The following is a 51,885-nucleotide window of genomic DNA, read 5'->3' as shown; positions in this document are numbered from 1 at the left end:
TGGCGGCCAGGTGGCCGTACTGCGGCACCAGCGGGCGGATCAGCGGCAGCAGTTCACTGGCCGATTGGTGCTGCACCTGGATCAGGCGGGTTTCCAGGTGGTCGGCGCTGTCGCGCGGGGCGTTGGCTTCGGTTTTCGCCTCGGCGTTGGGCACCACCCGCGACTGCCCGTCCTGGGTGAGCACGCTGTAACCGTGGGTGGTCATCACCGAGAGAAACAGCTGGTAGACCTCGCGCAGCGACAGCTGGGCGCTGGAGGTGACGCTGATCTGACCCTTGACGCGCGGGTCGATGATGAAGGTTTCGCCGGTGATGGCCGCGACCTGGTCGATGAACTCGCGGATGTCGGCATCCTTGAGGTTGATGGTCCAGCGCTCGGCCTGCTGCTGGCTGCCGGCTGAGCCAGCGGGCGCCACGCCGTTGGCCGCCTGCAGTGCGAGTGAGGCGGTCAACAGGCTGGCGGTGAGCAGGGCGAGGGTCAGACGCGAAAAAGTCGAGGGCATCGGTCAGTCGCTTTCCGTGGGCTGTTCGATAGGGGGTGGGGTGTCGGTTGCGCGCGTGCCTGAGGTATTGAGCTTTTGTCGCAGGCTGGCCAGGCGTTCACGCAGCTGGCGCAAGCTATCGTCCTGTAGAGCGCTGAGTTGTGCGGCTTGCTCTTCGGGGGTGAGCGGCGTGCTGAGTACCGGGGCATTGCCCGCACGGCCGCGACTGGGAAAGTGCAAGGTTTCCCGGCGGCCGTTGCGTTCGATTTCGACGCGGTCAGCATAGACCGCGTGCAAGCGCACGCCGGTTTCCAGTTCGCCACCTATGGCAAACCGCTGAGGCCGGTCGCCATTGCGCTGGATGATCGCGCTGGAGCGTAGAGGGTCGGCATTGACGAAGCTGCCATGCAGGGTCAGGCGCAGTGTGGTGGCCGGCGGCGCGAGTGACTCGGTGAGGTTCGGGCCAAAAAGCAGTGTCAGTTTTTCCAGCGGGACTTGAGGAGCTGACGGAGGCGCCGTGTATTCGACAGGCGGTGGCGGGGCTTTTAACACGCGCAGCCATTCAGCGCTCTGCCACGCCAGGCTGATGCTCATGGCCGCCAACAGAAAAGCGCCGAGCACAGTTGGGCTGTGCCGTTGCAGCCAGTGCAGGCTCCCGGTCTTGGGCAAAGAGTACTCCATTAGCTTTCTTGTTATGGGTTGGCGTGTTGAGCATAGAAGCAGTTGCCGGACTGATAAGCCGAACTTTGTGTCGGCTCTGGGTGTATGAAAATCGACTAAAACCTTATTAAGGTCATGATCGAGGTGCGGGTGTGGATGAATAGTCAGGTGGAAGCACCATTACGACGTCTGCCGTTCAGCTTTGCCCGTCGGCACGGCGTGGTGTTGCTGAGCGAGTCGGGGCTCGCCTGTGTCGGTTATCGCCCGGCGGTGGAGCTCGGCGTGCTGGCCGAGGCGCAGCGCTTCGCCGGACGCAGCCTGGCCTTGCGGCCGTTGTCCGGCGAGGAGTTCGAGCGGGCGCTGGCGGCGGCCTATCAGCACGATTCCGCCTCCATGCAACTGGCCGAGGATATCGGCGGCAGCCTGGACCTGGCGGCCCTGGCCGAACAGGTGCCGGAAACCGAGGACCTGCTCGAGCAGGAGGACGATGCGCCGATCATCCGCCTGATCAACGCCATTCTCGGCGAGGCAATCAAGGAAAACGCCTCGGACATCCACTTGGAAACGTTCGAAAAACGCCTGGTGGTGCGCTTTCGCGTCGACGGTCTGCTGCGCGAAGTGCTTGAGCCCAAGCGCGAACTCGCCGCCCTGCTGGTGTCGCGCCTGAAGGTCATGGCGCGCCTGGACATCGCCGAAAAGCGTATCCCGCAGGATGGGCGCATCTCACTCAAGGTGGGCGGGCGTGAGGTGGATATCCGTGTCTCTACGCTGCCGTCGGCCAACGGCGAACGGGTGGTGCTACGCCTGCTCGACAAGCAAGCCGGGCGCCTCAATCTGCAGCACCTGGGCATGAGTGCCGCGGATCGCCCGCGCCTGGAAGATACCCTGCACAAACCCCACGGCATCCTGCTGGTCACCGGTCCCACCGGCTCGGGCAAGACCACCACCCTGTACGCCAGCCTGGTCACCCTCAACGACCGCACGCGTAACATTCTCACCGTTGAGGATCCCATCGAATATCACCTGGAAGGCATCGGCCAGACGCAGGTCAATGCCCGGGTGGAAATGACCTTTGCCCGTGGCCTGCGCGCCATCCTGCGTCAGGACCCGGATGTGGTGATGGTCGGCGAGATCCGCGACAAGGAAACCGCCGAGATTGCTGTACAGGCTTCGCTGACCGGACACCTGGTGCTCTCTACCTTGCACACCAACAGCGCGGTGGGGGCGATCACCCGGCTGGTGGACATGGGCATCGAGCCATTCTTGTTGTCGTCGTCGCTGCTCGGCGTGTTGGCCCAACGCTTGGTGCGCGTCCTGTGCGAACAGTGCAAGGAAGCGGTGCACGCCGATGCGGCGTCCTGCGCATTGCTGGGCGTGGCAAGTCACGCGGCGCCGTTGATCTACCGCCCCAGGGGATGCTCGGCCTGCAACCAACATGGCTATCGCGGGCGCACCGGTATCTACGAGTTGGTGGTGTTCGATGAGCAGATGCGCAGCCTGGTGCACAACGCCGCTGCCGAGCAGGAGCTGACCCGCCACGCCCGCCGTCTGGGGCCAAGCATTCGCGAGGATGGCCGGCGCAAGGTGCTGGAAGGCGTCACCACCCTCGAGGAAGTCCTGCGCGTGACGCGGGAGGAATAGGCCATGGCTGCCTACGAATACCTGGCCCTCGATACGCGGGGACGCCAGCAGAAGGGCGTGCTGGAAGCTGATAGCAGTCGGCAGGTCCGTCAACTGTTGCGCGAACGTCACCTGATGCCTTTGGAGGTGAAGGCCACTCGCACCCGTGAGCCGGCGGCCGGCGGCTGGCGCTTCGTGCGTGGCCTGTCGGCCCGCGATCTTGCCTTACTGACCCGCCACTTGGCCACCCTGGTGCAAGCCGCGCTGCCCATTGAGGAGGCGCTGGGGGCTGCGGCCGCGCAAGCCCGTGTGCCGCGCATCCAGGCCATGCTGCTGGCGGTGCGCGCCCGCGTGCTGGAAGGTCACAGCCTGGCCGCCAGCCTCAAGGAGTTTCCCGCTGCATTTCCAGAGTTGTACCGCGCCACCGTAGCGGCCGGGGAGCACGCCGGTCACCTGGGGCCGGTGCTGGAACAACTGGCCGACTACACCGAGCAGCGCCAGCAGTCGCGCCAGAAGATCCAGCTGGCACTGCTCTATCCGCTGATTTTGATGATCGCCTCGTTGCTGATCGTCGGTTTTCTGCTGGGTTACGTGGTGCCGGACGTGGTGCGCGTATTCATCGATTCAGGACAGACGCTGCCGACCTTGACCCGGGGCCTGATCGCCCTCAGCGACGGGGTGCGCAATTGGGGCTGGCTGGTTCTGTTAGTGGCGCTGGGAATGGGGTTGGGGTTGCGCCAGGCGCTGCGCGACGATCAGTTGCGCCGACGCTGGCACGGCTTGTTGTTGCGCGTACCACTGCTCGGTCGCTTGTCCAGGGCCACCGACTGCGCGCGCTTCGCCTCGACGCTGGCGATCCTCACCCGCAGCGGGGTCCCACTGGTGGAGGCGCTGAACATTGCGGCCCAGGTGATCGCCAACCGCTTGATCCGTGAGGAGGTGTTGGGTGCCGCGCAAAAGGTGCGCGAAGGCGGCAGCCTGACCCGCGCGCTGGAGGCCAGCGGCCAGTTCCCGCCGATGATGCTGCACATGATCGCCAGCGGTGAGCGCTCCGGTGAACTGGATCAGATGCTGTCACGCACCGCGCGCAACCAGGAAAACGACCTGGCCGCGCAGGTGGCCCTGCTGGTCGGCCTGTTCGAGCCGTTCATGCTGGTGTTCATGGGCACCGTGGTGCTGGTCATTGTGCTGGCCATCCTCATGCCGATTCTGTCTCTCAATCAACTGGTGGGGTAATGCTGTGAACAAGCAACGCGGTTTCACGCTGATCGAAATCATGGTGGTGGTGGTGATCCTCGGCATTCTTGCCGCCCTGGTGGTGCCGCAGATCATGAGTCGTCCGGATCAGGCCAAGGTCACCGTGGCCAAGGGCGACATCAAGGCGATTTCGGCGGCCTTGGACATGTACAAGCTCGACAACCACAGCTACCCGAATACCCAGCAGGGGCTGGAAGCATTGGTGCGCAAGCCGTCCGGCAATCCGCCGGCGCGCAACTGGAACCCGGACGGCTATCTCAAGCGCATGCCGGTCGATCCGTGGGGCAATCCCTACCAGTACCTGGCGCCGGGCACCAAGGGGGCGTTCGATCTGTACTCGCTGGGCGCCGACGGCAAGGAAAGTGGCAGCGACCTGAATGCCGACATCGGCAACTGGGACATCTGATTGCCATGACCCGCGCCCGGGGCTTCACTCTGATCGAGCTATTGGTGGTGCTGGTGCTGATCGGCAGCCTGGCTGGCTTGGCGATGCTTGCGGGTGGCATCGCCAGCCCGGCGCGCGAATTGACTATCGAGGCCGAACGCCTGGCCGGATTGATCGGCGTACTGGCTGACGAGGCGGTGCTCGACAACCGCGAATACGGATTGCGTATCGAGAGTGGGGCGTACCAGGCGCTGGGTTATGACGAGCGCAGCGGGCGCTGGTCGCCTCTGAATGACAAGCCGCCGCATCGATTGCCGGAATGGGCGCGGCTGGACCTCGAACTGGAAGGCCAGGCGTTGAAGCTGGCACCGCCCACTTCCCGCGATAAGCGTTCCCCAGGCAAACCGGCCAATCGGAACTCGGTGCCGCAGGTGTTGCTTCTGTCCAACGGCGAACTCAGCCCGTTTCGTCTGGAAGTGTCCGAGCTGCGTGCCGGTGGGGCTCGCCTCCAATTGGCCAGCGATGGCTTTCGCCTGCCCAAGGTTGAAGTGCTGAGTAACTCGAGAACTGCCCGATGAAGCAGGTGCGAGGCTTTACCTTGCTGGAAGTCATGGTGGCCCTGGCCATCTTTGCTCTGGTAGCCGCCAGCGCGCTGACCGCCAGTGCCCGCAGCCTGCAGACTGCCGCACGCCTGGAGGACAAGACGCTGGCCCTGTGGATTGCCGACAACCGCCTGATCGAACTGCAATTGCAACGTCAACCCCCTGCCGAAGGGCGTCAACAGGGCAAGCTCGAGTATGCAGGACGGCGCTGGCAGTGGCAGAGCCAGGTCGAAGCGACGACTGATCCGGCGCTGCGCCGCGTTACCTTGCGGGTACTGGCCGGCGATGCGCCGGCAGACTTTGACCAGCGGGCACTGGTCAGCCTCAGCGGTTTTATCGAGACGCGGCCATGAGGGACTCACAAGGCTTTACCTTGCTGGAGCTGCTGATCGCCATCGCCATCTTTGGCCTGTTGGGGTTGGGCACCTATCAGATGCTCGGCAGCGTGGTGCGCACCGACAGTACAACCCGCGAGCAGGAGCTGCGACTGCGCGAGTTGGTGCGTGGCATGGCTGCTTTTGAGCGGGACGTGCAGCAGACGCTGGCACGTCCTGTGCGGGCGCCTTACGGCAACATGGATGCCGCGTTCGAAGGAGGAAACATCACCGGCGAGGGCGTCACGGTCGCGCTTACCCGCACGGGGTGGCGCAATCCCACCGGGGTGGTGCGTTCACGTTTGCAGCGGGTGCGCTGGCAACTCGACGGCACCACCTGGCAGCGCCATTACTGGCGGGTGCTGGATCAGGCCCAGGACAGTCAACCTCAGGTACAGCAGGTGTTGGACGATGTGCTGTCCTGGCGCTTGCGCTACCTGGATCAGGACGGCAATTGGCAGAACAGCTGGCCCAGCGGGATGGTGGCCAATGAAGAAAGCATGACGGAATTGCCCAGGGCTGTAGAACTGATACTCGAGCATCGGCATTACGGTTCGCTGCGTCGGCTGTTTCGCCTGCCCGATACAGCCATTCCCGGCGCACTGGGTCCGTCTGATGACGACGATGCTGACGTGCCCATGCCGGAGCTTTCTTTGTGAGGCGTCAGCGTGGGGTGGCGCTGATTACCGTGCTGCTCGTGGTGGCGGTAGTAACCGTGGTTTGCTCAGGTCTGATTGCGCGACAGCAACTGGCTATCCGCAGTAGCTCCAATATGCTTATTCAGCGCCAGGCCTGGCATTACGCCCAAGGGGGCGAAGCCCTGGCCAAGGCGTTGTTGCTGCGCGACCTGCGTCAGGGTGAAACAGGGCCTACCGTCGATCATCTCGGCGAGCCATGGGCCGCGCCGCTGAAAACCTTTGCCCTGGATGAGGGCGGCGAATTGCGGGTACGCATCGAAGATCTCAGCGGCCGCTTCAATCTGAACAGCCTGGTGCGCGAAGGCCGTCTGGATCGCGCTGCCTTCGAGCGCTTCCAGCGCCTGCTGCGACGACTCAATATCGGCGCACCCTATGCCGGACGGTTGCGTGATTGGCTGGATTTCGATGAGCAGGTCAGTGTGCTCAATGGTGCCGAGGACAACGATTACCTGTTGCTCAAGCCTCCTTATCGGGCCGCCAACCGGCCGCTGGCGGATGTCTCGGAATTGCGGCTGCTGTTGGGCATGCGTGAGCAGGACTATCGATTGCTGTTGCCGTATGTCAGCGCTTTGCCGCCGGAGGCACCCTTGAACGTCAACACGGCAAGTGTTCTGGTGTTGTCCAGTCTGGCCGAGGAGCTATCGCCCGACGTGGCGTTGGCACTGGCGGCGACGCGGGGGGCTCGCGGCTTTCGCACGCTTGATGAGTTTTTTGCTCAGTTGGGTCCTGCTGCGCAGCAGGTGACAGCTAGGAGTCTGGCAGTTGGGAGTCAATTTTTTCAGGTCATCAGCGAGGTCGAAATGGGAACGCGACGACAGGTGCTGGTAAGCCTGCTGCAACGTGGCAACGATGGCCGGGTGCGTGTCCTGGCCCGTGATCTTGGGCAGCCTGGATTGTCGCCGATCGCGAGCAAGGGGCGTAGCGATGACTGAAACCTGGGTCTTCCTGCCACCAGCAGCGGTCTGGGGGGTTGATCCCCAGCTGGACGTGCACTGGGTGCGCGATGGTGTATGCCGGTCGGAGCCTTTCGAGGACGTCTGTGCCGTATTGCATGGTCCATGGCGCCTGATACTGCCCGTGGAGGCGGTCACTTCTTGCAGTGTGCAGTTGCCTACTCAGAAAAAGCGCTGGTTGCGCAAGGCGCTGCCTTTCGCCGTCGAAGAGTGGCTGGCTGAGGACATTGAACACATGCATCTGGCGCTGGGGGCACCCCTGGCGGACGGGCGTCATCGGGTGTTCGCCGTACGTCGTGACTGGTTGAGCGACTGGCTGGCACTGTGCGCCGAGCCGCCAGGGCAGATTCGGGTCGATGCGGACCTATTGCCCGAGGACGCCACCTGGCTGTGCTGGCTCGACGGCCGCTGGCTGCTTGGCGGGCTGCCGCCGACACGCCTGGCACTGAGTAAAGAGGACGGCCCGGAGCTGGCGAAACAATGCCCGGAGCCGCTGCGGGCCTGTGTTCCGCAGGGGATATCGTTGCCCGCTGGTTGGGAAAGCCTGTACGAGCAGGATCCGCATGTCTGGCTAAGCCGTCAGGCTGGGGGGTGCAACCTGGCTCAGGGGGAGTTTGCCGTACAGGAGCATGCCCACGCCGGGCGGCGCTGGCTGCCCGTGTTCGGTGCGCTGGGGGTGTGCCTGCTCCTGCAATGGGGCTTCAACCTGGCCCAGGGCTGGCAGTTGCAGCGGGCGGGCGAAGACATTGCGCGCGCCAGTAGCCAGCTGTATCAGGAGCTGTTTCCCGACGACCGCAAGCTGATCAACCTGCGCCAGCAGTTCGATCAGCATCTGGCCGGGTCGGCGAACACTACGGGCGAGGGACTGCTTGGGTTGCTCGGGCAGGCCAGCGGCGCGTTGCTGGATGAAAGTGTGCAACTGCGCGTGCAGCAGCTGGACTTCAGCGCCGCGCGCGGTGATCTGGCGCTGCAGGTGCAGGCGCCAAGCTTCGAGGCGCTGGAGCGTGTGCGGGAGCGCTTGATCGATGCCGGCTTGGCCGTGCAGCTGGGCTCGGCAAGTCGCGAGGCGGAGGGTGTCAGTGCGCGTTTGGTGATCGGAGGTTGAATGGTTGTCTGGAATCCTGAACAGATACTGACCCGCTTGCAGGCCTCACCCCTGGCGCAGCGCTGGCAGCACTTGGCGAGACGCGAGCGCCTGATGCTGGGCTTGCTGGCTTTGTTTTTGCTGAGCGCCTTGATGTATCTAGGCATGTGGCGCCCCGTGGCAGGCCATAAGGTCGAGGCACAGCGGTACCTTGACCAGCAGCGCGAGCTGCATGGCTATTTGCAGGTGCGGGCGCCTGAGGTCATGGACCTCCAGCGCCGGCCAGTCGTTAGCCTCGATCCGGCGCGTCTGCAGGGGTTGGTCACGGCGTCGGCTACCGAAAAAGGGTTGGCGGTCGAGCGGGTGGATAGCGAGGGGAGTGGGGGGGTACAGGTCAGCCTGCAGCCTGCCGGCTTTGATCGTTTGCTCAGTTGGTTCGGTGACCTGCAAGCACAGGGGGTAAGGATCGAGGAGGCTGGACTGGATCGTCAGGGGGATGGACGCATCGCAGCGCGACTGACGTTGCGTGTGGCGTTCTAATGTCGCCCTTGGGTGGGCAAATGAGGTGCTTGGGTGTGCCGGCTGGGTTTATAAAAATGCCTGAAAAATCAAAAATTTAGAAAAACTTCATAAAGAGGGTTGACTTGAAAGCGCCCTCTGAGTAAATTGCGCGCCTCGCAAGGCCGATGGCTGATTAGCTCAGCTGGGAGAGCACCTGCATCACACGCAGGGGGTCGGCGGTTCGATCCCGTCATCAGCCACCATCATCTTTGCGAAGCTCCGTAAGGGGCACCGGACGAAAGTCCACCGACGCGCAGTGGTAGTTCAGTCGGTTAGAATACCGGCCTGTCACGCCGGGGGTCGCGGGTTCGAGTCCCGTCCACTGCGCCATATTTAGCCAAGTTCGATGATGTTGTATCGGGCTTGAGGGCGACAAGCTTTGGCAAGTCGTTCAGACGTTAGCAAGAGTTCCACGGACGAAAGTCCAACCGACGCGCAGTGGTAGTTCAGTCGGTTAGAATACCGGCCTGTCACGCCGGGGGTCGCGGGTTCGAGTCCCGTCCACTGCGCCATATACGGTTTCGCCACGCTCATGCGAGTTCTGCGAAACCACAAAAAAGCGGCCTTCATGGCCGCTTTTTTTTGTGCCTGAAAAAACCGACAGGTTTTTTGGCTGAAACCCTTTCCCCTTTTCACCGCCAGGCTCGAATGTAATTTTCCGAGGGTGCGCTCGTGCGGGCCGCGCAGTGTGTTTGTTGCGATTATCGGGCATCATTTCGATAATCGGCCGTATCGCGGCCTCAACCGGAGTACTCCATGACTGAAGAGCGTCAGACCACCACGTTCCTGGCTCCTCCGCCGTATGTTTCTCCGGCGAAGCGTATCGAAGAGTTCAGTGGCGATCCCAACTTCATGAGTTCGCTCGCCCGAGGGCTGGCCGTGATCACGGCGTTCCAGGAGCGCAAGCGTCACCTGACCATTGCCCAGATCAGCCATCGCACTGGCATTCCCCGTGCCGCAGTACGGCGTTGTCTGTACACCTTGATTCAGCTGGGTTATGCGAGCTCGGACGGGCGTACCTATTCACTGCTGCCGAAAGTGTTGACCCTGGGGCATGCCTACCTGTCTTCCACGCCGCTGGCCGTCTCCGCCCAGCCTTATCTGGACCGCCTGACCGAGCAATTGCACGAGGCGTGCAGCCTGGCCACCCTGGAAGGCGAGCAGGTGCTGTATATCGCTCGTTCAGCGGTACCTCAGCGGTTGATATCCATCGATTTGAGCGTGGGCAGTCGCTTACCGGCCTATTGCACCTCCATGGGGCGGATCATGCTGGCGGCCATGGATGACGCCAGCCTGCAGGATTACCTGGCCACCGCCGAGCTGCAGCCCAAGACCAGCCGCACGCTGCACACGCCCGAACAGCTCTGGGAATGTTTACTGCAGATCCGTACCCAGGGCTGGTGCATTGTCGATCAGGAGCTGGAGCAGGGCCTGCGCTCCCTGGCGGTGCCGGTGCGTGATTCCAGTGGCCATGTACTGGCGGCCATGAACGTCAGCACACACGCGGGGCGCGTGCCGCTGGCCGAGCTTGAACAACGTTACCTGCCGATCATGCTGGCCACCAGCCGGGAGTTGAGCGAGCAGCTCTTCGCGACCTTGGGTTGAGTCTTTCGGGCGGTAATCGCACCTTTTCGCATTGAGATGGTTGCTTGTTTCCTTGAGCGATACATGCTGTGCAAGCAGGGCTAGTTCTTTAGTAGCCCCTGCGGTGTATCGAGTGCCGCCTGCCTAAACTCGGTGCATCGCTATCCGGCGATACAGAGGGCCGTAACGACCTTCAAAACAACTATAAGAAACAGGTGTACCCATGCTCTTGCACGAAAAAAGCGCGATTTTCGAGCGTGCAGACCCTTATGCCGTCTCGGATTACGTCAACCAGCATCTGGGCATGCATAGCATCCGCATGCCCAGGAATCGGCACGCTACAGCCAGTCTCAGTCACCGCAAGTTTGCCAGTGTCGACTTGTGTCGCATCCGTTATGGCGGCCAGGCGCGGATTACGTCCCCGGCGCTGGAAAGTATTTTTCACCTGCAACTTCAGCTCAAGGGCAGCAGCCTATGGTGCAGCCGTGGCGTTGAACAGCGCCTGCAACCCGGCGATTTGCTGATGATCAACCCGGATGATCCGGTCGATCTGACCTACGGCCAGGATTGCGAAAAACTGATCATCAAATTGCCCACCAGCCTCTTGGCAGCCTGCTGCGAGGAGCAGCGCTGGAACTTGCCCCGGGAAGGTGTGCGTTTCACCCGCCGGCTGCACCGATTGGAAGATCTGCAGGATTTCATGCGCCTGGTGGACCTGATCTGCCTGGAGGCGGAATCTGACGACAATGGCCTGCAAACCCAGCAGCACTACACACGCATCGTGGCCAGCAAGCTGCTCAGCAAAGTGCCCAACAACATTCGTCGCGAAGCGCCGATCCCACAGGCTGTACCGTTCGAGCAGTTGATCCAGTACATCGATGAGCATCTCAAGGAAGACCCCGGCATCGACACACTGGCCGCCCTGGCGAAAGTCAGTCAGCGCTCGGTGTATGCGTTGTTCGAGCGCCACCTGAATTGCACGCCCAAGCAGTATGTGCGTGATCGCAAGCTGGACCGCGTGCATGCTTGCCTGAGCGATCCGTCCTGCCATGTGCGCAGTGTGACGGAGATCGCCCTGGATTACGGCTTCATGCATTTGAGCCGCTTTTCTGAAAGCTACAAGGCTCGCTTTGGCGAGTTGCCTTCCGAGACCTTGCGCCGGCAAAGCCGCTAAAGGACTCAAGTTCGGGTTTCCCCATCGAGTGTGGAAACCCGTCTTATCCCGCTCCCCATACCCGTCCGCCGTTGCCGTTCCTTCGGCTTTTCGGCGGTTTTTTTATGTGAATAAATCACTGCCTTTGTCGGCACAGCGGACGCTTTTTAATCAATCGATGCGTTGCAGAAAACGGATAGCGATGCTGCACAAAGCGGATATTGCGACCGACATTGCAGGAATAGCCTTGGTCTCGCCTGAACAATAACAATGGAGGCCCCGGCGATGAACCTGGGAAGCGACTACCTTGATTCGCTTGTTGAAGACAATGCTGACAAAGGCATCTTTCGCTGCAAGCGCGAAATGTTCACCGACGAGCGTCTGTTCGAATTGGAGATGAAGCACATCTTCGAGGGCAACTGGATCTACCTTGCCCACGACAGCCAGATTCCCGAGAAGAACGACTATTACACGACCCACATGGGCCGTCAGCCGATCTTCATTGCGCGCAACAAGGACGGTGAACTCAATGCCTTCATCAACGCCTGCAGCCATCGCGGCGCGATGCTCTGTCGCTTCAAACGGGGCAACAAGGCGACTTATACCTGCCCGTTCCATGGTTGGACCTTCAATAACTCCGGCAAACTGCTCAAGGTCAAAGACCCCAAGGAAGCCGGTTACCCGGACAATTTTGACTGCGACGGTTCCCATGACCTAAAGAAAGTCGCGCGCTTCGAGTCCTATCGCGGCTTCCTGTTCGGCAGCCTGCGCGAAGACGTCGCGCCGCTGGAAGACTTCCTCGGTGAGTCGAAGAAGATCATCGACATGGTGGTCGACCAGTCTCCCGATGGCATCGAAGTACTGCGCGGGTCCTCCAGCTACGTCTTCGGTGGCAACTGGAAGCTGACTGCGGAGAACGGCGCCGATGGCTACCACGTCACCGCCGTGCACTGGAACTACGCCGCCACCCAGAACCAGCGCAAATTGCGCGAGGCCGGCGAAGAGATCCGCACCATGAGTGCCGGTGGTTGGGGGAAAAAGGGCGGGGGTTTCTACTCCTTCGAGAACGGCCACCTGTTGCTCTGGACGCGCTGGGACAACCCCGAAGACCGCCCCTTGTTTTGCCGCCGCGATGAGCTGGTCGCCGAAGTCGGCGAGGCTCGCGCGGACTGGATGATCGGCAACTCACGCAATCTGTGCCTGTACCCGAACCTGTACCTGATGGACCAGTTCGGCTCGCAGCTGCGCATCGCCCGGCCGATCTCGGTGGACGAGACCGAAGTCACCATCTACTGCATTGCCCCGAAAGGCGAAAGCGCTGAAGCGCGCGCCACCCGCATCCGCCAGTACGAAGACTTCTTCAACGTCAGCGGCATGGCCACGCCCGACGATCTCGAGGAGTTCCGCGCCTGCCAGCAGGGCTACCAAGGACGCGCCATGGAATGGAACGATATGTCCCGTGGTGCCAAGCATTGGATCGACGGCCCCGATGAGGGCGCCAGGGAAATCGACTTGCATCCGTTGCTCAGCGGTGTGCGCTCCGAGGACGAAGGCCTGTTCGTCATGCAGCACCGTTACTGGCAGGAGCAGATGATCAAGGCCGTCGAGGCCGAGCAGGCGCAGCTGATCCACGTGGAGGGCGCGTAATGACCATCACCTACGACGCCGCCCGAGACTTCCTCTACCGCGAAGCGCGCTACCTCGACGACAAGGAGTGGGACAGCTGGCTGGAGCTCTACGCGCCGGATGCCAGTTTCTGGATGCCGGCCTGGGACGATCACGATCAACTGACCGAAGACCCGCAGCGGGAAATCTCGCTGATCTGGTACGGCAACCGTGGCGGCCTGGAAGACCGGGTATTCCGCATCAAGACCGAGCGCTCCAGCGCCACCATTCCCGATACCCGTACCTCACACAACATCAGCAACCTCGAGCTGCTCGAGCAGGCCGATGGTTTCTGCAAGCTGCGTTACAACTGGCACACGATGAGCTTTCGCTACAAGACCGTGGACCATTTCTACGGCACCAATTTCTACACCCTCGATGTGCGCGGCGAGAACCCGCTGATCAAGGCCAAGAAAGTGGTGCTGAAGAACGACTACATCCGCCAGATGATCGATGTGTACCACCTCTGAGGGCGCCGCCATGACTCACAAGATCGCATTGAATTTCGAAGACGGCGTCACGCGGTTCATCGACGCCAGCCTGGGCGAAACCGTGGCCGATGCCGCCTACCGTCAAGGCATTAATATCCCGTTGGATTGCCGCGACGGCGCGTGCGGTGCCTGCAAGTGCTTCGCCGAAGCCGGCCGCTATGACCTGGGGGAGGAGTACATCGAGGATGCGCTGAGCGAAGACGAAGCCGAGCAGGGCTACGTGCTGACCTGCCAGATGCGCGCCGAGAGCGATTGTGTGATTCGCGTGCCGGCTTCTTCTCAGGTGTGCAAGACCGAGCAGGTTTGCTATGAGGCGGCCATCAGCACGGTGCGCCAACTGTCCGAGAGCACCATCTCGCTGTCAATCAAGGGCGATTCGCTGGCTCAGCTGGCGTTTCTGCCGGGGCAGTACGTCAACCTCCAAGTGCCGGGCAGCGACCAGACCCGCGCCTACTCGTTCAGCTCCATGCCGCGCGATGGCGAAGTCAGCTTTCTGATTCGCAACGTGCCGGGCGGGCTGATGAGCAGCTTTCTCACCGGTCTGGCGAAATCCGGCGACAGCCTGACCCTGGTTGGCCCGTTGGGCAGTTTCTACCTGCGCGACATCAAGCGCCCGCTGCTGTTGCTGGCTGGCGGCACCGGCCTCGCACCCTTCACCGCCATGCTGGAAAAGATTGCCGAGCAGGGCAGCGAGCATCCCCTGCACCTGATTTACGGCGTGACCCACGACCATGATCTGGTGGAGTTGGACAAGCTCGAGGCCTTCGCCGCGCGCATTCCCAACTTCACCTACAGCGCCTGCGTCGCCAGCCCGGACAGCCAGTACCCGCTCAAGGGCTATGTCACCCAGCACATCGAACCCAGGCACCTCAACGATGGGGAGGTCGATGTCTACCTGTGCGGCCCGCCGCCGATGGTCGAAGCGGTCAGTCAGTTCATTCGCGAACAGGGGCTGCAACCGGCGAACTTCTACTACGAGAAATTTGCCGCCAGCGCGTGAGGGCCGATGTCAGCGGTTCGTGGGGTGGGTAACCGCGCAGCGTTTCCCACCGCAATCCTTGCCATTGCAGAGGTTGGGTAGATGCACAAGCGTTTTGAAAACAAAGTCGCCGTTATCACCGGTGCGGCACAAGGGATTGGCCGTCGCGTCGCCGAGCGTATCGTCGCTGAGGGTGGAAGGCTGGTAGCAGTGGACCGTTCCGAGGTGGTCCACGAGCTGGCCGATGAGCTGGGGGCGAGGGGCGTTGAGGTACTCACCCTGACCGCCGATCTTGAGCGGTTTGCCGACTGTCATCGGGTGATGGCTGTGGCGAAGGAGCGTTTCGGACGTCTCGACATTCTGGTCAACAACGTCGGCGGCACTATCTGGGCCAAGCCCTTCGAGCATTACCTGGAAGACGAAATCGAAGCCGAAGTGCGCCGCTCGCTGTTTCCTACGCTGTGGTGCTGCCATGCCGCGCTGCCGCACATGCTGGAGCAGGGCGCGGGCGCCATCGTCAATGTGTCTTCGATCGCGACCCGCAGCCTTAACCGCGTGCCCTACGGCGCGGCCAAGGGCGGCGTGAATGCACTGACCGCCTGCCTGGCATTCGAAAATGCGCAGCGTGGCATTCGCGTCAACGCCACGGCCCCCGGCGGCACCGAAGCGCCGCCACGGCGCATTCCGCGCAACAGCGCCGAGCAGAGCGAGCAAGAGAAGCTCTGGTACCAGCAAATCGTCGACCAAACCGTCGATTCCACCCTGATGAAGCGCTACGGAACCATCGACGAGCAGGCCGGCGCAATCCTGTTCCTGGCCTCCGACGATGCCAGTTACATCACCGGCATCACCCTGCCGGTGGGCGGCGGTGATCTCGGCTAACGCCCGGGCGCTGGCCTTGAACGAATAAGCACTACGCAAGAAATCGCAGTGCGCCAATAGGCTTGCTGCGGCGAATCCTGATTACAAAAACAATAGAGATTCTTGCCATGCGAAAAGTAGATATTCACGACATCATCGATAACGCCCGTTTCAGCCGGTTCCACTGGCTGGTCATGTGCCTGTGCGCACTGCTGCTGATCTTCGACGGCTATGACCTGTTCATTTACGGCGTGGTCCTGCCCGCCATCATGCAGGAGTGGGGCCTCACGCCGTTGCAGGCCGGCGCCCTGGGCAGTTACGCGCTGTTCGGCATGATGTTCGGCGCCCTGGTGTTCGGCACCCTGGCCGACCGCATCGGGCGCAAGAAGGGTATCGCCATCTGCTTCCTGCTGTTCAGCGTGGCGACCGTGATCAATGGCTTTGCCAGCACACCGACGGAGTTCGGCATGCTGCGCTTTCTGGCCGGCCTCGGCTGCGGCGGCCTGATGCCCAACGTGGTCGCGCTGATGAACGAATACGCGCCGAAAAAACTGCGCAGCACCTTGGTGGCGATCATGTTCAGCGGCTATTCGCTGGGCGGCATGTTCTCCGCCGGGCTGGGCATCTACATGCTGCCGCGCTTTGGCTGGGAAGCGATGTTCTTCGCCGCCGCCGTGCCGCTGTTGTTGCTGCCGGTGATCCTCTGGAAGTTGCCGGAGTCGGTGGGCTTTCTGGTGCGCCAGGGCCGTACCGAGCAGGCGCGCACGCTGCTCAAGCGTATCGATCCAAGCCGTGCGCTCAGCGCCGGCGACGAGCTGGTGATGACCGAAGTGAAGGGCAAGAGCGCATCGGTGCTGGAGCTGTTCCGCAACGGCCGCGGCGTTCGCACCCTGTCGATCTGGGTGGCGTTCTTCTGCTGTCTGCTGATGGTCTACGCGCTGGGCTCCTGGTTGCCGAAGCTGATGGCCAATGCCGGTTACAGCCTGGGATCGAGCCTGTCCTTCCTGCTGGCATTGAATTTTGGCGGCATGTTCGGCGCGATTCTGGGTGGCTGGCTGGGCGACCGTTTGAACCTCGCCAAAGTGGTGGTGGTGTTTTTCGCCCTGGCGGCGGTTTCCATCGCCTTGCTCGGCATCAAGACGCCGATGCCGGTGCTCTACGCGCTGATCACCATTGCCGGCGCGACCACCATCGGTACGCAGATTCTGCTCTACGCCAGTGCGGCGCAGTTCTACGGCCTGTCGATCCGCTCCACCGGCCTTGGCTGGGCGTCCGGCATCGGCCGCAACGGGGCCATCGTCGGTCCGTTGCTGGGCGGGGCGCTGATGGGCATCAACCTGCCGCTGCAACTGAACTTCATGGCCTTTGCCGTTCCAGGCGTGATTGCCGCGCTGGCCATGGCGGTCTTCGCCGTCTCCGGTCAACGCAGCAGCAGCGTTGCGCCAGCCGGCCTGACTGCGGCGAAAGCCTGATCACTGAACCAGAACTCCGGGAGCCGCTATGAGCCACATCCTGATCGAAAGCATCGAAGCCGTCATCGTCGACCTGCCGACCATTCGCCCGCACAAGCTGGCCATGCACACCCTGCAGAAGCAGACGCTGGTGATTATCCGCGTGCGCTGCGCCGACGGTATCGAAGGCATCGGCGAGTCCACCACCATCGGTGGCCTGGCCTACGGTAACGAAAGCCCGGAAAGCATCAAGACCAACATCGAGTGCCATCTCGCGCCACTGTTGATCGGCCAGGATGCGAGCAATATCAATGCCGCCATGCTGCGCCTGGACAAAGCAGCCAAGGGCAATACCTTTGCCAAGTCCGGCCTGGAAAGCGCGCTGCTCGACGCCCAGGGCAAGCGCCTCGGGCTGCCGGTCAGCGAGCTGCTCGGCGGTCGAGTCCGCGACAGCCTGGAAGTCGCCTGGACCCTGGCCTCCGGCGACACTGCCAAGGACATCGCCGAAGCCGAGCAGATGCTCGACATCCGCCGTCACCGCATCTTCAAGCTGAAGATCGGCGCCAACGAGGTAAGCGCGGACCTCAAGCACGTCATCGCCATCAAGAAAGCGCTGGGTGAGCGCGCCAGCGTGCGCGTCGATGTGAATCAGTACTGGGATGAATCCCAGGCCATCCGTGCCTGCCAGGTGCTCGGTGACAACGGCATCGATCTGATCGAACAGCCGATTTCGCGCATCAACCGTGCCGGCCAGGTGCGCCTGAATCAGCGCAGCCCGGCGCCGATCATGGCCGATGAGTCCATCGAGAGCGTGGCAGACGCCTTCAGCCTTGCGGCCGACGGCGCTGCGAGCATCTTCGCCCTGAAGATCGGCAAGAACGGCGGCCCGCGCGCCGTGCTGCGCACCGCGCAGATTGCCGAGGCGGCCGGTATCGCGCTGTACGGCGGCACCATGCTGGAAGGCGCCATCGGCACCCTGGCCTCGGCCCATGCCTTCATCACCCTGAGCAGGCTGACCTGGGGCACCGAGTTGTTCGGTCCGCTGCTGCTCACCGAAGAAATCGTCACCGAGGCGCCGGTCTACCGCGACTTCCAGCTGGAAGTGCCGCGCTCGCCCGGCCTTGGCTTGACCCTCGATGAAGAGCGCCTGGCGTTCTTCCGCCGCACCTGACAGGAGGTTCGCCCATGCTGTTCCACGTAAAGATGACCGTAAAACTGCCGGTCGACATGGACCCGGCCAAGGCCGCCAGGCTCAAGGCCGACGAGAAGGAGCTGGCCCAGGGTCTGATGCGCGAGGGCACCTGGCGCCACCTGTGGCGCATCGCCGGTCAGTACGCCAACTACAGCGTGTTCGACGTGCCCAGCGTGCAGGCACTGCACGACACCCTGATGCGGCTGCCGCTGTTTCCCTACATGGAGATCGACGTCAATCCGCTGTGCCGCCATCCGTCCTCGATCCGCGATGACGACAGCTGATTCCGTTCCAAGCCGGGCATGCCCCGGTCTGTTAACCCCGTGACAACAATTACAAAAATGAGGCCTGAGCCATGACTGTAAAAATTTCCCACTCCGAGCACGTGCAGAACTTCTTCAAGGAAGCCAGCGGCTTCAAGAACGACGAAGGCAGCAGCCGCATGAAGACGGTGATCAACCGCATTCTGGTGGACACTGCGAAACTCATCGAAGACCTGGCGATCACTCAGGACGAATTCTGGAAGGCCGTGGATTACCTCAATCGTCTCGGTGGCCGTAACGAAGCTGGCTTGCTGGTCGCCGGCCTGGGGCTTGAGCACTACCTCGATTTGTTGCAGGACGCCAAGGACGAGCAGGATGGCCTGGTGGGCGGTACGCCGCGCACCATCGAAGGCCCGCTCTACGTGGCCGGTGCGCCAATATCCGAGGGCGAGACGCGCATGGACGACGGCAGCGAAGACCGCGTCGCCACGGTGATGTTCCTCGACGGTCAGGTGCTCGATGTGGATGGCGCGCCGATCGCCGGCGCCACAGTGGATGTGTGGCACGCCAACACCCAGGGCAACTACTCCTGGTTCGACCAGAGCCAGTCCGAGTACAACCTGCGCCGTCGCATCATCACCGATGCCCAGGGCCGCTACCGCGCCCGCAGCATCGTGCCCTCCGGCTATGGCTGCTCGCCCGATGGTCCGACCCAGGAAGTGCTCGATCTGCTTGGGCGTCACGGGCAGCGCCCAGCGCATATTCACTTCTTCATTTCAGCGCCGGGTCATCGTCACCTGACCACGCAGATCAACCTGTCAGGCGACCAGTACCTGTGGGACGACTTCGCCTATGCCACCCGCGACGGGCTGATTGGTGAAATCCGCTTCAGCGAGGGTGCCGAAGCTGCGCGCGCACGCGGCGTGGAAGGGCGCTTCGCCGAAGTGCGATTCGACTTCCAGCTGCAGAAGGCAGCAGTCCCGACGGCAGAACAGCGCAGTAATCGTCCGCGTGCCCTGCAAGAGGCCTGATCCCCAGGCGACCTTTGCTGATCAACAAGGTGGATGGTAAAGCGCCATCCACCCTACACAAGCGCCAGGCTTCGTAGGGTGGATGACGCTCTTTTCATCCACCACCTTTACCGGCTTCATTCCACCGTTCCACCGCGTCACCTCTACAACAAGAGCGATCCGGGCACCGCCACGGATGGCCATGCCTGACTTGCGAGGCACTATGAAAGCGCTACTGAAGGACTGCTCCCTCTCCGCTGTGGTTGCCGGTTTTATTGCAACCGTCATTTCCTACGCAGGCCCCCTGGTCATCATTTTTCAGGCAGCCAAGGCTGCAGACCTGCCCCATGACGTGCTGTCGTCCTGGGTCTGGGCCATTTCCATGGGTAGCGGGGTGTTGGGTATCGTCCTCAGCCTGCGCTACAAGGTGCCGGTCATCATTGCCTGGTCGGCGCCCGGCTCCGCACTGCTGGTCACGTTATTGCCAGGCATCAGCCTCAACGAGGTGGTGGGCGCCTATCTGGTTTCCAGTCTGATCATCTTGCTGGTTGGCCTCTCCGGTACCTTTGATCGGTTGATCGGTAAGTTGCCGGCCGCGATCTCCGCCGCGATGCTGGCCGGCATTCTGTTTCGGTTCGGCACCGATCTGTTCGTGTCCATGCAAGATCAGCCCTGGCTGGTGCTGACCATGTTGGTGGCCTACCTGGTGGGCAAACGGCTGTTGCCACGTTATGCGGTGCTCGCCGTGCTGGTGGTGGGCGTGTTGTGCACACTTATCACCGGCGAACTGCGCAGCGAGGCGCTGGTTATCGGCTTGGCCACGCCGGTGTGGATCAGCCCCGACTTCAGCTGGCAGGTCATCCTCAACGTGACCTTGCCGCTGGTGGTGGTGGCACTCACCGGGCAGTTCGTGCCGGGCATGGTTGTCTTGCGCAACGATGGCTATCAGACGCCGGCCAGCCGGTTGATCAGCAGCAGCGCGCTGGGCTCTCTGTTGCTGGCGCCCTTCTTTTGCCACGGACTGAACCTGGCGGCGATCACCGCCGCCATCTGCACCGGCAAGGAAGCCCATGAAGACCCGGCCCGGCGATACGTCGCCGGAGTCGTTGGCGGCGTGTTTTACCTGGTGCTGGGCATCTTCGGCGCCACCCTGGTGTCGTTCTTTACCGCTTTTCCCGCGGCGCTGATCGCAGCGCTGGCTGGACTTGCGTTGCTGGCAGCCATCGGAGGTGCGCTGGGCGGTGCGATGTCGGTGCCGGCCGATCGCGAGGCGGCCTTGATCACCTTTCTAGTCACTGCGTCGGGCATGTCGTTCCTCGGCCTATCCGCCGCGTTCTGGGGATTGGTGTTCGGCATCGGCGCGCATCTGTTGCTGACGGCACGGCGCCCAGCGGTGCCGCGTTCATCGGTTGCTGATGCCGACAACGAGACCCGAGAAAGCAGAGCGAGTAACCTCGTCTGAGGATTTCATCGCGAGCCGGAAAGGTACTGGCAGGCGTCGCATCACGCCAAACTTCAGCATTCGTCAAGAACGACTCAAATAGGTAATTGTGTTCGATTATCGAACAGTGAATCGATAATCGAATTGTTCTGACCGGCACCGCGGCGTACTGTTTTGTCCATCGGATGCCCAGCATCCCTGACTCAACACGAGATTCCGACATGGCTGAAATCATCCCCCTGAGCGAAGCGATCCAGCGTTTCGTCAACGACGGCGATAGCATCGCCCTTGAAGGCTTCACCCACCTGATCCCGACTGCGGCATCTCATGAAATCATCCGTCAGGGCAAGCAGGATCTGACCCTGATCCGCATGACGCCGGACCTGGTGTATGACCTGCTGATCGGCGCCGGTTGCGCGAAGAAACTGATTTTCTCCTGGGGCGGAAACCCCGGTGTTGGTTCCCTGCACCGCATGCGCGATGCCGTCGAGAAGCAGTGGCCCAAGCCGCTGGAAATCGAAGAACACAGCCATGCCGACATGGCCAACGCCTACGTCGCTGGCGCCTCGGGCCTGCCGTTCGCCGTGCTGCGTGCCTACGCCGGCTCGGACCTGCCCAAGGTCAACCCGCTGATCAAGACCGTTACCTGCCCATTCACCGGTGAAGTGCTGGCTGCCGTACCGAGTGTGCGCCCGGACGTGACCGTGATCCACGCGCAGAAGGCCGACCGCAAGGGCAATGTGCTGATTCAAGGCATCCTCGGTGTGCAGAAAGAAGCCGCCCTGGCCGCCAAGCGTTGCATCGTCACCGTCGAAGAAATTGTCGACGACCTCAAGGCACCGATGAACGCCTGCGTGCTGCCGACCTGGGCACTCACCGCTGTGTGCGAAGTGCCGGGCGGTGCCCATCCGTCCTATGCCCATGGTTATTACGAGCGTGACAACGCCTTCTACAAGGCTTGGGACCCGATCGCCCGCGACCGTGAGGCATTCATCGCCTGGATCGACCGCTACATTCGCGGTACCGCCGATTTCAACGAGTTCAAGGCCAAGCTGGCCCAGGAGGCCAAGTAATGAGCGCCTACAACACCAATGAAATGATGACCGTGGCCGCAGCCCGCCGGCTGGGCAATACCGACGTGACCTTCGTCGGCATCGGCCTGCCGTCCAAGGCGGCCAACCTGGCGCGCCTGACCCATGCGCCGGACGTGACCCTGATTTACGAATCGGGCCCCATCGGCGCCAAGCCGACGGTACTGCCGTTGTCGATTGGCGATGGCGAACTGGCCGAGACCGCCGATACCGTCGTACCCACGGGCGAAATCTTCCGCTACTGGCTGCAGGGCGGGCGCATCGACGTCGGCTTCCTCGGCGCCGCCCAGGTGGACAAGTTCGGCAATATCAACACCACGGTGATTGGTGATTACCACAACCCGAAAGTGCGCCTGCCGGGTGCCGGCGGCGCGCCGGAAATCGCTGGCTCGGCCAAGCGGGTGTTCATCATCCTCAAGCAGGGCCACCGCACCTTCGTCGACAAGCTGGCGTTCATCACCTCGGTCGGCCACGGCGAAGGCGGCGATCATCGCCAGCGCCTGGGCCTGCCGGGTGCCGGTCCGGTGGCGATCATCACCGACCTGTGCATCATGGAGCCGGAAGCCGGCAGCAACGAATTCATCGTCACCTCGATTCACCCGGGCGTGACCCGCGAGCAGATCATTGAAGCCACCGGCTGGCCGATTCGCTTTGCCGAGCAGGTGGTGGAAACCGAGGCGCCGACCCAGCATGAGCTCGACGCCCTGCGTGCCCTGGAAGAGCGTACCGCCATCGCCCACGGGCAGGCCGGAGGTGACGAATGACCCGCGAAGTCTTTATCTGCGACGCCGTGCGCACGCCCATCGGCCGTTTCGGCGGTGCGCTGTCCGCCGTGCGTGCCGACGACCTGGCGGCGATCCCGCTCAAGGCTCTACTGGAGCGCAACCCGCAGCTGGACCCGGCGGCCATCGACGAAGTCTTCATGGGCAGCGCCAACCAGGCCGGCGAAGACAACCGCAACGTGGCGCGCATGGCGCTGCTGCTGGCAGGGATTCCGGACAGCGTGCCGGGGGTGACTCTCAACCGTCTCTGCGCTTCGGGCCTGGATGCGGTGGGCAGTGCGTTTCGTGCCATTGCCTGCGGTGAGATGGAGCTGGCGATCGCCGGTGGCGTCGAGTCGATGTCCCGCGCGCCCTATGTAATGGGCAAGGCCGAGACCGCCTTCGGCCGCACGCAGAAGATCGAAGACACCACCATCGGCTGGCGCTTCGTGAACCCGAAAATGAAGGAACTGCACGGCGTCGATGCCATGCCGCAGACTGCCGACAACGTCGCGGATGACTTTGGCATCAACCGCGCCGATCAGGACGCCTTCGCCCTGCGCAGCCAGCAAAAGGCCGGTCGCGCCCAGGCAGAAGGTTTTTTCGCTGAAGAAATCGTCCCGGTGGTGATCAAGACCCGTAAAGGCGAGACCGTCGTCGACACCGACGAACATCCGCGCCCGGACACCTCCGCCGAAGCCCTGGCCAAGCTCAAGCCGGTCAATGGCCCGGACAAGACGGTCACCGCCGGCAACGCCTCGGGCGTCAACGACGGCGCGGCGGCCATGATCCTGGCCTCCCGCGAGGCCGTGGAGAAATACGGCCTGACGCCCCGCGCCAAGGTGCTGGGCATGGCCAGCGCCGGTGTTGCGCCGCGCATCATGGGCTACGGCCCGGTGCCGGCGGTGCGTAAGCTGCTGACTCGCCTGGACATCGCCATCGAGCAGTTCGACGTGATCGAGCTGAACGAAGCGTTCGCCGCCCAGGGCCTGGCCTGCATGCGTGACCTCGGCCTGGCCGACGACGCGGCCGCGGTCAACCCCAACGGCGGGGCGATTGCCTTGGGGCATCCGCTGGGTATGAGTGGCGCACGCTTGGTCCTGACGGCTGTGCATCAGCTGGAAAAATCCGGCGGCAAGCTGGGGCTGGCTACCATGTGCATTGGTGTAGGCCAGGGGCTGGCGCTGGCACTGGAACGCGTCTGATGGGTGGACCTGCTCGCGCGTTTGCGAAGCAGGTTCTTAGCGTGACTGAAACCCATTGTGGGGCCGACTTAATGTCGGCAGCAGAGGCTTCACAAAGCCGATGTGAAATCGGCCCCACCCAGACTGTTTTTACGTCGCAGTGATCTTTTTCGAGGAGTTCCTATGCCTTCCCTACAGCTTGCCGATGGCGAACTGAATTACCGCATCGACGGTCCCGACGCGGCACCGGTCCTGGTGTTGTCCAACTCCCTGGGTACCAACCTGGGTATGTGGGATACGCAGATTCCCGCGCTGGCCAAGTCCTTCCGTGTGGTGCGTTATGACACGCGTGGCCATGGCGCCTCGCTGGTCACCGAAGGGTCTTACAGCATCGCGCAGCTGGGCTCCGACGTGCTGGCCCTGCTGGATGCGCTGAAGATCGACAAGGCGGCGTTCTGCGGCTTGTCCATGGGCGGGCTGATCGGTCAGTGGCTGGGTATTAACGCCCCCGAGCGTATTACCCACCTGGTGCTGTGCAACACCGCAGCGAAAATCGGCAACGCCGAGGGTTGGAATACGCGCATCGACACCGTCAACGCCGGTGGTCAGCAAGCCATGCGAGACCTGCGCGATGCCACCATCGCCCGTTGGTTTACACCGGAGTTCGCCGCCGCCGAGCCGCAAGAGGCTGACCGCGTGGTGTCCATGCTGGTTGCCACCTCTCCGGCGGGCTACGCGGCCAATTGCGCTGCCGTACGCGATGGCGATTTCCGTGAGCAGTTGGGTGCGATCCAGGCCAAGACCCTGATCGTGTGCGGTACCGAGGACGCTGTCACCACTCCGGCTGATGGGCGCTTCATGCAGGAGCGCATTCGCGGCGCCGAACAGGTGGATTTCCATGCCGCTCACCTGTCCAATGTTGAAGTGGGCGAGAGGTTCACCCAGGCGCTGCTGGATTTTCTCAAGCGCTGATCGAACACAAGGCCCCGGTGTCGGCAGGACACCGGGGCCTTGTTTCGTCTGTTGGATTCAATCCAAGTAAACCTCAAGGCGGCGACCTGGCCGCACTGGCGTGGCAGCGACCAAGCGCCTATGGTTGCGACTTTTCCTCCTCCGCGCTCGCCATGAATCTCGATAACCGCATCAAGCTTCGCCATCTGACCTGCTTCCTGGAGATTGCGCGCCAGGGAAGCCTTGCCCGAGCGGCCTCGGTCCTGGCGATCAGCCCTCCGGCCGTGTCAAAAACGCTGCGCGAACTGGAAGAGTTCTTGGGCGCCTCGCTGTGCGAGCGCAGCAAGAGCGGAGTGGTGTTGACCCGCGCAGGGCAGTCTTTCCTGCGTTATGCCGGTGTCAGCGTGCAGGCGCTGCGCGAGGGTGTGCGCAGTCTGGGCAGCCATGCCCATGAGGTCTCCAGCGTGCGCCTGGGCGCGCTCAGTACCGTGGAAAGCGCGTTTCTGCCGGAGGTGGTGCGTCGGCTGCATGAACAGCATGAGGCCTTGCGGATCAGTGTGGTCGGCGGGCCGAGCGCTCACCTGCTGGGCTTGCTGCGGGTGGGTGAGCTGGACCTGGTGGTCGGGCGGATGACGGAAAGTCCGTTGATCGAAGGACTTTCGTTCGAGCACCTCTATCACGAGCCGCTGGTGCTCGTGGTGCGTCCTGGGCATGCGCTGCTTGGCAGTCCTGTGCAGGCTGAGGCGCTGGAGAACTACCCTGTGGTACTGCCGTCGGCTGATACCACCATCCGTCGTGATGCAGAAAGCCTGTATGTGCAATGTGGCGCCAGTCTGCCGCAGCAGCGTCTGGAAACGCTGTCCATCGCTCTGAGTCGTCGTTACGTGCTGCTCAGCGATGCGGTCTGGGTCGCGCCGCGTGACGCGGTGCTGCTGGATCTGGAAAAGGACGAGCTGGCGGAACTGGAAGTGGGTATCAAGGACCCGGGGGGATCGCTCGGCATTTGCAGCAACCCGACGCATACGCCCTCGGTGGGAACGCAGTGGTGCATCGAGCACTTGCGCGAGGTGGCGGAAGAGTTTCGCGTGCGCCTGGGCTCGTCGCCGCCTTTTCATTAAGCACGCCGTAGGGTGGACAACCGCAGTTCGTTGTCCGCCAGGCGCCGCCGATGGGCGGATGTGAAAAGCGCCCACGACCTGAAGCCGATGCTTGGCAATGGTTCTTGGAGCGAATTTTCAAGCCCCAAAAACGACTCCGCCTGCCGGAAGGGCAGGCGGAGTGGGCTTCACTAGGTGGCTTAAACGATCTCTTCGTAGGGCAGGCCCACGTAGTTTTCGGCAATGGTCACCAGGCCGGCGTGGGAGTTGAGGAAGTACTCGCGGTCGGCTTGCTGCATCTTCTGATCCCAGGCGTCCTTGTGCTCGCCGAAATCGTGCAGCAGGTTGGTCATGAACCAGCTGAAGCGTTCACCCTTCCAGACGCGGCGCAGGGCGATTTCCGAGTATTTTTCCAGCAGGTCGGTGCGACCTTCCTTGAATACCTTGACCAGGATCCGGTACAGGTAGCACACGTCCGAAGCGGCCAGGTTGAGACCCTTGGCGCCTGTGGGCGGCACGATGTGCGCAGCGTCACCGACCAGGAACAGCTTGCCGTACTGCATGGGTTCTACCACCAGGCTGCGCAGCGGGGCGATGCTTTTCTCCAGCGACGGGCCCGTCACCATCCGGTCACCCAGGGACTGCGGCAGACGCGTCTTGAGTTCGTCCCAGAAACGCTCGTCGGACCACTCTTCGACCTTGTCCGTCAGGGGCACCTGGAGGTAATAACGGCTGCGGGTCAGCGAGCGCTGGCTGCAGAGGACGAAACCGCGATCATGGTGGGCATAGATCAGTTCATCATGCACAGGCGGAGTATCGGACAACATGCCCAGCCAGCCGAAGGGGTACACGCGCTCGTACTCGGTCAGTACTTCGCTGGGGATGCTTTTGCGCGAAACGCCATGGAAACCATCGCAGCCGGCAATGTAGTCGCAGTCGAGGCGGTGGGTCTGGCCATCTTTTTCGTAGGTGACATAGGGCTTTTCACCCTTCATGTCATGGGGCTGTACGTTGGTGGCGGAGTAAATGGTCAGGGCTCCGCTGGCAGTGCGGGCCTCCATCAGGTCGCGGGTCACTTCGGTCTGGCCGTAGACCATCACGGTCTTGCCGCCGGTGAGCTCCTTGAGATTGACGCGTACACGCTTGCCACCGACCAGCAGCTCAACGCCATCATGGACCAAGCCTTCGGCGTCCATGCGCGCGGACACACCGGCCTCACGCAACATGTCGACGGTACCTTGTTCCAGTACGCCGGCACGGATACGGCCCAGGACATATTCAGGGGTTTGGCGTTCGAGAATGACGGCCTCAATACCTGCTGTGTGCAGCAGTTGACCAAGAAGAAGACCCGACGGCCCAGCACCAATAATAGCTACCTGAGTTTTCATTATTTAGTCCCGAAAAAGCCGCTCACTCATGGAGGCAGCTGGGGTTGGAAGAATTCCCCTGCATTTTTCCTAAATACGCCGTCACAATAAGGTAATAATCCTCTGAATCATTGCACTTTTGAACACAGCGTTCGATTACCGGCCATTTCGTCACAGCCCATAACACAAAATGTGTGGAACACCTATGCAACCTCTGGATAGTCCGACGGTCCCCGTTTTCAAGCTGTATGGCGAACAGCAAATCTGGCCTACGCCTGACTTGCTGCACTGTGAATCGATCTCCAGGCGTAGCAGCCTGTACCAGTGGGAAATTCAACCCCATCGCCATGCGGATCTCTTTCAGCTGTTCTACATCCAGCGCGGGCATTCGCGGGTCGAGATCGAGGGAAAACGTCACAACATCGAGCAGGCCTCACTTCAGGTGGTGCCGCCGCTCTGCGTGCATGGTTTTCAGTTCCCTGAAGATATTGAAGGCTATGTGCTGACACTGGCGGCACCGCTGGTCGCGCGATTCGAGGCGGAGCTGGGGCCGCACCTGAGCGGAGCGGATTGTTATCCGGTCGATGACTCACGCCATTACATCGACACCTTGTTCGCGGCGCTGCTGGCTGAATATGAAGGCAGCAAGCCGTTCCGGGACACATTGTTGCAGTCGATGGTGAGCACCTTGATGATCTGGATCTGCCGGCGCCGGCAAAGTTTGGGCGCCAGGAGCACGGAACGCAGCCGCGAATATCTGGCAAGTTTCATCAAGCTGGTGGAGGGGCATTACCGCGAGCACCTGTCGGTGGAGGACTATGCCCACCGTGTGGGAGTCTCCGGTACCTACCTGAATAATCTGTGCCGGCAGCTGACCGGGCAGAGCGCCCTGCAGGTGATACACCAGCGGCTGCTGCTGGAGGCCAAGCGCGACCTGATTTATACCGGCATGACCATCAGCCGGCTCTCGGATAATCTGGGGTTCAGCGATCCGACCTATTTTTCGCGTTTTTTCAAGCGCCTGAGCGGCCAATCGCCCAATGCCTTTCGGGCCTCGCTGAATGCGACGGGCAATACCGAGCTTGGTTCCACAGGCGGCGAGTACCCCTAAGGCACAGGGCCCGCGGCTCGCGCTCAAAGGATAAAGTTTTCGATCAGGTTGGCTTCTGCATGGTCAGAGAGGAGGCGATCCCTTCAAAATGATCAGGCTGACCTCCATGAAAAAATTTCCCACTCACCTTCGTGCCCCGCTTCTCGGCTTCCAGCAGCTCGCGTTGGGAGTCATTCTGGGAGGCTGTATCACCACCGCCCAGGCCACCGAGGGCGGCGGCTCATCCTGGCCGATGGGCATCGAGAACTACCTGATGGGCATCCTTCCGCCGCCGGGCACCTATGGTCAGTTGTTCGCCGGCAACTACACGGCCAATGAGCTGCGCGACAATTCCGGCGACCGGCTCGGAGTGAGTTTCGATCTGCGCGTCACCACGCTGGTACCGCGCTTTATCTGGGTCACCGAGCAGAAAGTGCTGGGCGGGGACCTGGGATTCCATGCGCTGCTGCCGCTCAATGACATTCGCCTCAACCTCAACGGTCAACGCGACCACAAGCGCGGCATCGGCGATGCTCACCTTGGCCCAGTGGTCGGTTTTCACCACAGTGACAAATTGCACACCGCCGTGGGTGTCGACTTTGTGGTGCCCACCGGCAGCGAATATGACCGAAACGATCTGGTGAACCTGGGCAACAACTACGCAACCATCCAGGCGGTGTATGCGGTGACCTACATGGATCCCGTTGGCCTGAATGCCGATGTCCGCCTGATGCACGAATACAATTTCGAAAACCCCGATACGGACTACAAGTCCGGCCGCGAGCTGCATGCCGACTATGCGCTGGGGTGGGGGCTGGGCAATGGCTGGGTGGTGGGAGTCGGCGGTTACGTCTACAAGCAAATCAGTGACGACCGGCAGGACGGTGATCGGGTGTCCGACAATCGTGGGCGGGCCTTTGCCATCGGCCCGTCCGTGCAGTACAGCAGTCCGTCCGGTTGGGCGCTGAGCGGCAAATGGCAAAATGAAGCAGGTGTGCGCAACCGCGCCGATGGCGATGCCTTCTGGTTGAAGTTGACCGTGCCACTGTGATGGCGACGGAACCCCCGGGGTCTGGGGGTTCCGCTTTTAACGCGCTTTGAGTCGATAGCTGACCTGGGCCCGGCTCATGCCCAACACTTGCGCCGCCGCGGTGATATTGCCGTTGCACCTGTCCATGGCCAGGCGGACCAGGAGCTGCTCGACTTCGCCAAGATTGATGCCCAGCTGGTTGCGTTCGCCGGTGATGAACGCCTGCAGCTTGTGGAAGGCGCTTTCCGCAGGGTGTGCGGAGTTCGCAGGTGCGGGCGCTGTAAAGCTTTCCCGAATAGCAGTCGCAGTCGCAGTCGCGTTAGCGGGTTGGCTTGTGGCTTCCAATCGACCCTTGTTGGTGAGGCCCTGCAGTGCGGTGAACGACTCTCCCTTGCCTAGCGAAATATGCTGCAAGTCCAGCGCTTCGCCTGCAGTGGCGGCGATGACTCCGCGTTCAATAAGGTTTTGCAGCTCACGGATATTGCCCGGGAATCCGTAGGTGAGGAGGGTGTTGGCCAGACGCGAGCTCACCCCTGCGACAGGACACTCGTACAGATGGCAGAAGTGCCGCAGGAAGTGATTAGCCAGCAGCGGAATATCCTCGCGTCGCTCGCGCAGGGGCGGCAAATGAATGGGGAAGACATTCAGGCGGTAGAACAGGTCTTCACGAAAGCGCCCGGCCGCCACTTCGGCGCGCAGGTCGGCATTGGTAGCGGCGATGATGCGCACGTCTACCTTTGTGGGCAGGTTGCCGCCAACCCGCTCGATTTCCCCTTCCTGCAAGGCGCGCAGGATCTTGCTCTGGGCGCTCAGGCTCAGGGTGCCGATTTCATCGAGAAACAGGGTGCCGCCATTGGCCCGCTCGAAGCGGCCCGGACGTGAGCGATCGGCACCCGTAAAGGCGCCGCGTTCCACGCCGAATAGCTCGGATTCCACCAGGTTTTCCGGCAGCGTGGCGCAGTTGAGCGCGACCCAGGGTTTGTCGTGGCGACGGCTCGCCTGGTGCAGGGTGCGGGCGAAGAGTTCTTTACCCACCCCCGACTCACCGGTCAACAGCACGGTTGCCCGAGTCGGTGCCACTTTTTCCAGCAACCGTTTGGCCGTTTGAAAGGCAGGAGACACGCCCACCATGGGCGACTGCTCGCCGGCTGCATCCAGGGTTTCGTAGTAGTAGAGAGGCCCTTCCGCGAGCGTTGGCGCATAAGGAGTCTGCGCGCCCGGCGAAATACGATCATTCTCAGCGTCCTCCCAGCGATCCGCCGGTTTGCCGATGACCCTGCAGGCCGAATGGCCCATGGCGCGGCATTCGACTTCGCGAAAGACGATCTGGCGTCCGGTAATCGCGGAGGCGTAGCCACTGGCATAGCCGATACCCAGCCAGCAAGCGGAATAATCTCCGAGTCCGTGGTTGCTGATGTGCTCGTCATCTTCAAATGATTCGTGCCAAAGGAACTCGGAATAGAAATGCCCCTGGCTGCTGTCGATTTCGAAGCGTATCGCTTCGACATTCACCATGCCTCGCAGCATGTGCAGGTGCGGACCTGCGGAATACAGCGCGGCGTGATTCCCCTCGGGCCATCGTTGTATGACCTTTTGCGCGTCTCGGGTGCCGGCATCCCGGCCCAGCCGGGTCATCAGCTCTCGAGCCTTGTCCATGCCCAGGGAGGTGACCAGCTCGCGGCGCATGGCGGTAAACGAGGCGTGCTGCATCAGCATCATGCGCTGGCCGCACAGCCAGACGAAGCCATCCTGCGGCGCGAAGGCCAGGGTCTGCGCCAAGTGTTCGGCGCTGGGAATCCCGCTGTGCCGGAGGGTGTCGGTAGTGTTGACAAGCAGATGGAGTCGGCCTGCGAGGCGGTTGTCGTCGACGGAAGATTTTGCTGGGTTGCCTTTCATTATTCGCCTCTGGAGAAGGGGGTTGCAGTATGTCGACGAAGCAGTTGCTGTGAGAATGCATTCCCTTGGAAGTGTTCGATTACCGAACATTATTGCACTTGTGGATGCAGTAAATTCTCAGTTTCGCAGTATTTTCGTAATGGTTTTTGCCTGTTAGCACATTGGTCAGGTAAGGGGATGGGCTTAGAAAACCGTCTAACTACTTGATTTTAAAGGGATAAATGAAAAGTTAACGGGTTGGTATGTATTTTGATGAAGGTATTTTGACAGCTACAACAAAAGCGCTCTTGGAATGCGTGCGCCATCCTTCCTGATGTCGTACCGGCCGCGAGCGCCAAAGTGACGCCAGTCGGACAGCCGATACACATTGGCGCGACCTAACTACTGTTATTTGAGATGCGTAGGAGAAACTCCATGTCTCAACGCCTTGCTGCCTATGAGAATTTGAATCTGCAACTGATCGCCGGCGAGTGGCGTGCCGGCCGTTCGGGCCGGGACCTCGATGTTCTGGACCCTTTTACCCAGGAGAAGCTGCTGCAGATCCCCCTGGCCAACCGTGAGGATCTGGACGAGGCCTACCGCAGCGCTCGCGAAGCACAGGTCGACTGGGCGGCGCGCGGACCTTCCGAGCGCGCTGCGGTGATGCTCAATGCCGTGCGTATTTTTGATGAGCGCCGCGACGAGATCATCGACTGGATCATCCGTGAGTCGGGCAGCACCCGTATCAAGGCTCAAATCGAATGGGGCGCAGCGCGCGCCATCACGCAGGAATCCGCCAGCCTGCCGAGCCGCGTGCATGGCCGTATCCTGGCTTCCGATGTGCCCGGTAAAGAAAGCCGCGTCTACCGTGAGCCGCTGGGTGTGATCGGCATCATCAGCCCGTGGAACTTTCCGCTGCACCTTACCGCTCGCTCCCTGGCCCCGGCCCTGGCCCTGGGCAACGCGTGCGTGATCAAGCCGGCCAGCGATACTCCGGTTACCGGCGGCCTGCTGCTGGCGCGCATTTTCGAAGAGGCGGGCCTGCCCAAGGGCGCGCTCAGCGTGCTGGTTGGCTCCGGTAGCGAAATTGGCGATGCCTTCGTCGAGCACGAAGTGCCGGGCTTCATCTCCTTCACCGGTTCGACCCAGGTTGGTCGCAACATCGGCCGTATTGCCGCCGGTGGCGAACACCTCAAACATGTAGCGCTGGAACTGGGTGGCAACAGCCCCTTCGTGGTACTGGCCGACGCTGACCTCGATCAGGCGGTGAATGCCGCGGTGGTGGGCAAGTTCCTGCACCAGGGTCAGATCTGCATGGCGATCAACCGCATCATCGTTGAGGAGTCCGTGTATGAGGACTTCGTCAACCGTTACGCCGAGCGCGTCAAGTCGCTGCCCTATGGCGACCCGAGCAAGCCGGAAACTGTGGTTGGCCCGGTAATCAATGCCAAGCAACTGGCCGGTCTGCAAGAAAAGATCGAGACCGCCAAATCCGAAGGCGCTCGCGTGATGGTGGCAGGCGAGCCCCAGGGCAACGTAATGCCTCCTCATGTATTTGCCGACGTGACGGCTGACATGGAAATCGCCCGGGAAGAAATCTTCGGCCCGCTGGTCGGCATTCAGCGCGCCCGCGACGAGGCACATGCCCTCGAACTGGCAAACAGCAGCGAGTACGGCCTGTCCAGCGCCGTGTTCACCTCCAGCCTGGAGCGTGGCGTGCAGTTCGCCCGTCGCATCCGTGCGGGCATGACGCACATCAACGACATTCCGGTCAACGATGAGCCCAACGCGCCTTTCGGCGGTGAGAAGAACTCGGGTCTGGGCCGCTTCAACGGCGATTGGGCGATCGAGGAATTCACCACCGATCACTGGATCACCGTACAGCACGCCCCGCGCCGCTACCCGTTCTGATTCCCTATCACTCATAACTTAAGAGAGGAGCAACACATGTTCCCATACCAGAGCCGAAAGGCCTGCTGGCGGTCCTGCGTGCTTGGCCTGTCCCTCCCGCTGTTGATGTTGTCTGGCGCAGCATCCGCTGACGGGGATGGAAAATGGCGCGGTGGTCAGAATGTCTACGAAAAAGTGTGCGGCCATTGCCACGACATTGGCGTCGGCCCCGAACTCTTCGGTCGCGGACTGCCGCCGGAATACATCACCGCCATCGTGCGTAACGGTTTCCGTGCCATGCCGGCGTTCACTGCGTCCTATATCGACGATAAGTCGCTGCAGGAAGTGGGGGAATACATTCAGAAGTCCCCGGCCCGGGCGGCCAAGACGGAAGGAAGCAAACCATGAACCTCGCCCGTCGCTCTCTTCTCAAGGGCGCAGCGCTGAGTGGTTTGTCTGGCTTGGCCCTGAGCGCGAGTGGGGTCAGCCTGGCCGCCGGCCTGTTCCGCACACCGGTCGAGCCGGCGTTGGTGCTGGTGAGTGACAGCACCGTCGGCGCAGCCTTCATGCTGGGGGCGCAGACGCACAACCCCGCATTGAAGTTTCAGCACACCGATTCGGGGCTGGAACACATTCGTCAGGTGTCGGCGCTGCTCAACAGCCCGCAACCGCAACGCATCATCGGCCTGCTGGATGACGCCAGCGCCACGCTGATTGTGGATCTGGCACGCAGTGCCGGGGCCGAGATCCAGTGGCTGGGCCAGCACGGCGTGGATGCACGCGGCTCGCGGCACCAGCTGCTCACCGCAGAGGGCGCCGCCGGTTGTGCCACGCGTTTCGGCCAGGAGCTGAACCAGTGTGGTGCGGGTTTCGCGCTGCACGAACAGCGTCAAGGCCGTCAGGGGATGCTCATGGAGCTGAGCGCTTCCGCCAAGCGTGCCGATGCCGCCGCTCAGTGGGTGGCCTCGCTGGGTCATGTACTGGCCGCGCTGGGTAGCCCTGAAACACGTCCCATGCCGCAGGTCGGCGTTCAACATTTGCCGCTGAGCGGCCATTTCGTTTCGTTCTCGATCGAGACCGGTAGGAGCCAATCCGCATGACCGATCAAACCAATCAGCTTCTGCCGCAGGGAGTCACTGCGGCCGAGTTCCAAAAGGCCGTGACCAAGTTCCGTGCCTTGCTGGGCGATGACAATGTGCTGGTGAAAAACGAGCAGCTCGTCCCCTACAACAAGATCATGATGTCCACGGAGAACGCTAACCATGCGCCGTCGGCAGCCGTCACCGCCACCACCGTGGAACAGGTCCAGGGCGTGGTGAAGATCTGCAACGAACACAAGATCCCGGTCTGGACCATCTCCACCGGCCGCAACTTCGGTTATGGCTCCGCCGCCCCGGGGCAGCGCGGTCAGGTCATCCTCGACCTGAAGAAGATGAACAAGATCCTTCACGTCGACGCTGAGCTGGGTACCGCCCTGGTCGAGCCCGGCGTGACCTACGGTCAGCTGTATGACTACCTGCAGGAAAACAACATCCCGCTGATGCTGTCCTTCTCCGCGCCGTCGGCGATTGCCGGCCCGCTGGGCAACACCATGGACCGCGGCGTGGGCTACACCCCGTACGGCGAGCACTTCATGATGCAGTGCGGCATGGAAGTGGTGCTGGCCAACGGTGACGTCTACCGCACCGGTATGGGCGGCGTGAAGGGCGACAACGCCTGGCAAGTATTTAAGTGGGGCTACGGTCCGACCCTGGACGGCATGTTCACCCAGGCCAACTACGGCATCTGCACCAAGATGGGCTTCTGGCTGATGCCCAAGCCGCCGGTGTTCAAGCCGTTCGAGATCAAGTTCCCCGAAGAGACCGATATCGCCGAGATCGTCGAGTTCATTCGTCCGCTGCGTCTGGCCCAGATCATCCCCAACTCTGTGGTGATCGCCGCCACCATCTGGGAAGCTGCAGCCGCTGGCGTGCGCCGCTCGGACTACATCACCGAGCCGGGTGCCACCCCGGACGCCATCCTCAAGCAGATTCAGAAGGACAAGGACCTCGGCGCCTGGAACGTCTATGCCTGCCTGTACGGCACCCAGGAGCAGATCGACGTCAACTTCAAGATCGTCACTGACGCGCTGAAGAAGCTCGGCAAGGGCAAGCTGGTCACCGAGAAAGAGGCGGGCAATACTCAGCCATTCAAGTACCGGTCCGAGATGATGAAAGGCATCCCGAACCTGCAGGAATTCGGCCTGTACAACTGGCGTGGGGGCGGTGGCTCCATGTGGTTCGCACCCGTCAGCCAGGCTCGCGGCAGCGAGTGCGACAAGCAGTACGAGTTGGCCAAGGGCATCCTCAACAAGCACGGCCTGGACTACGTCGGTGAGTTCATCGTCGGCTGGCGCGACATGCACCACGTCATCGATGTGCTGTATGACCGCAGCAACCCGGAAGAAACCAAGCGCGCGGATGCCTGCTTCAATGAGCTTCTGGACGTCTTCGAGGAGAAGGGCTACGCGGTATACCGCGTGAACCCGCACTTCCAGGAGCGTGTTGCGCAGAGCTACGGCCCGGTCAAACGCAAGCTGGAACACACCCTCAAGCGTGCACTGGACCCGAACAACATCCTCGCACCCGGCAAATCCGGCATCGATCTCGAAAACGATTTCTGATGCTGGCGGCAGGTTTCCTGCCAGTTAACGCCAAGAAAACGCCCAAGCCCAGGTTTGGGCGTTTTTTCAGGCGGAGGGAAGGAGCAACACGCCATTAGATAACCTGAGGGTTATGCGAGGCGTGCAAGGTTTCAATTTTCCCCCGGCGGAAATTGACCGAGACTTGGTCCGTTCAGAACAGCGACCCTCCGTCATCACACAACAGGAGATCGACATGTCCGACGCTCAAGAACGTCGTTTTGTCATGCGTGACCGCACGTGGCACCCCAAAGCCTTGACCCCGGACTACAAGACCTCGGTAGGGCGTTCCCCGCGCCAGGCACTGGTCAGCATTCCCCAGTCCATTTCCGAGACCACCGGTCCGGACTTCACGCACTTGAACATGGGCCGGCACGACAACGATCTGCTGCTCAACTTCAATACCGGTGCGCTGCCGATCGGTGAACGCATCATCGTTCACGGCCGTGTGGTGGACCAGTTTGGCAAGCCGATCCCGCATACCCTGGTGGAAATGTGGCAAGCCAACGCCGGCGGCCGCTACCGCCACAAGAACGACCGTTACCTGGCGCCCCTCGACCCGAACTTCGGCGGTGTGGGCCGTGCGCTGACCGACAGCGAAGGGCGTTACCATTTCCGCACCATCAAGCCGGGTCCGTATCCGTGGCGTAACAACCCGAACGACTGGCGTCCGGCGCACATTCACTTCTCCATCAGCGGCCCGGCGATCTGCACCAAGCTGATCACCCAGCTGTACTTCGAAGGTGATCCGCTGATTCCGCAGTGCCCGATCGTCAAGGCTGTGAACGACCCGGAAGCGGTGCAAACCATGATTGCGCGTCTGGACCTGACCGCAAACAACCCCATGGATTGCCTGGCGTACCGTTTCGACATCGTCCTGCGCGGTCAGCGCAAAACCTGGTTTGAGAACGTCTGAGGAGGCGACCATGACTGAGATCAATCTGCTTCGCGAGACCACCTCCCAGACCGCCGGTCCCTACGTTCATATCGGCCTGGCTCTGGCCGCGGCCGGTAACCCGACCCGCGAACAGGAAATCTGGAATCAGATGGCCAAACCCGAGGCCCCCGGTGAGCACATCACCGTGATCGGCCGTGTGTTCGACGGCAACGGTCACTTGGTGCGCGACTCCTTCCTGGAGGTCTGGCAAGCCAACCACGAAGGCGTGTACGACGAGGAGTACAGCCTCGACAAGCCGTTCAATGGTTTTGGCCGTACCGCCACCACCTTCGATGCCGGTAGCGAATGGACCATCGAGACCGTCAAGCCGGGTGTGGTCAAGGCAGCCGATGGCCGTCCGCAAGCGCCGCACATCAACGTGGCGCTGTTTGCCCGCGGGATCAACATCCAACTGGCCACCCGCATCTATTTTGATGACGAAGCCGACGCCAACGCGGCCGATCCGGTGCTCAACCTGATCGAACAGCCCGAGCGCCGCCAGACGCTGATCGCCACGCGCGAAGAGCGGGATGGCAAGGTGGTGTACCGCTTCGATATCCGTATCCAGGGCGAAAACGAGACGGTCTTTTTTGACTTCTGATACATCGCCGGGGCAACTGCTCCGGCAGGAATACGAAACGCGTCTCGCGGCCCGGGGTTACCGGGCCGACGCGGCGCAACGGGCGGCCGTTGACCTTCTGGGTCAATGGCTGTCGGCGTTTCTGGGGCGGCGCCGTTCATTGCTGCGTCGTCCCGCCGCCGGCGTTTACCTGTGGGGTGGCGTAGGGCGCGGCAAAAGCTTCGTCATGAACGCGCTACACGCCGCCGCGCCGCTGGTCGAAAAGCGTAGGGTGCATTTCCACGCGTTCTTGGCCGAACTGCAAACCCTTGTCCGCGCTTATGCTGGTCAACCCGATCCGTTGGTACTGGCTGCTCGTGAGTTGGCTGGGAGCACCCGTCTGTTGTGCTTCGATGAATTCCATGTGCATGACATTGGCGACGCCATGCTCTTGGGCCGCCTGGTCAAAGTGCTGGTAGACGAGGGGGTTGGCGTGGTCTGCACGTCCAATTACCCACCGTCGAAGCTGTGTCCCAATCCGTTGTACCGCGAGCGATTCCTGCCCACGATCAAACTGATCGACGCACGCTTCGAAGTGCTAGAGCTGGACGGCGGTCAGGACTACCGCCGCGAGTCCACCCGGGACTGGGGACAGTTCTGCTGGCCCCTGGCGGATGACGCAGTCTGGGCAGATACGCCCCTGGCACCGCCCCCGCACGCCGAGCGTGAGCTGGTCATCGAGGTCAATCGACGCCCGTTGCGTCTGGTTGCCCGAGAGAACAAGCGCGCCTGGCTGGACTTCGCCGAGCTGTGCCGCGGTCCGCGTTCCAGTGCGGACTACCTCTGGCTGTGCGAGCACTTTGCCGAGCTGATCGTGGGCACCGTGCCCTCGTTGGACGGCGAGGGAATCGACGTGCAGCAACGTTTTCTGAATTTCATCGACATTGCCTATGACAGCGGCGTGCGCCTGCGTCTGGGCGGTGTCGACCGGCCGGAGGTGCTGTGTCGCGCCGGTAGTCATACTGATTTTTCCCGTACCCATAGTCGCCTGCAGCAGTTGCAAGCGCTCGACATGGCGAATGCCGCGTCGTTCTGTTCTTTTCAGGAGGCTGAATCGTGAGTGTCAGCAATCAGCTTTTCGATGCCTATTTCACCCAGGCATCCATGCGTGACGTGTTTTCCGACCGGGGTCGGTTGCAGGGCATGCTCGACTTCGAGGCCGCGCTGGCGCGCGCTGAAGCGGCCGTCGGGCTGATCCCCGGGCGTGTCGTGCCGGCTATCGAAGCGGCCTGCCAGGCGGCTCTGTACGATCCCGTTGCGCTGGCCCAGGCGATTGCCACGGCGGGTAACTCGGCGATTCCGCTGGTCAAGGCCCTGGGCCGCCAGATCGCCCAGAACGATGCCGAAGCCGAGCGCTATGTGCATCTGGGCGCTACCAGTCAGGACGCCATGGATACCGGGCTGGTGTTGCAGCTGCGCGCGGCGTTGGGACTGATCGAAGCGGATCTTTCGGCCTTGGCCGAAGCCTTGGCGGTGCAGGCGGAAAAACACGCCAGCACCGTATTGCCGGGGCGTACCTGGCTGCAACACGCCACTCCAGTGACGCTTGGCATGAAGCTCGCGGGAACGCTCGACGCGCTGAATCGGAATCGTCAGCGGCTGGCCGAACTCAAGCCCCGTTTGCTGTGCCTGCAGTTTGGCGGTGCCGCCGGCACGCTGGCCGCGCTGGGTGAGCAGGCGCTGCCGGTATCGGTCGCGCTGGCCAACGAGCTGCAACTGACGCTGCCCGAGCAGCCCTGGCATACCCAGCGGGACCGCATTGTCGAGGCCGGCAGCGTACTGGGCCTGATCGCCGGCACGCTGGGCAAGTTTGGCCGCGACCTGTCGCTGCTGATGCAAACCGACGTGGGCGAGGCGTTCGAGCCATCCGCGCCAGGCAAGGGCGGTTCATCCACCATGCCGCACAAGCGCAACCCGGTGAGCGCGGCGGTGCTGATCGGCGCGGCCACCCGCGTGCCGGGTCTGGTTTCCACCTTGTTCGCCGCGATGCCCCAGGAGCATGAGCGCAGCCTGGGCTTGTGGCACGCCGAATGGGAAACCTTGCCGGAGATCTGCTGCCTGGTCTCGGGCGCACTGGCCCAGGCCCTGGTGGTGGTGCCCGGGCTAGAAGTGGACGCCGAGCGCATGCGCGCCAACCTGGAGCTCACGCAAGGCCTGGTGTTGGCGGAAGCGGTGAGCATTGCCCTGGCGCAACGCATCGGTCGTGATGCGTCCCATCACCTGGTCGAACAGTGCTGCCGCCGCGCCGTGGCCGAGCAGCGCCATCTTCGCGCGGTGCTCGGCGATGATGAACAGGTCAGCGCGCAGCTTTCTGCAGAAGAACTGGATCGTTTGCTCGATCCGGCCCATTACCTTGGCTTGGCACAAACGTGGGTCACCCGCGTCGTGGCCGAGCACCGCCGACTCGGCGCCCTTGATTAACCCGAACTTTTTATCCGGAGCCAGACAATGGACGAGAAACAGCGTTACGAAGCCGGCATGCAAGTGCGCCGTGCGGTACTGGGCGATGCCCACGTGGACCGCAGCCTGGAGACCCTGACGCCCTTCACCGAAGAGTTCCAGGAAATGATTACCCGCCACGCCTGGGGCGACATCTGGACCCGCCCCGGTCTGCCGCGCCATACCCGCAGCCTGATCACCATTGCCATGCTGATCGGCATGAACCGCGAGGGTGAACTTAAGCTGCACCTCAAGGCAGCCAAGAACAACGGCGTGACCCGTGACGAGATCAAGGAAGTGCTGATGCAGTCGGCGATCTATTGCGGTATTCCAGCAGCCAACCACACCTTCCACCTGGCTCAGGAGTTGTGGGACGAGGTGGGTGTGGAGTCGCTGCAAGAGCAAAAGTAAGCCGAGCGCATCAACGCCCGCTGCATGCTTCCACGAAAAAAACGGCCCTTGGCCGTTTTTTTCGTTTTCGCGATGCCGAAGCGGCAGGTGAACGCGTGTGCCGACGTGAGGGTCCTAGCGGTGAAGCCCTGAATGCGCAGATGCTGGGGCTGGAACGGTGCAGTGCTCCGTTCACATGGCGTGGCATAGCGAGGCTTGCATATGAAACTCGGCATGATCGGTTTGGGGCGCATGGGCGCCAACATGGCGCAGCGCCTGTTGCGCGGCGGCCATCATGTGGTGGGGCTGGACCCCAAGCCCGAGGCGCGCAGCGCGCTGGAGCAGCAAGGCGGTGAAAGCGCCGAATCGCTGCAGGCACTGGTGGCCAAGCTGCCAACCCCGCGACTGCTGTGGCTGATGGTACCGGCCGGTGACGTCACCGATGCCACCCTGACCAACCTGCTGCCACTGCTGGGCGCCGGCGATACCTTGATCGATGGCGGCAACTCCAATTACCACGACACCCTGCGCCGCGCCGAGATGGCTGCCGAACAGGGCATCGATTACCTCGACTGCGGCACCAGCGGCGGCATCTGGGGGTTGGCCGAGGGCTACAGCCTGATGATCGGTGGCGGGGAGGCGGCGGTGGAACGCCTGCGGCCAGTCTTCGAAACGCTGGCGCCGGGCAAGGAGCGGGGCTGGGGGCGGGTCGGGCCCGCTGGCGCCGGACATTTCTGCAAGATGGTGCACAACGGCATTGAATACGGCTTGATGCAGGCCTATGCCGAGGGATTTTCCATCCTGCGTCATAAAGAGGCATTTGATTTCGATCTCGTGCAGGTTGCCGACATCTGGCGCGAGGGCAGCGTGGTGCGTTCCTGGCTGCTCGACCTATGCAGCGATGCGTTGCAGAAGAACCCGCAGATGATCGGCATTGCGCCCTATGTGGCCGATTCCGGGGAAGGCCGCTGGACCGTGGCGGAAGCCATCGAGCTGAATGTGCCAGCGCCGGTCATTACGCTGGCGTTGCTGCAACGGCTGCGCTCGCGGGACGCCGAATCCTATGCCGACCGGCTGCTGGCGGCGTTGCGCAATGAGTTCGGCGGGCATGCGATCAAGAAAGAATGAGGGGCGGCCGCCGGCCGCTGGGCACGTGTCACCTTAGGACCCCAGCAGCTTTCTGGCCCGCGCGCAGACATTTTCCACGGTGAACCCATACTCCCGTTGCAGCACGAGCCCGGGGGCGGAGGCGCCAAAGCGTTCGACACCGAGCATGGCGCCCTCGGAGCCGGTGTAGCGCTCCCAGCCCTGGGAAACGCCGAGTTCCACTGCCAGGCGCGCCTTCACCGTTGGCGGCAGCACCGCGTCGCGCTTGACCTGGGGTAGGGACTCGAACAGCTCCCAGCTGGGCATAGACACGCAGCGCACAGCGATTCCTTCAGCCTGCAAACGTTCGGCGGCCTCGAGGATCAGCGCGACTTCCGAGCCGCTGGCGATCAGGATCAACTGGGGATTGCCCCCCGCTGGCTCGCTCACTACATAGGCGCCGTGGCGCACGCCCTCGGCGCTGGCATAGCGGCTGCGGTCCAGGGTTGGCAGTTCCTGGCGACTGAGAATCAGCGCCACCGGGCGGTGGCGAGTTTCCAGGGCGATGCGCCAGGCTATGGCGGTTTCGTTGGCGTCGGCGGGGCGGATCACCGTGAGGTTCGGCACCGCCCGCAGGTTGGCCAGTTGCTCCACCGGCTGGTGGGTCGGGCCGTCCTCGCCGAGGGCCAGGCTGTCGTGGGTGAACACCTGCACCACATGCAAGCCCATCAGCGCCGCCAGGCGCATCGGTGGGCGCATGTAGTCGGAGAAGATCAGGAAGGTGGCGCCGTACGGAATGAACCCGTCATGGGCGGCCAGGCCGTTGGCGATGGCACCCATGGCGTGTTCGCGCACGCCGACGTGCAGGTTGCGCCCGGCATGGCTCCAGCCGCCACCGCTGGAACCCTGTTCGTCCTTGCCTTGGATAAGCGCGGAATTGAAATCGCCCTGGCCCTTCAAGACGGTTTTGGTGGAAGGGTTGAGGTCCGCCGAGCCGCCGAACAGTGCCGGCAAGCGAGGGGCGATGGCGTTCATGACCTGGCCGCTGGCCTCGCGGCTGGCCAGGCCCTTGGCGTCGGCGGGGAACACTGGGATGTCGGCATCCCAGCCGGACGGCAGTTCGCCTTCCAGGCGCTGTTCCAGCTCCTCGGCCAGCGCCGGGAACGCCTGGCGATAATTGACCAGACGCTGATTCCAGGCCGCCTCGTCATCGGCGCCGCGTAGCCCGGCCAGGTGAAACTGCGCCTGCACCTCGGGCGGGATGAGGAACTCCGGGTCCAGCGGCCAGCCGAGCCGCTTCTTGGTCTGGCGCACATTGTCCGCGCCTAGCGGCGAGCCGTGAGCCTGGTAGGAGTCCTGCAACGGCGAGCCAAAGCCGAGATGGCTGCGCACCAGAATCAGCGAGGGGCGGGTGTCCTGGGCATGGGCCGCGTGCAGGGCGGCGTCGAGGGCATGCAGATCGTTACCGTCCTCCACCACCTGGGTATGCCAGCCGTAGGCGGCGAAGCGCGCGGCGCGATCCTCGGAAAAACAGATGTCGGCGCCAGCGGCCAGGGTCACTTCGTTGTCGTCGTACAGGCAGCACAGCTTGCCCAGGCGCAAATGGCCGGCCAGCGAGGCGGCTTCGCTGGCCACACCTTCCATCAGGTCGCCGTCGCTGACTAGGGCGAAGGTGCGGTGATCAATCAGGGTATGGCCGGGGCGGTTGTAGCACGCCGCCAGGTGCGCCTCGCCGATGGCCATACCCACCGCGTTGGCCAGACCCTGGCCGAGTGGCCCGGTGGTGATTTCCACGCCGGGCGTGTGGCCGCGCTCGGGATGTCCGGGCGCCTTGCTGCCCCACTGGCGAAAGCGCTTGAGCTCGTCCAGCGGCAGGTCGTAACCGGTCAGGTGCAGCAGGCTGTACAGCAGCGCCGAGCCATGCCCGGCCGAGAGCACGAAACGGTCGCGCCCCGGCCACTGCGGGTGGGCGGGATTGAACCGGAGCCAGCGCATCCACAGCACATAGGCCATGGGAGCGGCGCCCAGCGGTAGGCCGGGGTGGCCGCTGTTGGCGTGCTGCACCATGTCCACCGAGAGAAAACGCAGAGTATTGATGCAGCGTTGATCGAGGTCGATAGCCATGGCGGTTACTCCGCAGGTGAATGGAGCGCGGTATCGACGATCTGGCGGGCCTCGTGCAGGATGGCCTGCAGGTGGGACTGATCCTTGAAGCTTTCCGCATAGATCTTGTAAATCGCCTCGGTGCCGGAGGGGCGGGCGGCGAACCAGCCGCTGGCAGCGATCACCTTGATACCGCCGATAGGTGCCTGATTGCCGGGCGCGTGGTCGAGTACGGCGAGAATCGGCTCGCCGGCCAGCTGGCTGATGGTCACTTGCGTGGGCGAGAGCCGGCTCAGGCACGCCTTCTGCTCGGGCGTGGCAGCGGCGTCGAGGCGATCATTCAGGGGTTCGCCGAGTTTTGCCACCAGGTCGCGATACAGCTCGCCGGGGTCGCGGCCGCAGCGAGCGGTCATTTCCGCCGCCAGAAGCGCGGGCACCAGGCCGTCCTTGTCGGTAGTCCAGACCGTGCCATCATGGCGCAAGCAGGTGGCGCCTGCGCTTTCCTCGCCGGCAAAACCCAGGCTGCCATCATGCAGGCCGTTGACGAACCACTTGAACCCCACCGGTACTTCGTACAGCCGCCGGCCGAGGCGCTGCGCCACGCGGTCGATGAGTGCGCTGCTGACCAGGGTCTTGCCAATGGCGGTATCGGGGCGCCACTGCGGCCGATGCCGGAACAGATAGTCGATCAGCACCGCCAAGTAATGATTCGACGGCAACAGCCCACAGCTGCGGGTGACGATACCGTGGCGGTCGTGGTCGGTGTCACAGGCGAAGGCGACATCAAACCTATCCTTGAGGCCGATCAGCCGCTGCATGGCATAAGGCGAGGAGGGGTCCATGCGGATCTGTCCATCCCAGTCCAGCGACATCATGGCGAAGGTCGGATCCACCGCCTCACTGACCACGTGCAAGTCGAGGCCGTAGCGTTCGGCCAGCGGCGCCCAGTAATGCACGCCCGCGCCGCCGAGCGGATCGACGCCCAGGTGCAGGCCGGCGGCGCGGATCACCGCGAAGTCCACCACCTGCTCCAGATCCTCTATATAGGCGTGCAAAAAATCGTGTTCCCGCGCGGCGTTGCGCGCCTGCGCGAGGGGTAAGCGGCGCACGCCGCGCAAGGCGTTTTCGAGCAGGGTGTTGGCGCGCGCCTCGATACGGGCGGTGATGACGGTATCCGCCGGCCCGCCGTGGGGCGGGTTGTACTTGATGCCCCCATCGGCCGGTGGGTTGTGCGAGGGGGTGATGACGATGCCGTCGGCCAGCCCTGCGTTGCGGCCCCGGTTGTAGGTGAGGATTGCGTGGGAAATGGTCGGCGTCGGGGTGAATTCGCCGTCTTTGGCGATCAGCGTGTTCACGCCATTGCCGGCCAGCACTTCCAGGGTGCTTTCCAGGGCTGGCTGCGACAGCGCGTGGGTGTCGATGCCGAGGTACAGCGGGCCGTCGATGCCCTGAGCCTGGCGGTAGTCGCAGATCGCCTGGGCGATGGCCAGCAGGTGCCATTCGTTGAAGCTGCGGGTCAGCGAGCTGCCGCGATGGCCGGAGGTGCCAAAGGCCACCCGTTGCTCGGGGATGTACGGGTCGGGGCGCCAGTCGGTATAGGCGGCCAGCAAGGCGGGCACATCGACCAGCGAGGAGGACGGGGCGGGTTGACCGGCCAGCGGGTTGATGCGGTTCATGGGCGGATCGCCTTGTACTGGCGGTAGCGGCGGATCAGCCTGTTGCTGGAACTGTCATGGCTCAGCTCGCTCGGCTCAGGTTGGGCGATTTCCGTCGCGATCCGTTTGGCCAAGGCCTTGCCCAGCTCGACGCCCCATTGGTCGAAGGGGTCGATCTGCCAGATCATGCCCTGCACGAACACGCTGTGTTCGTACAGGGCCACCAGCGTACCCAGCGTGAAGGGGTCGAGGCGTTCGGCCAGCAGCGTACTACTGGGGCGGTTGCCCTCGCAGGCACGGTGTGGCGCCAACGCCTGTGACGCACCCTGGGCGCGCCATTCTTCCTCGCGCTTACCAAAGGCCAGCGCCTCACCTTGGGCGATCAGGTTGGCGATCAGCAGATCATGCTGGGTGCCCAATGGATTGAGCGACTGACAAAAGCCGATGAAATCGCAGGCGATCAATCGGGTGCCCTGATGGATCAGTTGATAGAACGAGTGCTGGCCATTGGTGCCCGGTTCACCCCAGTAAATCGGCGCGGTGTCGTAATCGACCCGCTCACCGCCCAGGGTCACATGCTTGCCGTTGCTTTCCATGGTCAGCTGCTGCAGGTACGCGGGAAAGCGTTTCAGGTACTGCTCATAGGGCAGCACGGCAACGGCCGAGACCCCGAGGAAGTTGGCATTCCACACCGCCAGCAAGCCCATCAGCGCCGGCAGGTTGCGCTCCAGAGGCGTGTGGCGAAAGTGCTCGTCCATGGCATGCAAGCCGGCCAGTAACGCGCGGAAGTGTTCGGCGCCGATGGCGAGCATGGTCGACAGGCCGATGGCCGAATCCATCGAGTAACGCCCGCCCACCCAGTCCCAGAAGATGAACATATGCGCCGGATCGATACCGAAGCGGGCCACTTCCTCCGGATGGCTGGACACCGCCACGAAATGCCGGGCGACCGCTGCTTCATCGCCAAGCGCCTGCAGGCACCAGGCTCGGGCCGCATGGGCATTGGCCAGGGTTTCCTGGGTGGTGAAGGTTTTCGAGCAGACGATGAACAGCGTTTCGGCCGGGTCCAGCTCGCGCAAAGTTTCGCTGAGGTCGGTGGGGTCGATGTTGGAGACGAAAAAGAAGCGCAGGTCGCGGTGGCTGTAATGACGTAACGCTTCGTAGGCCATGACCGGGCCGAGGTCTGAGCCGCCAATGCCGATGTTGACGATGTTGCGCATCGGCTTACCGGTTAGACCAGTCCAGGCGCCGCTGTGCACCTGCTCGGTGAACCGGGCCATGCGATCCAGCACGGCGTGAACATCGGGGATTACATCGCGGCCGTCCACGGTGATATGCGCGCCTGCGGGGGCGCGTAACGCTACATGCAGGGCGGGACGGTTCTCCACCCGATTGACCCGGTCGCCACGAAACATCGCCTCGATGCTCTCTGGCAGCTGGCAGGCTCGTGCGAGTTCAAGGAGCAGGCGCAGGGTTTCATCGTCGATGCGTTGCTTGGCGTAATCCAGATACAGGCCAACCGCCTCGACGCAGAGGCGCTCACCCCGCGTCGGGTCGGCGGCGAACAGCTCACGCAAATGCCGTGGGCTCATGCTTCGGGCATGGGTCAGCAAGGCTTGCCACTCTGGGCGCTGGGTCAGGGCCGAAAAAGTCGAATGCTTCATCGATAGGCCTCAACTGGGAAAATCGGCACGTTGCAACCGGCACAGCTCGCCGATGCGTGCGAGGGTGAGATCGGGGGGCGGGTCGAGCAATTGGCCGTTCGCCGCCTCGGCGTAGTGGCCCTGGCGTATAAAAACGCTGGTCAGGCGAGTGCCGAGCTGGCGCTTGAGCGCGGCCAGGAGCAGGGGTTTGTCATCGACCATGACGTAGTGCTGCGCAGGAAAACGCTGAAGGATCGCCTCGACTTCACGCTCTTTGTGCAGGCATACCAGTACCCTGCCGGCGACAGCGTCCCACAGGCCGCACCGCTGGATCTTGCGGGGTTGGAAAACCACGTCACCGTCAGAAACAATCGCCGTCGTACCCTGTTTGTGCAGGTGATCGATAACCGCGAGGGCCTGCGGATAAAGTCGCGCCTGGAAGGGGTAGTCGAGCATGAACCCCGCCATGTGCAGCAACGCTGACGGGCTGCCGCAGCCGCTGCGAAAGGCTTGCAGCGCACCGAGGTAGTCGGCGTAGCCCCGTTGCTGGCGCAGTTCGCCGTAGAGCGTCCAGTAGCGTTGGCTTTCGGCCGCGCCGAAGTCCTGCTCCAGCCGTGCGCTCAGGTCGCTGGCGAAGCGGTCGTTGTCGAGCAGGGTGTTGTCGACATCGAGCAAAAATGCCCAGCTGTCCTGTCTCAACATGGCGGAATGTCCTGAGGGCGCGGATCATGCCAGCCGTCGCCGGCCTCCACCACGAGGGTGGCCGCCGCCGGTCCCCAGCTGCCAGGCTCATAAGGCAGCGGCACGCTGGTCTGGCCGAGGACCGGCTCGACCACCGCCCAGGCGGCTTCGACGCACTCATCACTGGTGAACAGCGTGCGGTCGCCGCGCAGCGCATCGCCGAGCAGGCGCTGATAGGGCGATTCGGCGTGCTGAAGCTGGTGACGGGCGATCAATTCCACCGCTTCGCCGCGCATGGCCTCACCCGGCTGCTTGACGCGCGCCCCGAGGGACAGGGTGACGTCGGGGCTGAGGCAGAAACGAAAATAGTTGCTCTGCGGCTGGATGGGTTCGTCGAACACTGCCCACGGCGGTTCTTTCAGATAAACCATGATCTCGCAGCGGGTGATCGGCAGGCACTTGCCGGTGCGGATGTAAAAAGGCACGCCGGCCCAGCGCGCGTTGTCGATGTGCAGTCGCAGGGCGGCGAACGTCTCCACCACCGAGTCCTTTGCGACACCTGGCTCATCGCGATAGCCGCGGAACTGACCACGCACCACGTCCTCGGGCGCCAAGGGCCGGATGGCTTGCAGCAGGCGCAGCTTTTCGGCCCGCAGTGCGGCGGCGCCTTGTTCCCGGGGCGCATCCATGGCCAGCAAGGTGATGATCTGCAACAGGTGATTCTGCACCACGTCGCGCAGCGCCCCGACCTCTTCGTAGAAACGACCGCGACCTTCCACCCCAAAACGCTCGGCCAGAGTGATCTGCACGTTGTCGATGTAGTCGCGGTTCCACAGCGGCGCGAGAAAGCTGTTGGCAAAACGGAAATAGGACAGATTCTGCACCGCTTCCTTGCCCAGGTAATGGTCGATGCGAAAGATCGCCGATTCGGGAAACGCCTGGTGCAAGGTCTGGTTCAAGGCATGGGCCGATGCCCGGTCCCGGCCGAAGGGTTTTTCCACCACCACCCGTGTTTCCGGCCCGCACCCGGCAGCGGCCAGGCCGCGCACCACGACAGGGAACAGGCTGGGTGGAATAGCCAGGTAGCACAGGGGCCGCCGTGCGCCGTCCAATGCCTCCTTTAGCCGCTGGTAAGTGGCCGGCTCGGTGTAATCGCCGGCGATGTAGCGCAGTTGCGCACTGAATCGGGCAAAGGTTCCGGGGTCAGCTTCACCGTGCTCCTGCACGCTGGCGCGGGCTCGCTCACGTAAGGCCTCAAGCGTGCGACCGGGACGCTCGACGCAGAGGATCGGCACCTCTAATTCACGGTTGCGCACCAGCGCGTGCAGCGCCGGAAACACTTTCCTGTAAGCCAGATCACCGAACGCACCGAAGAACACGACGAGATCCGAACCCAGTAGTGCCACGCGAACCTCCCTGGCTACTACACAATCGACTCTTATCTCGACCGTCTCTACGCCGGATGGTGCCGGTCATGCCAGCGCAATCAGCGCGCAAAACCGCTGAACGAAAGGGTTGCCGCTTCGCTCTAAGTTGAGTCTATGTGCAGGCTTGAAAGGATCGTGATGACTTCGCTCAAGGGAAAACTGCGTATCAGGTGTCTTCTGCTTGTCTTCCTGCCTGGGGTTGCCACGGCGCAAACCCTGTCGTTCAAGGTCGAAAACGACCTGCTGTCCTATGACAATCGCGATGGCCATTACAGCGGCGGGATCGAGGCGTTCTGGTCCTTTGAACCCACGGCGGAGCACTGGACCCGAGGCGTTGCCGAAGCGCTGCCGGGCTGGAGTGCCGGCGAGGTGGTTAATGTCGCCTATCGCTTTGGTTATCAGATCTACACACCCAACGACATCGATGCCCGTTATCTGGTCGAAGACGACCGTCCCTATGCGGGGCTGGCCTTCGCCGGGGTGTCATGGTTCGCCGACCAACCGCGTGAGACCTGGCGTCGGACGCGGGAAATGCACCTGGATATCGGCTTGGTGGGCCCGGCCGTTGGTGCCGAAAAAGTGCAGCGTGGCTTGCACAAAGTGTTCGACAGCAGTGAGCCCAATGGTTGGCGTAACCAGTTGCGTAACGAGCCCTTCGTCAATCTGGCATACGGTCAGCAATGGTGGCGCAAGGGTTCGTTCGCCGGGCTGGAGCTCGAATACGGTCCCGGCCTCGGTTTGGCTGTGGGCAATCTCTACACCTACGGTTCCAGCGGAGTCGGGATAAGGTTTGGCCGTCGGCTGGACCGTAGCTTCGGCATTCCTTCAGTGACCCCCGGGCAAAGCGGCGATCTGCATTTCACGCCTGGAAGTGCTTTTGCCTGGTACGGCTTTGTTCATCTGGAAGGTCGCTACATGGCGCAAAACATGCTGCTGGACGGCAATACGTTCAAGTCCAGTCATTCGGTGGACCGCAATGAATGGGTGGGCGATGCCAAGGCCGGGGTGGTGCTGACCTGGGACCACTGGCAAGTGGCATTCGCCAGTGTCTGGCGCAGCCATGAATTTGCCGGGCAGCGCGGACATGATCAGTTCGGCTCTTTAACGATTTCGCGCGGGTTTTAATCGACTACCGACCCACAACGGGTAGGGGCGAATTCATTCGCCTGGCGGATGACCTGCTGGCCATGAGTGGCTGCGACAAGCGCAAGGGTCTTAGTCAATTCGTTGGTCGCATCCCCGCAGGTGCCGGAAAAACTGGGTATCAGGCGAATGAATTCGCCCCTACAGAAAGCCGGCCCTGCGTTAACACATGATCCAGGCTCTTGCCGCAGCGCTCAGCCCGTCACCTTGCGCAACAGGGCCCGGCCGATGACCCGCACCTTGTCCCGTGGTGTAAAGCGTTTCAGCGTGGCCTTGACCACGCCTTCGGTAAACCGGGTGCGCTTGGAATAATCGATGCGCACATCAACGAATACCGGGCGACCTTCGGCGGCCAGTTGCAAGGCTTGGCGAATTCCCTCGCCGCAGCCGGCGTCGTTGTCGATGGCGACGAAGGCCGCGCCGGTGGCTTCGGCCAGAGCCTTGATATTCAGCGCTTTGAGTACTGTACAAGTCTTGCGGTTATAGGGAATCTGCTGTGCCTGGGCGATCTGCGACAATTCACCGTCGCTGAACACGAACACCGGCACGCCGAGCCCCAGCTGGCTGGCGGTGATCATTTCCAGGCCGGTCATGCGCAGGGCGCCGTCGCCGACAATGCCGACCACGGTGGCGTCGGGGTTGGCCAGTTTGGCGCCGATCACCGCCGGCACGCAGTAGCCCATGGCGTTGAAGTCGCTTGGCGACAGGTAGCGGCGCGGGCCGTGAATCGGCATCAGCTCGGCGAGCAGAAAGGTGTGGTTGCCATCGTCGGCCACCAGAATGGCCTCGTCATCCAGTTGCAGGCGCAATTCAGTGAAGAAGCGTGCCGGATTCACCCGGTCGCCACTGTTGTGCTTGAACCATTCATCACGATAGGCGGCCTTGTCCTGCTGGATGCGGGCGGCCACGGCCTGGTCGCGCGCTTGGGGTTGCAGGGCTTCGACTTCGCGCAGCAGGGCCGGAATGATTTCGGCAGCGTCACCTTCCAGGCACAGTTGTGCGGGAAAATTGGCATTGAACACCTGCGGGTTGATGTCCACATGAATCAGCGCGGCCGGTACCGGCATGCTGTAACTGCCGGTGGGGATTTCTGAAAAGCGTGTGCCGACCGCCAGCAGGCAGTCGCAATCGGCGAAGGCGCGGGCGGCCGCCGGCACGGCGTAGGCGCCGAAGCCCATGCCGGTGTGCAGCGGATGGTTGCCCGGGAATGCGCTCAAGCCTTGCAAGGTGGTTGCCACCGGAGCACCGAGCAATTCGGCCAGACGTATCAGCTCAGGTTGCGCGCCGATCGAGCCCCAGCCGAGGAACAGGCCGGGCCGTCGTGCCTCGACCAATTGCTTGGCGGCCTGGCGAAGGGTGTCCATATCCAGCTCGGCAGGGGCCTCGATGGGCTCGAACCTCGGCATTTCGTCAACCTCGCCGAGAAAGTTGCCAATGTTATAGGGCAGCTCGACGAACACTGGGCCCGGCTCGCCGCCGGTGGCGATCCGGTAAGCCTCGTAGAGGGTTGGAATGACCTCATGGTGGGCGGCAATGCGAAACGTGGCCTTGGTGATGGGCGCCAACAGGCTGTGCTGGTCGATGTCGTGCAGTTGGTAACGGTACGGACTCTCGCTGTGGATACCGCCGGAAATGATCAGCATGGGAATGCCGTCCAGGCCGGCTTCGCCGATGCCGCTGGCGGCATGGGTCACGCCGGCCGCCGGGACAATCACCAGGGTGCCGATGCTGTCGCTGGTGCGGCTGACCGCGTCGGCCATGAAGGCTGCGCCGCACTCGTGGGTGACCAGGACCGGCTGGATGCTTTCCGACGAATTCAATTCATCGTACAGCTCGGTGTTGTGTACCCCAGGAATGCCAAAGGTGTATTTGACGCCCAATTGTTCGAGAGCAAAGCGGGCCAGTGCCGCACCGGTCTTTTTCATGTCCTGTTCCTTTTCATTATTTTTTTGTTGGATTTCAGTGAGTCGGGTTCGCCGAG

At 62.6% G+C, this 51,885-nt stretch carries 47 protein-coding genes, 3 tRNA genes and 1 pseudogene; 41 read left to right on the top strand and 10 right to left on the bottom strand.

What is annotated here, in order from left to right:
• Positions 1–502: pseudogene (locus tag H9642_RS09320) on the bottom strand (type II secretion system protein GspD); the annotation flags it as partial.
• Positions 503–505: 3 nt separating this feature from the next.
• A complete protein-coding gene (locus H9642_RS09315; protein ID WP_251836151.1) occupies positions 506–1,162 on the bottom strand; it encodes a type II secretion system protein N in 657 nt (218 codons plus the stop codon).
• Between the two features lie 135 nt (positions 1,163–1,297).
• On the opposite strand from H9642_RS09315, the gene gspE reads away from it, so the two are divergent.
• From gspE to pcaQ, 28 genes are all read left to right on the top strand, one after another.
• Positions 1,298–2,782 (top strand): type II secretion system ATPase GspE, encoded by a 1,485-nt coding sequence (gene gspE, locus H9642_RS09310; protein WP_433962688.1) that lies wholly within the window; start codon positions 1,298–1,300, stop codon positions 2,780–2,782.
• Between the two features lie 3 nt (positions 2,783–2,785).
• Entirely contained in the window at positions 2,786–3,997 is a 1,212-nt protein-coding gene (gene xcpS, locus H9642_RS09305; RefSeq protein ID WP_251836149.1) for a GspF family T2SS innner membrane protein variant XcpS, read from the top strand.
• A 4-nt stretch (positions 3,998–4,001) separates the two neighbouring features.
• Entirely contained in the window at positions 4,002–4,424 is a 423-nt protein-coding gene (gspG, locus tag H9642_RS09300; protein WP_273534776.1) for a type II secretion system major pseudopilin GspG, read from the top strand.
• Positions 4,425–4,429: 5 nt separating this feature from the next.
• On the top strand, positions 4,430–4,981 hold the full coding sequence (gene gspH / locus H9642_RS09295) for a type II secretion system minor pseudopilin GspH (protein ID WP_251836148.1): 552 nt from the start codon (positions 4,430–4,432) through the stop codon (positions 4,979–4,981).
• Entirely contained in the window at positions 4,978–5,358 is a 381-nt protein-coding gene (gspI, locus tag H9642_RS09290) for a type II secretion system minor pseudopilin GspI (RefSeq protein WP_251836147.1), read from the top strand. The genes gspH and gspI overlap by 4 nt, the downstream gene beginning before the upstream one ends.
• Entirely contained in the window at positions 5,355–6,038 is a 684-nt protein-coding gene (gene gspJ, locus H9642_RS09285; protein ID WP_251836146.1) for a type II secretion system minor pseudopilin GspJ, read from the top strand. Before gspI ends, gspJ begins: the two co-directional genes overlap by 4 nt.
• A complete protein-coding gene (gene gspK / locus H9642_RS09280) occupies positions 6,035–7,009 on the top strand; it encodes a type II secretion system minor pseudopilin GspK (protein WP_251836145.1) in 975 nt (324 codons plus the stop codon). The genes gspJ and gspK overlap by 4 nt, the downstream gene beginning before the upstream one ends.
• Positions 7,002–8,135, top strand: a complete 1,134-nt coding sequence (gene gspL / locus H9642_RS09275; RefSeq protein ID WP_251836144.1) for a type II secretion system protein GspL — start codon at positions 7,002–7,004, stop codon at positions 8,133–8,135. Before gspK ends, gspL begins: the two co-directional genes overlap by 8 nt.
• Positions 8,136–8,654, top strand: a complete 519-nt coding sequence (locus H9642_RS09270; protein WP_251836143.1) for a type II secretion system protein M — start codon at positions 8,136–8,138, stop codon at positions 8,652–8,654.
• 148 nt (positions 8,655–8,802) lie between these two features.
• Positions 8,803–8,878 (top strand) — tRNA-Val (locus tag H9642_RS09265).
• A 50-nt stretch (positions 8,879–8,928) separates the two neighbouring features.
• Positions 8,929–9,005: transfer RNA gene (locus H9642_RS09260), tRNA-Asp, on the top strand.
• Positions 9,006–9,110: 105 nt separating this feature from the next.
• Positions 9,111–9,187: transfer RNA gene (locus tag H9642_RS09255), tRNA-Asp, on the top strand.
• 244 nt (positions 9,188–9,431) lie between these two features.
• A complete protein-coding gene (locus H9642_RS09250; protein ID WP_251836142.1) occupies positions 9,432–10,280 on the top strand; it encodes an IclR family transcriptional regulator in 849 nt (282 codons plus the stop codon).
• Positions 10,281–10,482: 202 nt separating this feature from the next.
• Entirely contained in the window at positions 10,483–11,433 is a 951-nt protein-coding gene (locus tag H9642_RS09245; protein ID WP_251836141.1) for an AraC family transcriptional regulator, read from the top strand.
• A 264-nt stretch (positions 11,434–11,697) separates the two neighbouring features.
• Positions 11,698–13,059, top strand: coding sequence for a benzoate 1,2-dioxygenase large subunit (gene benA, locus H9642_RS09240; protein WP_251836140.1), 1,362 nt, complete (start codon positions 11,698–11,700; stop codon positions 13,057–13,059).
• Positions 13,059–13,547: a benzoate 1,2-dioxygenase small subunit gene (gene benB, locus H9642_RS09235; RefSeq protein ID WP_251836139.1), complete on the top strand. Its 489-nt coding sequence runs from the start codon at positions 13,059–13,061 to the stop codon at positions 13,545–13,547. Before benA ends, benB begins: the two co-directional genes overlap by 1 nt.
• 10 nt (positions 13,548–13,557) lie before the next feature.
• Positions 13,558–14,568 carry a benzoate 1,2-dioxygenase electron transfer component BenC gene (gene benC, locus H9642_RS09230; protein WP_251836138.1) on the top strand — a complete coding sequence of 337 codons (1,011 nt, stop codon included), beginning with the start codon at positions 13,558–13,560 and terminating at the stop codon, positions 14,566–14,568.
• An 81-nt stretch (positions 14,569–14,649) separates the two neighbouring features.
• A complete protein-coding gene (locus H9642_RS09225; RefSeq protein ID WP_251836137.1) occupies positions 14,650–15,429 on the top strand; it encodes a 1,6-dihydroxycyclohexa-2,4-diene-1-carboxylate dehydrogenase in 780 nt (259 codons plus the stop codon).
• A 107-nt stretch (positions 15,430–15,536) separates the two neighbouring features.
• On the top strand, positions 15,537–16,880 hold the full coding sequence (locus tag H9642_RS09220) for an MFS transporter (protein ID WP_251836136.1): 1,344 nt from the start codon (positions 15,537–15,539) through the stop codon (positions 16,878–16,880).
• 28 nt (positions 16,881–16,908) lie between these two features.
• A complete protein-coding gene (locus tag H9642_RS09215) occupies positions 16,909–18,030 on the top strand; it encodes a muconate cycloisomerase family protein (RefSeq protein WP_251836135.1) in 1,122 nt (373 codons plus the stop codon).
• A 14-nt stretch (positions 18,031–18,044) separates the two neighbouring features.
• Positions 18,045–18,335, top strand: coding sequence for a muconolactone Delta-isomerase (gene catC, locus H9642_RS09210; protein ID WP_251836134.1), 291 nt, complete (start codon positions 18,045–18,047; stop codon positions 18,333–18,335).
• Between the two features lie 71 nt (positions 18,336–18,406).
• The gene (catA, locus tag H9642_RS09205) at positions 18,407–19,345 is read left to right on the top strand and encodes a catechol 1,2-dioxygenase (protein WP_251836133.1); all 939 of its coding nucleotides are present in this window, start codon (positions 18,407–18,409) and stop codon (positions 19,343–19,345) included.
• A 202-nt stretch (positions 19,346–19,547) separates the two neighbouring features.
• Complete coding sequence (locus H9642_RS09200; protein ID WP_251836132.1) at positions 19,548–20,786, top strand: benzoate/H(+) symporter BenE family transporter; 1,239 nt, start codon at positions 19,548–19,550, stop codon at positions 20,784–20,786.
• Between the two features lie 200 nt (positions 20,787–20,986).
• The gene (locus H9642_RS09195; RefSeq protein ID WP_251836131.1) at positions 20,987–21,838 is read left to right on the top strand and encodes a CoA transferase subunit A; all 852 of its coding nucleotides are present in this window, start codon (positions 20,987–20,989) and stop codon (positions 21,836–21,838) included.
• The gene (locus H9642_RS09190) at positions 21,838–22,620 is read left to right on the top strand and encodes a CoA-transferase subunit beta (RefSeq protein ID WP_251836130.1); all 783 of its coding nucleotides are present in this window, start codon (positions 21,838–21,840) and stop codon (positions 22,618–22,620) included. Before H9642_RS09195 ends, H9642_RS09190 begins: the two co-directional genes overlap by 1 nt.
• Positions 22,617–23,822: a 3-oxoadipyl-CoA thiolase gene (pcaF, locus tag H9642_RS09185; RefSeq protein WP_251836129.1), complete on the top strand. Its 1,206-nt coding sequence runs from the start codon at positions 22,617–22,619 to the stop codon at positions 23,820–23,822. Before H9642_RS09190 ends, pcaF begins: the two co-directional genes overlap by 4 nt.
• Positions 23,823–23,984: 162 nt before the next feature.
• Complete coding sequence (gene pcaD / locus H9642_RS09180) at positions 23,985–24,773, top strand: 3-oxoadipate enol-lactonase (protein WP_251836128.1); 789 nt, start codon at positions 23,985–23,987, stop codon at positions 24,771–24,773.
• Between the two features lie 152 nt (positions 24,774–24,925).
• Positions 24,926–25,870 carry a pca operon transcription factor PcaQ gene (pcaQ, locus tag H9642_RS09175; RefSeq protein WP_251836127.1) on the top strand — a complete coding sequence of 315 codons (945 nt, stop codon included), beginning with the start codon at positions 24,926–24,928 and terminating at the stop codon, positions 25,868–25,870.
• Between the two features lie 179 nt (positions 25,871–26,049).
• Here pcaQ and pobA read toward each other — a convergent pair whose 3' ends face one another.
• Positions 26,050–27,237: a 4-hydroxybenzoate 3-monooxygenase gene (gene pobA / locus H9642_RS09170; RefSeq protein ID WP_251836126.1), complete on the bottom strand. Its 1,188-nt coding sequence runs from the start codon at positions 27,235–27,237 to the stop codon at positions 26,050–26,052.
• A gap of 184 nt (positions 27,238–27,421) precedes the next feature.
• Here pobA and H9642_RS09165 point away from each other — a divergent pair, with 184 nt between their 5' ends.
• Together H9642_RS09165 and H9642_RS09160 are read left to right on the top strand one after the other, a co-directional pair.
• Positions 27,422–28,327, top strand: a complete 906-nt coding sequence (locus H9642_RS09165) for a helix-turn-helix domain-containing protein (protein WP_251836125.1) — start codon at positions 27,422–27,424, stop codon at positions 28,325–28,327.
• 106 nt (positions 28,328–28,433) lie between these two features.
• Complete coding sequence (locus tag H9642_RS09160; protein WP_251836124.1) at positions 28,434–29,357, top strand: SphA family protein; 924 nt, start codon at positions 28,434–28,436, stop codon at positions 29,355–29,357.
• 36 nt (positions 29,358–29,393) lie between these two features.
• On the opposite strand, the gene H9642_RS09155 is transcribed toward H9642_RS09160, so the two are convergent.
• Entirely contained in the window at positions 29,394–31,232 is a 1,839-nt protein-coding gene (locus H9642_RS09155) for a sigma-54-dependent Fis family transcriptional regulator (protein WP_251836123.1), read from the bottom strand.
• A gap of 414 nt (positions 31,233–31,646) precedes the next feature.
• Between H9642_RS09155 and pchA the strand changes: the two genes are divergently transcribed.
• From pchA to gnd, 10 genes are all read left to right on the top strand, one after another.
• The gene (pchA, locus tag H9642_RS09150; protein WP_251836122.1) at positions 31,647–33,122 is read left to right on the top strand and encodes a 4-hydroxybenzaldehyde dehydrogenase; all 1,476 of its coding nucleotides are present in this window, start codon (positions 31,647–31,649) and stop codon (positions 33,120–33,122) included.
• A gap of 36 nt (positions 33,123–33,158) precedes the next feature.
• Positions 33,159–33,509 carry a c-type cytochrome gene (locus tag H9642_RS09145; RefSeq protein ID WP_251836121.1) on the top strand — a complete coding sequence of 117 codons (351 nt, stop codon included), beginning with the start codon at positions 33,159–33,161 and terminating at the stop codon, positions 33,507–33,509.
• Positions 33,506–34,201: a hypothetical protein gene (locus H9642_RS09140; protein WP_251836120.1), complete on the top strand. Its 696-nt coding sequence runs from the start codon at positions 33,506–33,508 to the stop codon at positions 34,199–34,201. The genes H9642_RS09145 and H9642_RS09140 overlap by 4 nt, the downstream gene beginning before the upstream one ends.
• Positions 34,198–35,763 (top strand): FAD-binding oxidoreductase, encoded by a 1,566-nt coding sequence (locus H9642_RS09135; protein ID WP_251836119.1) that lies wholly within the window; start codon positions 34,198–34,200, stop codon positions 35,761–35,763. The genes H9642_RS09140 and H9642_RS09135 overlap by 4 nt, the downstream gene beginning before the upstream one ends.
• A 214-nt stretch (positions 35,764–35,977) precedes the next feature.
• Positions 35,978–36,697 carry a protocatechuate 3,4-dioxygenase subunit beta gene (gene pcaH / locus H9642_RS09130; protein WP_251836118.1) on the top strand — a complete coding sequence of 240 codons (720 nt, stop codon included), beginning with the start codon at positions 35,978–35,980 and terminating at the stop codon, positions 36,695–36,697.
• Between the two features lie 10 nt (positions 36,698–36,707).
• Positions 36,708–37,319 carry a protocatechuate 3,4-dioxygenase subunit alpha gene (gene pcaG, locus H9642_RS09125; RefSeq protein WP_251836117.1) on the top strand — a complete coding sequence of 204 codons (612 nt, stop codon included), beginning with the start codon at positions 36,708–36,710 and terminating at the stop codon, positions 37,317–37,319.
• Complete coding sequence (gene zapE, locus H9642_RS09120) at positions 37,309–38,397, top strand: cell division protein ZapE (protein ID WP_251836116.1); 1,089 nt, start codon at positions 37,309–37,311, stop codon at positions 38,395–38,397. The genes pcaG and zapE overlap by 11 nt, the downstream gene beginning before the upstream one ends.
• Positions 38,391–39,758 (top strand): 3-carboxy-cis,cis-muconate cycloisomerase, encoded by a 1,368-nt coding sequence (locus H9642_RS09115; RefSeq protein ID WP_251836165.1) that lies wholly within the window; start codon positions 38,391–38,393, stop codon positions 39,756–39,758. Before zapE ends, H9642_RS09115 begins: the two co-directional genes overlap by 7 nt.
• A 27-nt stretch (positions 39,759–39,785) precedes the next feature.
• Positions 39,786–40,187 (top strand): 4-carboxymuconolactone decarboxylase, encoded by a 402-nt coding sequence (pcaC, locus tag H9642_RS09110; protein WP_084344018.1) that lies wholly within the window; start codon positions 39,786–39,788, stop codon positions 40,185–40,187.
• 201 nt (positions 40,188–40,388) lie between these two features.
• Positions 40,389–41,294 (top strand): phosphogluconate dehydrogenase (NAD(+)-dependent, decarboxylating), encoded by a 906-nt coding sequence (gene gnd / locus H9642_RS09105; RefSeq protein ID WP_251836115.1) that lies wholly within the window; start codon positions 40,389–40,391, stop codon positions 41,292–41,294.
• A 33-nt stretch (positions 41,295–41,327) separates the two neighbouring features.
• Here the strand turns inward: gnd and tkt are convergent, their stop codons facing one another.
• The 5 genes from tkt to zwf are packed head-to-tail and all read right to left on the bottom strand — an operon-like array spanning position 41,328 to position 48,740.
• Complete coding sequence (gene tkt, locus H9642_RS09100; protein WP_251836114.1) at positions 41,328–43,376, bottom strand: transketolase; 2,049 nt, start codon at positions 43,374–43,376, stop codon at positions 41,328–41,330.
• 5 nt (positions 43,377–43,381) lie between these two features.
• Entirely contained in the window at positions 43,382–45,031 is a 1,650-nt protein-coding gene (gene pgm / locus H9642_RS09095; protein WP_251836113.1) for a phosphoglucomutase (alpha-D-glucose-1,6-bisphosphate-dependent), read from the bottom strand.
• Positions 45,028–46,674, bottom strand: a complete 1,647-nt coding sequence (pgi, locus tag H9642_RS09090; protein ID WP_251836112.1) for a glucose-6-phosphate isomerase — start codon at positions 46,672–46,674, stop codon at positions 45,028–45,030. The genes pgm and pgi overlap by 4 nt, the downstream gene beginning before the upstream one ends.
• Positions 46,675–46,683: 9 nt before the next feature.
• On the bottom strand, positions 46,684–47,355 hold the full coding sequence (locus tag H9642_RS09085) for an HAD family hydrolase (RefSeq protein ID WP_251836111.1): 672 nt from the start codon (positions 47,353–47,355) through the stop codon (positions 46,684–46,686).
• Positions 47,349–48,740 (bottom strand): glucose-6-phosphate dehydrogenase, encoded by a 1,392-nt coding sequence (zwf, locus tag H9642_RS09080; RefSeq protein ID WP_251836110.1) that lies wholly within the window; start codon positions 48,738–48,740, stop codon positions 47,349–47,351. Before zwf ends, H9642_RS09085 begins: the two co-directional genes overlap by 7 nt.
• A 159-nt stretch (positions 48,741–48,899) precedes the next feature.
• Here zwf and H9642_RS09075 point away from each other — a divergent pair, with 159 nt between their 5' ends.
• Complete coding sequence (locus H9642_RS09075) at positions 48,900–49,886, top strand: lipid A deacylase LpxR family protein (RefSeq protein WP_251836109.1); 987 nt, start codon at positions 48,900–48,902, stop codon at positions 49,884–49,886.
• A 212-nt stretch (positions 49,887–50,098) separates the two neighbouring features.
• Here H9642_RS09075 and H9642_RS09070 read toward each other — a convergent pair whose 3' ends face one another.
• Complete coding sequence (locus tag H9642_RS09070) at positions 50,099–51,829, bottom strand: thiamine pyrophosphate-binding protein (protein ID WP_251836108.1); 1,731 nt, start codon at positions 51,827–51,829, stop codon at positions 50,099–50,101.
• Positions 51,830–51,885 lie beyond the last annotated feature (56 nt).

The sequence above is a fragment of the Serpens gallinarum genome (assembly GCF_014836765.1).
Lineage (GTDB): Bacteria > Pseudomonadota > Gammaproteobacteria > Pseudomonadales > Pseudomonadaceae > Serpens > Serpens gallinarum.
This window is presented reverse-complemented; position numbering and strand designations above follow the sequence as displayed.

Excerpts from the sequence above, each read along its gene's own strand:
- H9642_RS09315 (WP_251836151.1), bottom strand. The coding sequence starts at position 1,162 with ATGGAGTACTCTTTGCCCAAGACCGGGAGCCTGCACTGGCTGCAACGG.
- gspE (WP_433962688.1), top strand. The coding sequence starts at position 1,298 with ATGAATAGTCAGGTGGAAGCACCATTACGACGTCTGCCGTTCAGCTTT.
- xcpS (WP_251836149.1), top strand. The coding sequence starts at position 2,786 with ATGGCTGCCTACGAATACCTGGCCCTCGATACGCGGGGACGCCAGCAG.
- gspH (WP_251836148.1), top strand. The coding sequence starts at position 4,430 with ATGACCCGCGCCCGGGGCTTCACTCTGATCGAGCTATTGGTGGTGCTG.
- gspI (WP_251836147.1), top strand. The coding sequence starts at position 4,978 with ATGAAGCAGGTGCGAGGCTTTACCTTGCTGGAAGTCATGGTGGCCCTG.
- gspJ (WP_251836146.1), top strand. The coding sequence starts at position 5,355 with ATGAGGGACTCACAAGGCTTTACCTTGCTGGAGCTGCTGATCGCCATC.
- gspL (WP_251836144.1), top strand. The coding sequence starts at position 7,002 with ATGACTGAAACCTGGGTCTTCCTGCCACCAGCAGCGGTCTGGGGGGTT.
- H9642_RS09270 (WP_251836143.1), top strand. The coding sequence starts at position 8,136 with ATGGTTGTCTGGAATCCTGAACAGATACTGACCCGCTTGCAGGCCTCA.
- H9642_RS09250 (WP_251836142.1), top strand. The coding sequence starts at position 9,432 with ATGACTGAAGAGCGTCAGACCACCACGTTCCTGGCTCCTCCGCCGTAT.
- H9642_RS09245 (WP_251836141.1), top strand. The coding sequence starts at position 10,483 with ATGCTCTTGCACGAAAAAAGCGCGATTTTCGAGCGTGCAGACCCTTAT.
- benA (WP_251836140.1), top strand. The coding sequence starts at position 11,698 with ATGAACCTGGGAAGCGACTACCTTGATTCGCTTGTTGAAGACAATGCT.
- benB (WP_251836139.1), top strand. The coding sequence starts at position 13,059 with ATGACCATCACCTACGACGCCGCCCGAGACTTCCTCTACCGCGAAGCG.
- benC (WP_251836138.1), top strand. The coding sequence starts at position 13,558 with ATGACTCACAAGATCGCATTGAATTTCGAAGACGGCGTCACGCGGTTC.
- H9642_RS09225 (WP_251836137.1), top strand. The coding sequence starts at position 14,650 with ATGCACAAGCGTTTTGAAAACAAAGTCGCCGTTATCACCGGTGCGGCA.
- H9642_RS09220 (WP_251836136.1), top strand. The coding sequence starts at position 15,537 with ATGCGAAAAGTAGATATTCACGACATCATCGATAACGCCCGTTTCAGC.
- H9642_RS09215 (WP_251836135.1), top strand. The coding sequence starts at position 16,909 with ATGAGCCACATCCTGATCGAAAGCATCGAAGCCGTCATCGTCGACCTG.
- catC (WP_251836134.1), top strand. The coding sequence starts at position 18,045 with ATGCTGTTCCACGTAAAGATGACCGTAAAACTGCCGGTCGACATGGAC.
- catA (WP_251836133.1), top strand. The coding sequence starts at position 18,407 with ATGACTGTAAAAATTTCCCACTCCGAGCACGTGCAGAACTTCTTCAAG.
- H9642_RS09200 (WP_251836132.1), top strand. The coding sequence starts at position 19,548 with ATGAAAGCGCTACTGAAGGACTGCTCCCTCTCCGCTGTGGTTGCCGGT.
- H9642_RS09195 (WP_251836131.1), top strand. The coding sequence starts at position 20,987 with ATGGCTGAAATCATCCCCCTGAGCGAAGCGATCCAGCGTTTCGTCAAC.
- H9642_RS09190 (WP_251836130.1), top strand. The coding sequence starts at position 21,838 with ATGAGCGCCTACAACACCAATGAAATGATGACCGTGGCCGCAGCCCGC.
- pcaF (WP_251836129.1), top strand. The coding sequence starts at position 22,617 with ATGACCCGCGAAGTCTTTATCTGCGACGCCGTGCGCACGCCCATCGGC.
- pcaD (WP_251836128.1), top strand. The coding sequence starts at position 23,985 with ATGCCTTCCCTACAGCTTGCCGATGGCGAACTGAATTACCGCATCGAC.
- pcaQ (WP_251836127.1), top strand. The coding sequence starts at position 24,926 with ATGAATCTCGATAACCGCATCAAGCTTCGCCATCTGACCTGCTTCCTG.
- pobA (WP_251836126.1), bottom strand. The coding sequence starts at position 27,237 with ATGAAAACTCAGGTAGCTATTATTGGTGCTGGGCCGTCGGGTCTTCTT.
- H9642_RS09165 (WP_251836125.1), top strand. The coding sequence starts at position 27,422 with ATGCAACCTCTGGATAGTCCGACGGTCCCCGTTTTCAAGCTGTATGGC.
- H9642_RS09160 (WP_251836124.1), top strand. The coding sequence starts at position 28,434 with ATGAAAAAATTTCCCACTCACCTTCGTGCCCCGCTTCTCGGCTTCCAG.
- H9642_RS09155 (WP_251836123.1), bottom strand. The coding sequence starts at position 31,232 with ATGAAAGGCAACCCAGCAAAATCTTCCGTCGACGACAACCGCCTCGCA.
- pchA (WP_251836122.1), top strand. The coding sequence starts at position 31,647 with ATGTCTCAACGCCTTGCTGCCTATGAGAATTTGAATCTGCAACTGATC.
- H9642_RS09145 (WP_251836121.1), top strand. The coding sequence starts at position 33,159 with ATGTTCCCATACCAGAGCCGAAAGGCCTGCTGGCGGTCCTGCGTGCTT.
- H9642_RS09140 (WP_251836120.1), top strand. The coding sequence starts at position 33,506 with ATGAACCTCGCCCGTCGCTCTCTTCTCAAGGGCGCAGCGCTGAGTGGT.
- H9642_RS09135 (WP_251836119.1), top strand. The coding sequence starts at position 34,198 with ATGACCGATCAAACCAATCAGCTTCTGCCGCAGGGAGTCACTGCGGCC.
- pcaH (WP_251836118.1), top strand. The coding sequence starts at position 35,978 with ATGTCCGACGCTCAAGAACGTCGTTTTGTCATGCGTGACCGCACGTGG.
- pcaG (WP_251836117.1), top strand. The coding sequence starts at position 36,708 with ATGACTGAGATCAATCTGCTTCGCGAGACCACCTCCCAGACCGCCGGT.
- pcaC (WP_084344018.1), top strand. The coding sequence starts at position 39,786 with ATGGACGAGAAACAGCGTTACGAAGCCGGCATGCAAGTGCGCCGTGCG.
- gnd (WP_251836115.1), top strand. The coding sequence starts at position 40,389 with ATGAAACTCGGCATGATCGGTTTGGGGCGCATGGGCGCCAACATGGCG.
- tkt (WP_251836114.1), bottom strand. The coding sequence starts at position 43,376 with ATGGCTATCGACCTCGATCAACGCTGCATCAATACTCTGCGTTTTCTC.
- pgm (WP_251836113.1), bottom strand. The coding sequence starts at position 45,031 with ATGAACCGCATCAACCCGCTGGCCGGTCAACCCGCCCCGTCCTCCTCG.
- pgi (WP_251836112.1), bottom strand. The coding sequence starts at position 46,674 with ATGAAGCATTCGACTTTTTCGGCCCTGACCCAGCGCCCAGAGTGGCAA.
- H9642_RS09085 (WP_251836111.1), bottom strand. The coding sequence starts at position 47,355 with ATGTTGAGACAGGACAGCTGGGCATTTTTGCTCGATGTCGACAACACC.
- H9642_RS09075 (WP_251836109.1), top strand. The coding sequence starts at position 48,900 with ATGACTTCGCTCAAGGGAAAACTGCGTATCAGGTGTCTTCTGCTTGTC.
- H9642_RS09070 (WP_251836108.1), bottom strand. The coding sequence starts at position 51,829 with ATGAAAAAGACCGGTGCGGCACTGGCCCGCTTTGCTCTCGAACAATTG.